The sequence below is a fragment of the Marinobacter algicola DG893 genome (assembly GCF_000170835.1).
Lineage (GTDB): Bacteria > Pseudomonadota > Gammaproteobacteria > Pseudomonadales > Oleiphilaceae > Marinobacter > Marinobacter algicola.
In genome coordinates this window covers 1-44,828 of the sequence record NZ_ABCP01000030.1, presented here as the reverse complement: position 1 = coordinate 44,828, position 44,828 = coordinate 1, and the positions used below count along the sequence as shown (strand labels likewise).

At 56.8% G+C, this 44,828-nt stretch carries 37 protein-coding genes; 9 read left to right on the top strand and 28 right to left on the bottom strand.

The features are described 5' to 3' along the window. Nucleotides 1-62: 62 nt before the first annotated feature. Nucleotides 63-1,061: a YhdH/YhfP family quinone oxidoreductase gene (locus tag MDG893_RS15525; protein ID WP_007154763.1), complete on the bottom strand. Its 999-nt coding sequence runs from the start codon at nt 1,059-1,061 to the stop codon at nt 63-65. A 24-nt stretch (nt 1,062-1,085) separates the two neighbouring features. Further along, nucleotides 1,086-2,150: a protease SohB gene (gene sohB / locus MDG893_RS15520; protein WP_007154762.1), complete on the bottom strand. Its 1,065-nt coding sequence runs from the start codon at nt 2,148-2,150 to the stop codon at nt 1,086-1,088. Between the two features lie 231 nt (nt 2,151-2,381). Here sohB and MDG893_RS15515 point away from each other — a divergent pair, with 231 nt between their 5' ends. Beyond that, the gene (locus tag MDG893_RS15515; protein WP_007154761.1) at nt 2,382-2,696 is read left to right on the top strand and encodes an SCP2 sterol-binding domain-containing protein; all 315 of its coding nucleotides are present in this window, start codon (nt 2,382-2,384) and stop codon (nt 2,694-2,696) included. A 77-nt stretch (nt 2,697-2,773) separates the two neighbouring features. Here MDG893_RS15515 and MDG893_RS15510 read toward each other — a convergent pair whose 3' ends face one another. The 4 genes from MDG893_RS15510 to MDG893_RS15495 all read right to left on the bottom strand — a co-directional run bounded on the left by MDG893_RS15510 (nt 2,774) and on the right by MDG893_RS15495 (nt 6,755). Next, nucleotides 2,774-4,480, bottom strand: coding sequence for a FimL-related protein (locus tag MDG893_RS15510; RefSeq protein WP_007154760.1), 1,707 nt, complete (start codon nt 4,478-4,480; stop codon nt 2,774-2,776). Between the two features lie 251 nt (nt 4,481-4,731). Continuing rightward, nucleotides 4,732-5,442, bottom strand: coding sequence for a DNA polymerase III subunit epsilon (gene dnaQ, locus MDG893_RS15505; RefSeq protein ID WP_007154759.1), 711 nt, complete (start codon nt 5,440-5,442; stop codon nt 4,732-4,734). A 45-nt stretch (nt 5,443-5,487) separates the two neighbouring features. Further along, nucleotides 5,488-5,934 (bottom strand): ribonuclease HI, encoded by a 447-nt coding sequence (rnhA, locus tag MDG893_RS15500; protein ID WP_007154758.1) that lies wholly within the window; start codon nt 5,932-5,934, stop codon nt 5,488-5,490. Continuing rightward, complete coding sequence (locus MDG893_RS15495) at nt 5,934-6,755, bottom strand: class I SAM-dependent methyltransferase (protein WP_007154757.1); 822 nt, start codon at nt 6,753-6,755, stop codon at nt 5,934-5,936. The genes rnhA and MDG893_RS15495 overlap by 1 nt, the downstream gene beginning before the upstream one ends. A gap of 93 nt (nt 6,756-6,848) precedes the next feature. Here MDG893_RS15495 and gloB point away from each other — a divergent pair, with 93 nt between their 5' ends. The 7 genes from gloB to MDG893_RS15460 all read left to right on the top strand — a co-directional run bounded on the left by gloB (nt 6,849) and on the right by MDG893_RS15460 (nt 16,018). After that, complete coding sequence (gene gloB / locus MDG893_RS15490) at nt 6,849-7,643, top strand: hydroxyacylglutathione hydrolase (protein ID WP_007154756.1); 795 nt, start codon at nt 6,849-6,851, stop codon at nt 7,641-7,643. Nucleotides 7,644-7,816: 173 nt separating this feature from the next. Then, nucleotides 7,817-9,541, top strand: coding sequence for a lytic transglycosylase (locus MDG893_RS15485; protein WP_007154755.1), 1,725 nt, complete (start codon nt 7,817-7,819; stop codon nt 9,539-9,541). An 80-nt stretch (nt 9,542-9,621) separates the two neighbouring features. After that, nucleotides 9,622-11,391 (top strand): extracellular solute-binding protein, encoded by a 1,770-nt coding sequence (locus MDG893_RS15480; protein WP_425268455.1) that lies wholly within the window; start codon nt 9,622-9,624, stop codon nt 11,389-11,391. Between the two features lie 38 nt (nt 11,392-11,429). Continuing rightward, complete coding sequence (locus tag MDG893_RS15475) at nt 11,430-12,512, top strand: microcin C ABC transporter permease YejB (RefSeq protein WP_007154753.1); 1,083 nt, start codon at nt 11,430-11,432, stop codon at nt 12,510-12,512. Between the two features lie 2 nt (nt 12,513-12,514). Beyond that, entirely contained in the window at nt 12,515-13,537 is a 1,023-nt protein-coding gene (locus MDG893_RS15470; RefSeq protein ID WP_007154752.1) for an ABC transporter permease, read from the top strand. Nucleotide 13,538: 1 nt separating this feature from the next. After that, nucleotides 13,539-15,128 (top strand): ABC transporter ATP-binding protein, encoded by a 1,590-nt coding sequence (locus MDG893_RS15465; RefSeq protein WP_007154751.1) that lies wholly within the window; start codon nt 13,539-13,541, stop codon nt 15,126-15,128. A 104-nt stretch (nt 15,129-15,232) separates the two neighbouring features. Then, nucleotides 15,233-16,018, top strand: a complete 786-nt coding sequence (locus MDG893_RS15460) for an enoyl-ACP reductase FabI (protein ID WP_007154750.1) — start codon at nt 15,233-15,235, stop codon at nt 16,016-16,018. 46 nt (nt 16,019-16,064) lie between these two features. On the opposite strand, the gene MDG893_RS15455 is transcribed toward MDG893_RS15460, so the two are convergent. Then, nucleotides 16,065-16,475 (bottom strand): PilZ domain-containing protein, encoded by a 411-nt coding sequence (locus tag MDG893_RS15455; protein WP_040474672.1) that lies wholly within the window; start codon nt 16,473-16,475, stop codon nt 16,065-16,067. Nucleotides 16,476-16,504: 29 nt separating this feature from the next. After that, nucleotides 16,505-18,328: a DUF1631 family protein gene (locus MDG893_RS15450; RefSeq protein ID WP_007154748.1), complete on the bottom strand. Its 1,824-nt coding sequence runs from the start codon at nt 18,326-18,328 to the stop codon at nt 16,505-16,507. Between the two features lie 124 nt (nt 18,329-18,452). Here MDG893_RS15450 and MDG893_RS15445 point away from each other — a divergent pair, with 124 nt between their 5' ends. Continuing rightward, a complete protein-coding gene (locus MDG893_RS15445; RefSeq protein WP_007154747.1) occupies nt 18,453-19,526 on the top strand; it encodes a 3-deoxy-7-phosphoheptulonate synthase in 1,074 nt (357 codons plus the stop codon). Between the two features lie 2 nt (nt 19,527-19,528). On the opposite strand, the gene cobA is transcribed toward MDG893_RS15445, so the two are convergent. The 20 genes from cobA to leuC form a co-directional block, all read right to left on the bottom strand. Then, nucleotides 19,529-20,368: a uroporphyrinogen-III C-methyltransferase gene (gene cobA, locus MDG893_RS15440; RefSeq protein WP_007154746.1), complete on the bottom strand. Its 840-nt coding sequence runs from the start codon at nt 20,366-20,368 to the stop codon at nt 19,529-19,531. Further along, nucleotides 20,365-21,639, bottom strand: a complete 1,275-nt coding sequence (gene serS / locus MDG893_RS15435; protein ID WP_007154745.1) for a serine--tRNA ligase — start codon at nt 21,637-21,639, stop codon at nt 20,365-20,367. Before serS ends, cobA begins: the two co-directional genes overlap by 4 nt. A 90-nt stretch (nt 21,640-21,729) precedes the next feature. Beyond that, complete coding sequence (locus MDG893_RS15430) at nt 21,730-23,073, bottom strand: replication-associated recombination protein A (RefSeq protein ID WP_007154744.1); 1,344 nt, start codon at nt 23,071-23,073, stop codon at nt 21,730-21,732. After that, nucleotides 23,073-23,729, bottom strand: coding sequence for an outer membrane lipoprotein periplasmic chaperone LolA (gene lolA, locus MDG893_RS15425; protein WP_007154743.1), 657 nt, complete (start codon nt 23,727-23,729; stop codon nt 23,073-23,075). Before lolA ends, MDG893_RS15430 begins: the two co-directional genes overlap by 1 nt. Before the next feature lie 12 nt (nt 23,730-23,741). Continuing rightward, on the bottom strand, nt 23,742-26,321 hold the full coding sequence (locus MDG893_RS15420; protein WP_007154742.1) for a DNA translocase FtsK: 2,580 nt from the start codon (nt 26,319-26,321) through the stop codon (nt 23,742-23,744). A 6-nt stretch (nt 26,322-26,327) separates the two neighbouring features. Then, nucleotides 26,328-27,569 carry an O-succinylhomoserine sulfhydrylase gene (locus MDG893_RS15415; protein WP_007154741.1) on the bottom strand — a complete coding sequence of 414 codons (1,242 nt, stop codon included), beginning with the start codon at nt 27,567-27,569 and terminating at the stop codon, nt 26,328-26,330. Nucleotides 27,570-27,598: 29 nt separating this feature from the next. Continuing rightward, nucleotides 27,599-29,122, bottom strand: coding sequence for an amidophosphoribosyltransferase (gene purF, locus MDG893_RS15410; RefSeq protein WP_007154740.1), 1,524 nt, complete (start codon nt 29,120-29,122; stop codon nt 27,599-27,601). Nucleotides 29,123-29,157: 35 nt separating this feature from the next. Next, nucleotides 29,158-29,727: a CvpA family protein gene (locus MDG893_RS15405; RefSeq protein WP_007154739.1), complete on the bottom strand. Its 570-nt coding sequence runs from the start codon at nt 29,725-29,727 to the stop codon at nt 29,158-29,160. 95 nt (nt 29,728-29,822) lie between these two features. Next, the gene (locus MDG893_RS15400; RefSeq protein ID WP_007154738.1) at nt 29,823-30,497 is read right to left on the bottom strand and encodes an SPOR domain-containing protein; all 675 of its coding nucleotides are present in this window, start codon (nt 30,495-30,497) and stop codon (nt 29,823-29,825) included. Between the two features lie 112 nt (nt 30,498-30,609). Continuing rightward, complete coding sequence (folC, locus tag MDG893_RS15395) at nt 30,610-31,929, bottom strand: bifunctional tetrahydrofolate synthase/dihydrofolate synthase (RefSeq protein WP_007154737.1); 1,320 nt, start codon at nt 31,927-31,929, stop codon at nt 30,610-30,612. Further along, entirely contained in the window at nt 31,913-32,839 is a 927-nt protein-coding gene (accD, locus tag MDG893_RS15390) for an acetyl-CoA carboxylase, carboxyltransferase subunit beta (protein WP_007154736.1), read from the bottom strand. The genes folC and accD overlap by 17 nt, the downstream gene beginning before the upstream one ends. A 40-nt stretch (nt 32,840-32,879) precedes the next feature. Next, nucleotides 32,880-33,692: a tryptophan synthase subunit alpha gene (gene trpA / locus MDG893_RS15385; RefSeq protein WP_007154735.1), complete on the bottom strand. Its 813-nt coding sequence runs from the start codon at nt 33,690-33,692 to the stop codon at nt 32,880-32,882. 74 nt (nt 33,693-33,766) lie between these two features. Next, nucleotides 33,767-34,975 carry a tryptophan synthase subunit beta gene (trpB, locus tag MDG893_RS15380; protein WP_208855211.1) on the bottom strand — a complete coding sequence of 403 codons (1,209 nt, stop codon included), beginning with the start codon at nt 34,973-34,975 and terminating at the stop codon, nt 33,767-33,769. Next, on the bottom strand, nt 34,968-35,597 hold the full coding sequence (locus MDG893_RS15375) for a phosphoribosylanthranilate isomerase (RefSeq protein WP_007154733.1): 630 nt from the start codon (nt 35,595-35,597) through the stop codon (nt 34,968-34,970). Before MDG893_RS15375 ends, trpB begins: the two co-directional genes overlap by 8 nt. A 7-nt stretch (nt 35,598-35,604) precedes the next feature. Continuing rightward, nucleotides 35,605-36,501, bottom strand: coding sequence for a tRNA pseudouridine(38-40) synthase TruA (gene truA, locus MDG893_RS15370; protein WP_007154732.1), 897 nt, complete (start codon nt 36,499-36,501; stop codon nt 35,605-35,607). 107 nt (nt 36,502-36,608) lie between these two features. Continuing rightward, nucleotides 36,609-39,779 (bottom strand): FimV/HubP family polar landmark protein, encoded by a 3,171-nt coding sequence (locus MDG893_RS15365; RefSeq protein WP_007154731.1) that lies wholly within the window; start codon nt 39,777-39,779, stop codon nt 36,609-36,611. A 379-nt stretch (nt 39,780-40,158) separates the two neighbouring features. Further along, a complete protein-coding gene (gene asd, locus MDG893_RS15355; protein WP_007154729.1) occupies nt 40,159-41,274 on the bottom strand; it encodes an aspartate-semialdehyde dehydrogenase in 1,116 nt (371 codons plus the stop codon). Between the two features lie 133 nt (nt 41,275-41,407). Next, nucleotides 41,408-42,481: a 3-isopropylmalate dehydrogenase gene (leuB, locus tag MDG893_RS15350; RefSeq protein ID WP_007154728.1), complete on the bottom strand. Its 1,074-nt coding sequence runs from the start codon at nt 42,479-42,481 to the stop codon at nt 41,408-41,410. Nucleotides 42,482-42,525: 44 nt separating this feature from the next. After that, nucleotides 42,526-43,173, bottom strand: a complete 648-nt coding sequence (gene leuD / locus MDG893_RS15345) for a 3-isopropylmalate dehydratase small subunit (RefSeq protein WP_007154727.1) — start codon at nt 43,171-43,173, stop codon at nt 42,526-42,528. A gap of 17 nt (nt 43,174-43,190) precedes the next feature. After that, nucleotides 43,191-44,609 carry a 3-isopropylmalate dehydratase large subunit gene (leuC, locus tag MDG893_RS15340; RefSeq protein ID WP_007154726.1) on the bottom strand — a complete coding sequence of 473 codons (1,419 nt, stop codon included), beginning with the start codon at nt 44,607-44,609 and terminating at the stop codon, nt 43,191-43,193. Nucleotides 44,610-44,828 lie beyond the last annotated feature (219 nt).

Genomic DNA, 44,828 nt, shown 5'->3' with positions numbered 1-44,828 from the left:
AGCTCCCTCTTCGTTCTGGCGAACTTTTTAGAAACCCGCCTCTAAGAGAGTCTCGTCACTCCTTACTTGGAATGGTCGAGAACAATTTTCCCGGATGACTCCCCTTTCAGGAACGCCTTCAAAGCCCCATCCAGCTCACTACGCCCGATGTCGCGGGCAGACGCTTCCGTTTTCTTGCACGCCCAGTCACCGGCAAACTTGTCCCAGACTGACTGTTTGTCGGACAGGGGAATTTCAACCGAATCCACGCCCAGCAGGTTATTGCCCCGCAGGATAAACGGCAGAACGGTGGTTTCCAGTTGAGGCCCAGCGACCAGACCACAGCAGGAGACAGAACCGCCTGGGTGGATCTGTTTCAGCAATTCCGCCAACGGGCCACCGCCGACAGTATCCACGGCATTGGCATAGACCGGTTTCAGCATTGGCTTCTTTTCGGCTGCCAGAGCTTCGCGCCCCAGTACTTCCGTAGCGCCAAGGTTTTTGAGGGTATCGGCATGGTCTTGTTTGCCACTGATGGCCACCACTTCGAAGCCGAGGCTCGCAAGCAGCTCAACCGCTACGCTACCGACAGCGCCACTGGCACCGCTGACGGCGACTTTGCCCTGCTCGGGGCTAGCCCCCATGGTCAACAGCTTTTGCACGCACAGGCCCGCCGTGAGGCCGGCTGTGCCGTATATCATCGCGGTTCGGGCGCTCCAGCCCTTGGGCATGGCCACACACCACTCGGCCGGCACCCGGATGTACTCGCCGAAGCCACCGTCGGTGTTCATACCCAGGTCGTAACCGGTTACCAGCACCTCGTCGCCGGCGGAAAAGGAGCCGGAGGAGGCCTCTACTACTTCCCCGGCGGCATCGATGCCCGGAGTGTGAGGGAAATTACGTGTAACGCCCTTGTTTCCGGACGCGGACAAGGCGTCCTTGTAGTTCAGGGACGAATGACTGACTTTGATAAGGACGTCGTTTTCGGGCAGATCGGATACGTGCAGCGTCTGCTCAGAACCCGCGAACTCGCCGCCCTGCTCCTGAACGCGCCATGCCTTGAACTCGGTGTCGTTTGTCATGACTCTGTTCCCGTTACTGTAGGTTTACTGAATTTTCTGGTTGCGGAACGCGCCCAGTACCCGCCATACGGTGTGTTCAAGTGCCGCGCTGGTGGCCAGGCCGAGCTTTTCCGGCAACGTGCGCTTGCGCTGGAAACCTACTGAGATTACGTCTGCCCTGTCACAGGCCTCAATGAGAAATTCGTCGGAGGTCTTTATCTCGTCCACCAGTTTGACCTCCAGGGCGCGTCTGCCAAACCAGATATCGCCATTTGCAACCGCGGCAATATCCAGTTCGGGGCGGCGCTCACCCACGTATTCTTTGAACAGCACGTGGGTATCTTCCAGGTCTTCAAGAAATTTGGTTCTACCCTTATCCGTGTTCTCGCCGAATACGGTCATGGTGCGCTTGTGCTCACCGGCCGTCAGAATTTCGAAGTCGACATCGTTTTTCTTGAGGAAACGATGGAAGTTGGGCAATTGGGCAACAACACCGATGGACCCGAGAATCGCAAATGGCGACGCGACGATCCTGTCAGCCACACAGGCCATCATGTAACCACCACTGGCGGCCACTTTATCGACGCAGGCCGTAAGCCGGATACCCTTGGCGCGAATACGGTCCAACTGGGCAGCCGCGAGCCCATATGAGTGAACCAGGCCGCCGCCGCTTTCAAGACGGATAACCACTTCATCGGTTTCGGGCTCCGCAACGCTAAGCACGGCTGTGATCGAGCGGCGCAAGGAGTCGGTATCACTGGCCTTGATATCACCGTCAAAGTCCAGCACGTAAACCTTGGGGCGGGGTTTTTCCTCGGCGTCGCCGGATTTGCGCTTGGCCTTCTCGGCTTTCTGTTTCGCCTTGTCTTCCTTTTTACGGGCCTTTTCAAAAGTCTTGCGCTCCGAATCGCTGCGCAGTTTGGCCTGAAGTGACTCCCTCAGCTTGCGGTATTTCTCGTTGAGTTTGCGAACCCGCAGTTCACCGTCACTCCCCTGATCGTCCTTGTCTTTGTGGGCAGCGGACAAAACCACTGAAACAATGACCAGAAGTGCCACCACAAGGGTGACCGTCTTCGCAATAAACAAACCAAACTCTGTCAGAAATTCCAAGTTGCTTCTCCAGGATTATTCTTGAGCGCTCGATTGTAACCGAGGTGCCCTGAGGTACAAGCCATAGAGCCAATAACAAATTAAAACAAGCGTTCGATCGAGCTTGACACCAGTAATGTCTAACCCTAAAGTCGAATGGCTACGTCGGCTCACCCGGGCTTCCATGCAGGCGAAAGGCAAGGAACCAGAAGCCGTCAATACGCCACGACAACCATCAATAAGGGTAAAATAATGTCTGTAGCTCAGATATTCGAGAAACTCGAACAGAATTTTAACGCGGACGCAGCTGAAGGCCTGGATCTGGTATTCCAGTTCGACATCGAGGACGACAAGACCTATCACCTGGTTATCAAGGATGGCACCTGCAAGATGGCTGAAGGCGCCCATGACGATCCTTCCGTCACCCTGATCATGAACTCTGAAACCCTGCAGGGCATCGTTTCCGGCGAAACCGATGGCATGCAGGCGTTTATGGCCGGCCAGCTGCGCGCTGAAGGCGACATGATGCTGGCTACCAAGCTGGGCGAGCTGTTCAATATGGGCTGATCGCTCTTTGAACGCCCAAAAAAAACCTGCCCATCCGGCAGGTTTTTTTGTGGCTATTGAATAGCGCAACAGGGCTACTAGAGCCCCACGTCCTCCAATGAGGATTCCGCCAGTTTCAACAGGTCTGCATTGCGATCTTCCCGCCTGCCAACACTCTCTATGTAGTACTCAAGAGATGTTAGAGCGTCCGCCAGCGCTTCCAGCACCTGAGCCTGAGGCGCTTCCCTGGCATCCAGCAGTCGCTCCTGAATGGACGCCGCAACACGCTCCAACACCGAAGCCGCGCCGGGATCGTCCAGCATATGCAGCCCGCCCCAGATGCTGTGCAACGTGGCAGGCAGATTGGCGAGGTGAAGCTTGTCGTAGTCGGACTCAATAAACGCTGTTATGGCACGTTTTGCGAGGGTCAGTGCGCTTTTTGCTTCGTCCGCCACCACGTAGGTAGCTTCCTGGAGGTAAAGCGATTCTTCACGGGTACGCTGCCCACCGGCAAGAGCGTCGGTTTCCGAGGTGATGCCACGAACCACGATTTGCATCACGGCATCCTCGATACCCAAGACGGAATCCGCCAGCTTGTAGAGCTCATCGTCTACTGGCAGGCGATTTTCTTCCTCCCAGGTGCGCAACTTCACAGCCTCACCCCGGGCCATGGTTCCCAACTGGTTGAGATCCAGCATCACCAGCGTATTGGCGAGGCGCTCAAGAGCATCTGCAATAGAAGACAGCTCCGCCAGGTCTGGCTCAATGCCACGCTCAACAATGTCCAGCTTGTCCTTGAGCTGATTCAGTTCGTCCTGCAACGCTGTCGACAACGATTTGAGGACATCGGTGCCCGGGCCATAAAGGCGACGGGCATGGGCGTCGAGCATAGAGTCCGGGAATTCCGCGGGCGCCAGTCGATAAGCTGACAACACGGAGGTTACCTCGGGATTTGCTGATCCACTTCTATAGAGCAGGTACACCAGATCACGAATAAGCGAATCCGGCGCATCCTTGGCCGTGGCCACCTTACCGACGTACACGACTTCACGGGAATACTTCTCAATACGCATGAACATGCGCTTGCGGGCTTTGCTGAACCCCATGACACGATCAAGCATGGTATCCGCCACAATGGCAACCAGACACCACATCTGCCCCATGGGCTGCCCCTGGCAAAGTCGGGCAAATCCACGCGCTGCCCGGCCAAACAATTTTTTGCTGACCACATCGTTCTTTTCACGAAGCACACCCAGCAGCGCGACCTGGAACGTCAACCGCATACGGCGGGCCAGTATCTCGTACTCCGCTTCGTTACCGTCAAACGCCTGAAGGGAAAGCCCCGAGCAGAAGTCCGGCCGCTCCTTGACGTCAACATCGAAGAAACACGACTCCGGGTAGGGCTTTTCCTTGCGGGCTTCGCGCAGATCATTAATAACCGGCAGCAGCAGCTCCGGATGGTCCGCTCGCTGTTGATGATAATATTCAACATAACGGCGCAAGATGAACAATGCGCTGTTGAGGGTCGTCAGGAGGATATTCTTGTCATCGTTGGCACCAACGGGAACATCATTGGCCATACTGACGGCTTCCTGGCACAGAAGGGTGCCGGCACGCAGTTCGACAAGAATGAAAATACCGCGGAGCTGATTCAGAAAATCCACACAGTTCTGCAGATCCTCACCGCTTTCACGGTTTTCCTGAAAGCGTTCAAGGCTGGACTCTGCCTGTCTGATGGTCTGCTCAATCTCACTTTTGACCAGATCAAATGACTGTGATTTCGTCGCCAGAGACGATTGAACCATAAACGCTTCCTGTAAATTATGCGGAAACTACCGCGTCCTGTTCTTGGAATGTGATCTTGTCGGTTGTTTGAAGAATCACTTTATGAGCCAGATTTACCCTTCCCGGCTAAAATAAAAAGTTCGCGAAAACTCGCGAACTTATCATTACTTATAACACAAAACTCAAGTAGCTCAAGAAAGCAGGAATGTAACAAAACGTACAGCGCGACACACAGTTCGCACTGCCAAAAGAATATCCCGCTCGGCTCGGCTTACTCTTCAGTTGTAAGCTTATCCCACACGGTGGTACCGGCCTGCTTTGCCAGCAATGCCATGAACTCGTCGTGAGCGTTGCGCTCATCGTCGCTGGCCCTGGGTACCGGCAATGGATTGCGATCATCCGCCAGCCGACGGATACCGCCCTCACCGCCGGCTTCGTCCCCGCCCGCATCAAGAGAGAGCGCAGTCTGCCCGCCTGTCAGCAAAAGATAGACGTCAGCAAGGATTTCCGCATCCAGCAATGCACCGTGCAGTTCACGATTGCTATTGTCGATCCCGTAACGCTTGCACAAGGCATCCAGATTGTTCTTCTGCCCAGGATGCTTCTTGCGGGCAATGGCAAGAGAGTCAACCACGCCGCAATGCTCAGTCGTCCTGCGAACAGGCTTCAGGCGGGCGAACTCCGAATCCATGAAACCAATATCGAACGCAGCGTTGTGAATAACCAGCTCGGCCCCTTTTATGAACTCGAAGAACTCGTCGGCTATTGCGGCGAATTTTGGCTTGTCCGCCAGGAATTCATTGGTGATGCCGTGAACCGTTATGGCTTCCGCCTCCACTTCCCGCTCAGGGTTAATGTAGACGTGATAGTGCCGGCCGGTGATCTGCCGCTCCATCAGTTCAACGCAGCCAATTTCGATAATCCGGTGACCCTCCGCCGGGTCGATACCGGTGGTTTCCGTATCCAGTACAATCTGTCTCATGGTTTTCCTATCGGTTACCCCATTGGTTACGCCGCTGCTATACGGCTATCCGGCGTTAGCCAGTTCTTCCACACCGCGATTGGCCAGCTCGTCTGCCAGCTCGTTGTCAGGATTGCCCGAGTGCCCTTTCACCCAGTGCCAATTGACCTTGTGGCGGGCCACCTCATTGTCCAGCTCCCGCCAGAGATCTTCATTCTTGACCGGCTTTTTTGCGGATGTTTTCCAACCGTTTCGCTTCCATCCCGTCATCCATTCAGTGATGCCCTTGCGGACATATTGGGAATCGGTATAAAGCTCCACGTCGCACGTGCGCCTGAGCGCTTTCAAACCCTGTATCGCAGCCATCAACTCCATGCGATTGTTGGTGGTATTTGCTTCGCCACCATGCAACATCTTGTTGGCATCGCCGTACCTCAGAACAACGCCCCAGCCTCCTGGCCCAGGGTTACCCTTGCAGGCTCCATCGGTATAGAGAACAACCTTGCCGGCCATCAATACTCCTCGACATGCTTGTGTTTCAATATAGCGCACCGACCGTTTTCGGGGCGCGCCGGGTAGTCACGGGAAGCTCCCACTGCGCCCCTTCCTGGCAGGGCGATGACTTTCTGCCCTTGCCAGGCTGGTCTCCGCTGCAACCTGGAGTAAACGCGCTTTTTGGCAAGGATACAGTAATAAGCCCCCACCGGCAGGAAACGGTTGCCGCACAACCTTTCCATCAGCCCCCTGCGCTCCGCTAGAACCGCCCGTTGAAGCGGCACCTGGAAAAACGAGGAATCCGAGGACTCCACGGAAAAGTCCAGCAGCCGGAGCCAGTCTTCCATGCGGCCCTTCATCAGAAAACGACCACCCCAGGGGCCTTCATGATGTCTGGAAACCAGTTTCCGCAGCCCCCAAAGGCTAAACGGGTTAAACCCTATCAACATCATCACGCCCTCCCCCCTGAGCACCCTGGAGGCCTCCCGCAAAGCCTGGTGAGGATGCGGCGAAAAATCCGCCGTGTGGTGGAGAATAACCAGGTCCATGGAATCACCGGGAAAGGGCAACTCGTCGGCATCGCAGACTGCGACACCATCGGGAATAGAGGACTGCCAGTTCGGCGTCGTCAGAACACGTTGGGCAAAATCAGTCCCGCTGGCCAGTGGCAGCCGATGACTGACTGCAACCTGCAACTGTCTCGCGCCGGAAAGGGCGCGAACATGGCGCTCAACGCAGGCACGCTGATCGGCCAATAATGAACGGCCCAGGGGTGTCTGGAACCAGCTCTCGAAGCTGTCATGTCGGGCAGCATAGTCAATGTCACCTGCTGGGTTCATTGCGGCGTTCCCCTGGTTCGTTTCTCCGGTGTTGGGGCACCGGGATTAATACTCTATGATAACAGTCACACTCGTATCGCACATGTGGAGCCTATGCTGACCATTAACGCTATTCCAGCCTTCAATGACAACTACATCTGGTGCCTGTCGAACAGTGAGGACCGCAAGGCATTGATCGTGGACCCTGGACAGGCCGAGCCGGTCATCGAGTTCCTGGCAGACAACGGGCTGGAACTGGACACCATACTGGTGACCCATCACCACCCCGATCATGTTGGCGGCGTGAGCAAACTTGCCAAAACAGTACCCGACTGCCGAATCATCGGCCCGGCGAATTCTCCCTTCAAGGGCGCCACCAGTGAAGTGCATCCCGGGGATGAGGTGGTCTGGCAGCACCTCACGTTCGATGTGCTCGGCGTACCCGGACACACACTAGACCATATTGCCTATTACACCGACGTGCATGTCAACGGCCGTCCGGTCCTGTTTTGTGGCGATACCCTCTTTGTATGCGGTTGTGGGCGCCTGTTCGAAGGATCTCCGGAGCAGATGAAACAATCACTGGAAAGCCTGCGGGGTCTGCCAGACGATACTGCCGTATACTGTGCTCACGAGTACACGCTGGCCAACCTGAAATTCGCCCGTCACTGGCTACCGGATGACGAGCCGCTCAGGGAGTTCGAGGCTCACTGCCAGAAACGTCGCGACGATGGTATGCCCACCGTTCCCTCCATCCTCGGTGAGGAAAAGCAACTGAACCCTTTCCTGCGTTGGGACGACGAGGCAGTTGTCGCCGCTGCACGGCAATACGCACAGAAAGCGGGCCTGGCCGTCAAATCAGACAACGACGTTTTCGCAGCTACAAGGCACGGGAAGGATACGTTCTAGGGGATACGCTCAGAGGCGGGTAACAATTTCTATCAATGACGTAACGCGAGTCTTGTTGACCCCCCGAAAAGCCTTCCAATAGAATCCGTGAAACTTTTGTGTCATAACTCATTAAATATGCCGGGATTTCATACAGTTCACCCCGGCGTCGACCAGCCATCGGAAGTAGTCATATGACGGTCTCGCGATTTTCCACCCTGTTTCTCCTTGGCGCACTTGCCAGTGGCTGCAGCGCTCTTGATCCTTTTTCGGATTCTCCATCAAGTGACGTGTTAGCCTCGGAAAAACTGACCGTGGCAGCTGGTGACGATGAGCTTAAGGAAGCGATAGAGTCCTCGCCTGGTGACGACTCAACCGGCCGCGCATCCCGGACGAAGCTCGACGACGCCATCGACCCATCGCTCAAGAAAACGGCCGAAGACGCCAGGGAAAAGCTGGACGAGCCTGACCAACAGATCGCGGAAGAGAATGATGCCACACCGGACCTGTGGCATCGCCTGCGGGCTGGATTCGAGCTGGATCACGATGCCAGCGAGCCCAGGGTCCAGGCGCAACTGAACTGGTACAAAAAGCATCCGCGCTACATTGATCGAGTTGTCGATCGTGGCAGCCGTTACCTGCACTATATTGTTTCCGAAGCCGAGAAACGCGGGCTGCCCACGGAACTGGCCTTGCTGCCCGTGGTGGAGAGTGCCTTCGATCCCTTTGCTTACTCCCACGGCCGTGCTGCCGGCCTGTGGCAGTTCATTCCCTCCACAGGCAAGTATTTTGGTCTGACCCAAAGTTGGTGGCATGACGATCGCCGCGATATCATTGCTGCCACCGATGCCGCACTGACGTACCTTGATAAACTGGCAACACGATTCGACGGCGACTACATGCTGGCACTTGCGGCCTATAACAGTGGTGGCGGCACGGTCTCCAGCGCCATGCGACGCAACCGTAAGCGTAATGAGCCAACGGATTACTGGTCCCTCGACCTGCCTCGCGAGACCCGACATTACGTCCCCAAACTGATTGCCCTGGCTAAAATCTTCGACGATCCACAGGCCTACGGCATTGAACTGCCCCCGCTGGACGACGAGCCCTACTTTGAAGTCGTGGATACCGGTTCGCAGCTTGATCTGGCCCAGGCAGCGGAACTCGCAGGCGTCGATATCGACGAAATCTACCTGCTGAACCCCTCCTATAATCGCTGGGCGACGTCACCGAATGGCCCCCATCGCCTGCTCATCCCCCGCAACCATGCTGAAACCTTCGCCACGGCCCTCAAGGGTATGAATCCGGCGAAGCGCGTATCCTGGCGGAACTACAAGGTGGAATCCGGCGACACCCTGAGCACCATTGCCAGGCGCTATAACACCACACCCTCGGTGATACAGCAGGTCAACAACCTCAACAGCCACATCATTCGCATCGGCCAACGGCTGATGATCCCCTCTGCTGCCGAACAGGCGGGGACCTATTCCCTGAGCGCCAGTGAACGGCTCGCCAGGAAGCAGGAACGGAGCGGCAAGAACGCCAACGGCACCCGGGTTAACTACACGGTCCGCTCCGGGGACACGTTCTGGGATATTGCACGGGAGCATCGAGTGTCCGTCCGCCAACTGGCGTCCTGGAACGGCATGGCACCTGGTGACCCTCTGATGCCCGGCAAGAAACTGGTCATCTGGTCGAAGTCGAAACAACCCGCCATGCTGGCCAGCACCAATCGTGGCAAAGGCATGGTGCGCAAGGTGGGTTATCAAGTCCGCAAAGGCGATTCCCTGTCAACCATCGCCAGCCGGTTTGCGGTGAATGTGAGAGACATCGCAAGCTGGAACGACCTCAACACCTCACGTTATCTTCAGCCTGGGCAAAGTCTGGTACTCTATGTCGACATAAGAAACAGCCCCTGAGTCTGAACCGGAAACGTGCGAGATCTATGACAAGAACACGGAAAGCCTCATCCCTCATCAGTGTTTTTACCGTTACCGCCATGGCTCTTCTCCCATGGCAATCTGCCTCAGCCGAGCCGGACCCACGTCACGGCATCGCCATGCACGGCGCCCCGCAATACACCGAAGGCTTCCCGCATTTTGACTACGTCAATCCTGAGGCCCCCAAAGGCGGCATACTTCGGATGGCCGTGGTGGCCAATGGATTCGACACCTTCAATCCTTTCGTCATTCGCGGTGTCGCCGCGGCGGGCATCAACGCCTACCTTTACGACACCCTTATGGAACCATCGGCGGACGAACCTTTTTCCGCGTATGGGCTGATTGCTGAGTCTATCGAGACCCCGGAAGACCGCAGTTATGTGACCTTTCACCTGCGTGACGAAGCCCGGTTCCACGATGGTGAGTCTATTACCGCAGAAGACGTGAAGTTTTCATTCGATGCCCTGACCACCAAAGGCCACCCTTTCTATCGCAACTATTATGCAGACGTGACCGAGGTAATCGTCGAAGATGAGCAGACTATCCGCTTTGAGTTTGGTGAAACCAACAACCGCGAACTGCCACTGATTCTCGGCCAGCTACCCGTGCTTCCAAGCCATTACTGGGAAAATCGTGAATTTGGTGACAACGGCCTGACACCGCCTGTCGGCAGCGGTCCGTATCGCATTAGCGACTTCGAGGCGGGCCGCTCCATCACCTTCAAACGGGTGAAGGATTACTGGGCCAGGAACATCGGAGTGCGGAAGGGGCGGTATAATTTCGATGAAATTCGCTATGACTACTACAAGGATGACACTGTCGCACTCGAGTCCTTCCGTGCCGGTAATTTCGATTTTCGGGTAGAGTCCTCAGCGAAGAACTGGGCCACCGCCTACACCGGCAACCAGTTCGACTCCGGCAAGGCGAAAACCGAAGCCATAGAGCATGGCCGCCCCGCCGGTATGCAGGCGTTCGCGATGAACACCCGCCGCCAGGTATTCAGCGACCCTCGTGTACGGGAAGCGCTGGCTTACGCGTTTGACTTTGAATGGGCCAACAAAAACCTTTTCTTCGGGCAATACACCCGCACCTCAAGCTACTTCGAAAACAGCGAGCTGGCGTCGTCTGGTCTGCCCGAAGGACGCGAACTGGAGATCCTCGAACCTTACCGCGATCAATTGCCCGAGGATGTTTTCAATGAAGACTATCAGCCCCCTTCGACGGCGGGTAAGAGCGGGCTCCGCGATAACCTCCGTACAGCTCTGACGTTGTTACGTGATGCCGGCTACGAGGTCAGGGATGGCACCATGGTGAAGCGGGAAACTGGTGATCCCCTGGCGTTCGAAATCCTGATCTTTCAGAAAACCTTCGAACGTGTGGTACTGCCCTTCAAGAACAACCTCGAAAGGCTGGGGATTGATGTTTCCGTACGTCTGGTGGATACCAACCAGTACATCCAGCGCCTTCGTGAGTTCGACTACGACATGACGGTCCAGGGTATTGGCCAGTCCGACTCCCCCGGCAATGAGCAGAGGGAATACTGGCATTCCTCCAATGTCGATGTGAAAGGCTCGCGCAACTATATGGGAGTGAACAGTCCGGTGGTTGATGAATTGGTCAACCTGGTGATTCAGGCGCCTACCCGGGAGGAGCTTGTCTACCGTACGCGGGCTCTGGACCGGGTGCTGCTGCATGGACACTACGTGATTCCAAACTGGTACCTGCCCAAGGATCGTATTGCCTACTGGTCGTTCCTGCAGCGGCCGGAAACGGTTCCCAAAAACGGCGTGGACATTAATAACTGGTGGGTAAAAAGCACTGACCAATGACGCAGATCTCTGACACAACCTTGACGGAGTTCCGCTGAATGGGCAGTTATATCCTCAGGCGCCTGGCGCTGATTATCCCCACCCTGCTCGGGATCATGCTGCTCAATTTCGTGATTGTTCAGGCGGCCCCGGGCGGTCCCGTTGAGCAGTTGATCGCGGAAACCGAAGGGCATGGAGGTAGCGCCCTGTCCCGCGCCAGCGGCGGCGGTGGCGGCGAGGTCACCTCGTCCAGTGGTGATAGCCGCGGCTCCCGTGGCCTGCCGGACGAGTTGCTTAAAGAGATTGAGGTCATGTACGGCTTCGACAAGCCGGCTCATGAGCGATTTCTGAAGATGCTTGGCGATTACGCCACCTTTGATTTTGGCGAGTCCTTTTTTCGGGACCGCTCGGTGATCGAACTGATTCTGGACAAGATGCCCGTCTCCATCTCCCTGGGGCTGTGGTCCACCCTCATCATCTACCTCATATCGATACCCCTCGGCATCCGCAAGGCGGTCACCGACGGATCACGATTCGACGTCTGGAGCAGCTCCGCCATCGTTGTGGGCTACGCCATTCCAGGTTTCCTGTTTGCGATACTGTTGATCGTCCTGTTCGCAGGGGGCAGTTATCTGGACTGGTTTCCACTGCGGGGGCTGACGTCGTCCAATTTCGATGAACTGACCTGGTACCAGCAAATTGGAGATTACTTCTGGCACCTCGCGCTGCCCGTTACGGCCAATGTTATCGGTGGCTTTGCCACCCTCACCCTGCTCACCAAGAACTCCTTCCTCGATGAGATCAGCAAGCAGTACGTGGTGACTGCCAGGGCCAAGGGTCTGGAAGAGAAACAGGTGCTTTACGGGCATGTGTTCCGCAACGCCATGCTGATCGTCATTGCCAGCCTTCCCGGCGTGCTTGTGTCGCTGTTCTTCACCGGTTCATTGCTGATTGAAGTGATCTTCTCTCTGGATGGCCTGGGATTACTGGGCTTTGAGGCCGCGTTGAATCGGGATTATCCGGTGATATTCGGTACCCTCTATATCTTCACCTTGATGGGATTGGTGCTGAAGCTGATCAGCGATATCACTTACGTTCTGGTGGACCCCCGCATTGATTTCGAAAGCCGGGAGGGATCGTAGCTATGGTAACGCTCTCTCCTATCCAGAAAAGACGGCTTCGCAACTTCCGCAACAACCGTCGTGGTTTCTGGTCCCTGTGGATATTCCTGGCGCTCTTTGGGCTCTCGCTCATCGCCGAGGTGATCGCAAATGACGTACCACTGGTCGCCTATTACAAAGGGGATGTTTACTTTCCGATCGTGGAGAGTGTACCCGAGGAGACGTTCGGCGGGTTTCTGCCCACCGAAGCCGACTACCGCGATTCGTTTATCGCCGATGAAATCGAGGCAAATGGCTGGATGATCTGGCCTCCCATTCGTTTTAGCTACAACACCACGAACTATAACCTTGAGGTACCATCTCCGGCCCCACCCAGCGCTGAAAACTGGATCGGCACCGATGACCAGGGCCGGGATGTGGCTGCTCGGGTGATTTACGGGTTCCGCATTTCCGTCCTGTTCGGGCTTGTGCTGACCATCCTCAGCTGCATCGTGGGCGTGGTTGTGGGTGCTATCCAGGGCTTCTACGGCGGCAAGGTCGATCTGCTGGGGCAGCGGTTTATCGAGGTCTGGTCCGGGCTTCCAGTGCTCTACCTGCTGATTATCCTGTCCAGTATCGTGCAACCCAATTTCTGGTGGCTGCTGGGCATCATGCTGCTATTCAGTTGGATGGGGCTGGTGGATGTGGTTCGGGCGGAATTCCTGCGCGCCCGTAATTTCGAGTACGTTAAGGCCGCGAGGGCCCTTGGGCTGGGTAACCGCAAGATCATGTTCCGCCATATCCTCCCCAACGCGATGGTGGCCACCCTCACCTTTCTACCGTTCATCCTGACCGGCGCGATTACCGGGCTGACGTCGCTGGACTTCCTGGGGTTTGGCCTGCCGTCCGGGTCACCCTCCCTGGGCGAGCTGATCGCCCAGGGTAAGTCCAACCTCCACGCCCCGTGGCTGGGTATATCGGCGTTTGTTTCCCTATCCATCATGTTGACGCTGCTGGTGTTTGTCGGTGAAGCCGTCCGTGATGCCTTCGATCCGAGAAAGAACTGATATGCCGCAACTGCTGGAAATCCGGGATCTGTCCATTCGTTTTGACGACGCCATTCAGGCGGTGGATCGATTGTCGCTGAGTATCGATAATGGTGAAACCGTCGCCCTGGTTGGAGAGAGCGGCTCCGGGAAATCGGTGTCCGCCCTGTCAATTCTCCGCCTGCTCGACGAACGCCACGCCAGTTATCCCTCAGGTACCATCCTGTTGCGGGGAGAGGACATGTTGAAGGCCAGCCAGAAACGCCTCCGACAGATTCGCGGTCGTCACGTCAGCATGATTTTCCAGGAGCCAATGACCTCGCTCAATCCACTGCACACGGTGGAAAAGCAGATCAGCGAAACCTTGGCATTGCATAAGGGGATGCGTGGTCCACAGGCCCGTGCCCGTTGTGTGGAACTATTGGACCTGGTCGGCATTCCCTCGCCTGAGGAGCGCCTGACAAGCTACCCGCATCAGCTCTCCGGCGGCCAGAAGCAGCGCGTGATGATTGCCATGGCGCTCGCCAACGAGCCGGACCTGCTGATCGCGGACGAGCCGACAACGGCACTCGACGTCACTGTCCAGAAGCAGGTACTGGAATTGTTGAAAGACCTGCAACAAAAGCTGGGCATGGCGATCTTGCTGATCACCCACGACTTGTCCATCGTGCGGCGCTACGCAGACCATGTCGTGGTGATGGAGCAGGGACAACTGATTGAGGAAGCTCCGACAGCGACGCTGTTTGAGGCCCCACAGCATGCTTATACCCGACGCCTGCTTGACGCAGAACCACCGGCCTCGCCGTCGGGCGCCATGGTCGACAACAAGTCGCTGCTGGACGTGAACAACCTAGATGTGCGCTTCGTCACCCGCAAAAGCCTGTTTGGTCGGCCTCAGTCGTGGTTTCAGGCAGTCGACGACGTCAGCTTCTCGCTCAACGAAGGCGAAACCCTGGGTATCGTTGGTGAAAGCGGAAGTGGTAAGACCACGATCGGCCACGCACTGCTTAAGCTCACTTCCAGTCGCGGCAGTATTCGGCTCAGCGGCGAAGAACTCGGTCCGCTCGACCAGAAGCAGTTCCGGCCATGGCGCAGCCGTATTCAGATTGTGTTCCAGGACCCATTCGGTAGCCTCAGCCCGCGGATGTCAGTCGCCGAGATCGTGCGGGAAGGCCTTGAGATACACGCACCGGCAACACCTGAAGAACAGGACCGAAGGGTCATACAGGCGCTCACCGACGTTGGGCTCGACCCACAGGCCCGTCACCGCTACCCCCATGAATTCTCCGGTGGTCAGCGCCAACGCATTGCCATCGCCCGGGCGCTGGTCCTGCAGCCCGAGCTCATCATTCTGGACGAACCCACCTCTGCCCTGGACCGGACCGTGCAAAAGCAGGTGATTAACCTGCTACGGGATCTACAGGACAAATATGGTCTAAGCTATGTGTTTATCAGCCACGATCTGGCCGTGGTCCGGGCGCTGAGCCATAAATTGCTGGTACTGAAGAACGGTCGGGTCGTGGAATACGGCGATGCCGCCGGGATATTCAATACACCAAAGCACGATTACACCCGTGAACTGCTCGGGGCGGCCCTGTTCTATAGCCAATAGTGCGCAATGACAGGCCACGCCCGATCACTACGACCAATTGAGCGTTACCCGCACCGCTGCGGTTCATGGATAATGCCTTAAACTGAAACACAGGGAGAATCGTTATGGGATTACTCAGTGGCAAAAAAGCACTGATTGTCGGCGTTGCAAGCAAACACTCCATCGCTTATGGCATCGCGGAAGCCTTTGCCAAACAGGGCGCCGAGCTGGCATTCACCTACCAGAATGAAAAGCTCAAGTCCCGGGTAGAAAAGTTCGCCGAGGGCTGGGGCAGTTCGCTGATTTTTCCGTGCGATGTCGCCAGCGATGACGAAATAGAAGCTGTGTTCACCGAACTGGGCAAGCACTGGGACGACATCGACATTATTGTTCACTCTGTCGGTTACGCCCCGGCCAACGAGCTGGATGGCAACTATGTGGACGTCACCACCCGGGAAGGCTTCCGCATCGCCCATGACATCAGCTCGTATAGCTTTGTTGCCCTGGCTAAGGCCGGCCGCAAGATGATGCACGAAAACAGCTCCCTGCTGACCCTCAGCTACCTGGGTGCTGAAAAAGTATTGCAGAACTACAACGTCATGGGACTGGCCAAGGCTTCCCTTGAGGCGAACGTTCGCTACATGGCCGGCAGCCTGGGGCGTGATGGTATTCGGGTGAACGCCATTTCCGCGGGGCCAATCAAAACCCTGGCGGCCTCTGGCATCAAGAGTTTCCGCCGTATGCTGGCCGAGAATGCCAGGCGGGCACCGTTACGCCGCAACGTGACGACCGACGAAGTGGGTAACGCCGCGGCCTTCATGTGTTCCGATATGGCCAGCGGCATTACCGGTGAAATCATGTACGTTGACGCCGGCTTCAACATTACCGGCATGGGCGAGTTGGAGGACTGAACCTCCCGGTATTCCCGGCACGGTTTTCGGGCCTTGCCGGGGTAACTTACCCCTCAGACATGGCCTTTGCGACGGCTTCCACCCACTCCAGATAGGATGTGTCATCAGACTCCAGTATCTGAAGCCCCACCAACCAACTGTTTTCAGTGTTCGCACGACACCAGACAACCTCCACCATCAGACCAAACGGTTCATTGTCATCCTCCAGACTGACCCAAACGGGTAACAATGCACCTCGGGTTATCGGTTCTGCGGTCGTCAACCGAATTCCGCGGGCAGAGACATCGCTGGTGCGTGATATCAGAGACCGCCCGGACGGCTCACCCTCGGCATCCGGAATCGGTGACTCCAGCTCCAGGGTCACACTTGCGCTCGCCGCCAGTCGGTACTCGGAACGATTATCCCCGGATTCCGGAGCATCTTCGTAGTCGCCAAAACTGTAATCGATATCGCTCATGATCATCTATCCGATAGTGTTTTATCCGGTCAGTTTCGGCCAACCCTGATACGGCCAACCACCCGTGACAAAGCGTCATCAAACTCTGCCGAGCTACCAAGTACGCGTACTCGCCCCCTCACCACGAGATCCACGAGTTCATCCATCAGGAATTCCCGGCGATTAAGCCCCAGTCGGTCCACAAACACCAACTTCCGGGAGGCGTTGATCCGTACGGCCAGCTTCAGGCGAACGGCATCCGTACCCTCACCGGTACTTTCCTCGACGATCCAACCGCCCAGTTTGATGCCTACCACCAACTCCCTCGCAGCGGTTTCCTGCTCTCGTGACAGGCGCTGCTGCTCGGCTTCTTCATCAGCGATGCGTCGATCTTCCGCCTCTTTCTTCTGCCGCGCGAGTTCGGCCTGCCTGGCAGCTTCCTCCTGCTGGCGCAATTGTTCCGCTTCCGCCTTTTGCCGACGCAAGGATTCTGCCCGGGCTCTCAACTCCCTGGCGGCTTCTTCCCTCTGCAACGTCTGGCGCTCAAGCACCACCGATAGCGAGGTAATGGTTTCAGCCAGCACCTGCCCGAAGGGGGTCAGTGGTGGTAATGGTCTCAGGGTGCCGCTATCGAGAGCCGTGGAGAACCTTGGCCAGGGCATCAGCCCCAGCTTGACACCAGCGCCGTTGGTCCAAAGCACTTCGCAGGTATCCGGTAGCAGAGCAAAGAAATACCGACGTCGCTCCGCAGCGCCCTCGCCTTCCACAAACCACTTTCCCAGCAACGGCTCAACCGCGGATTCGGACGGTGAGGAAAACGACAGCCAGGAGGGATCCCACGAGAATCGGTCGTCTTCAGGCAACGCGGAAATCAACTCGGGTGTTTCACCCCTCAGACGATCCACCATAACCGACTGAACACCCTGCAGAGCTGAGTCATCCAACGGCTTGCCATTGACACGGTTCCAGACGTCGCTGATCCGGTCACCAATTTGCTCCCCCACCGTGTAAAGGCGGTTCCTGTCCTTGTCGGAAAGCGCCGGATCACCAATCCAGACCAGCCATTCCAATAGCTTGCTGGCATGCCGCCAGTTGTCGCCCTCGGTGCCTTCCTGCCAGACGATCTGTTTGATCAGGGCAAACCAGTGATCAAAGACAAACCGGACCACGGCTTGCGGAAGTTGGCGATTCTGGAGGGCCCGGCCCACCAGCGCCCTCGCCGTCTGTTCCGCTTTCCTTTGTCGGGAAGCCCCCTGTTCCGTTTCCAGTAGCCGCTGACGTAAACGCTCATTCTGCTGTTCACGCTTTCCGGCATCCTCTTCCCATTGACGGCAGAACTCGATAACCGGCCCGACGTCCCCGGAGTCAAAACAGCCGGAAACCGCTATGGTCAGTGCATCCAACTGGTCCAGGAGCGCTCTGCCTGATCGCCCGCCGGAACCACTCCATCCCCTGCAATCCTGCAAACTGTCAAGCCAGCGCACCATGGTATCGTTCAGCGCTTCGGCTCCCTCAAGGTTCATTCGCCAGGCGAGAAAGAACCGAAGGCGGGCAATTCTTAGGGCCAGTTCGGGATGGAGACCGCTGGTCCTGAGAAACACATCCATGATTCGGTCCGCCACATAGGCGGAATTGATCTGTCTGACCGACCAGGTCAGGGATACCGAGCGGATAACACGGGTCACGGGCTCATCGCGCTGCTCCGTCCAGCAGGACAACAACAATGGGCGCCAGTCACTGGCTGCGTCTGCAGTAACTTTTCCCGCAGGATAGGGAAGATCGGGTACACGAATGCCTGAAAGCACGTCCCCAATCCTCTTTACCACCTGTTTCCGGGACAGTACTTTGCGCTTTTTCTGCGTGCTCTGCTGCATCCGTTCCCCGCGCGTCAGAAGCGTTGAAAAGGTTCATCAAATAACGCAGTATAACCAACTCGCCGGGGTTTACCGCAACCAAGCGCCGGCCAGTCATGTTTTATGCGACGGGGATAACAACAGAATGTCGGGCACCAAACTAGAGAATCTGAATGTGGCGAGTCAGGAACCTTTGATTACCCCTGAAGCGCTCAAGCAGGAGATGCCGCTTTCCGGCAAGGCCGCGGAAACCGTGGAAAAAGGCCGACAGGCCATCTATGACATCATGGACGGCAAGGACCATCGCCTGTTTGTGGTTGTGGGCCCCTGCTCCATTCATGATGTCGAAGCTGCCCGGGAATACGCCGCCAGGCTGAAGAAGCTGGCAGACGAAGTCAGCGACACCCTGCTGATCGTGATGCGGGTGTATTTCGAGAAGCCACGCACGACCGTTGGCTGGAAAGGATTAATTAACGACCCGCACCTCAACGACACCTTCGACATTGAACAGGGCCTGCACATTGGCCGTCGCCTGCTCCTGGATATCTCCGAACTGGGACTGCCCACCGCGACGGAAGCACTGGATCCTATCTCTCCGCAATACCTGCAGGACACGATTTCCTGGTCCGCCATTGGTGCGCGCACCACAGAGTCTCAGACCCACCGGGAAATGAGCAGCGGCCTGTCCATGGCTATTGGCTTCAAGAACGGTACCGATGGCAGCCTGGACGTTGCGGTTAACGCCATGAAGTCTGTTTCACATCCCCACAGCTTCCTGGGCATTGACCAGCAGGGCAAGGTCGCAGTCATCCGTACCCGGGGCAACAATTACGGTCACGTGGTTCTTCGTGGCGGCGGTGGCAAGCCTAACTACGACTCGGTCAGCGTTGCCCTGTGTGAGCAGGCGCTGGAAAAATCCAAGCTCCGCCAGTCGATCATGGTTGATTGTAGCCACGCCAATTCCAGCAAGGATCCGGCCATACAGCCACTGGTGTTGCAGGACATTACCCACCAGATCGTTGAGGGCAACCAGTCCATCCAAGGTTTGATGGTGGAAAGCAACCTGAACTGGGGCAATCAGTCAATTCCTGAAAACCTGGCTGATCTTAAATACGGTGTGTCCGTGACCGACGCCTGTATTGACTGGGAGACCACTGAAAAAGCTCTGCGCGATATGCGCGAAAAACTGAAGGACGTTCTGCCGAAGCGTCGGGGCTGATTTCAGCCCCCGACCCAGTCGAGCCTGCTTCTCAAGGTCACAACGTTGCCGATGATGACCAACGTGGGAGCGGGCACGGCATTCTTCTCCACCCTTTCCACGATGTTTGTCAGGTCCCCCGTCACAACCTGCTGGTGGGGCGTTGTTCCCCTTGAAACGAGCGCCACCGGCATCTCCGGAGACATACCGTGGGCAACCAGTTGCCGGCAGATAATCGGAAGCCCGACCAGGCCCATGTAGAACACCAGGGTCTGGTTGTTTTGCACGAAATCCTTCCAGGGCAGGTCGCAGGTGTCATTCTTCAGGTGGCCGGTGACAAACCGAACTGATTGTGCGTGGTCCCTGTGCGTGAGCGGAATACCAGCGTAGGCCGCGCATCCAGAAGCGGCGGTAATCCCCGGCACCACCTGGAAGCGCACACCGGCCGCCGCAAGGGTTTCAATCTCCTCACCGCCACGACCAAATATAAAGGGATCACCACCCTTGAGGCGCACCACTTTGCGTCCCTCGCGGGCGAGCTCCACCAAACGGCTGTTGATCTGATCCTGTGGCAAAGTGTGGTTAGCACGTTGCTTGCCCACATGAATGCGCTCGGCGGATTCAGGAATAAGCGACAGAATTTCTGGCGACACCAGGCGATCGTACAATACCACTTCCGCTGACTGGATCAGGCGCCACGCCTTCAACGTCAGTAATTCCGGATCACCAGGGCCGGCACCAACCAGTGCGACCTCTCCTTTGGAGCTATTCGGGTTTTCCGTTACCGGGTTTCTGTGGTACCGAACTGGTGCAGGCTTTGCACCAACGCCCTTCCATGGTGCATCGTCGAGTCTGTCACTCATTGTATTCTGTCTACGCCTCCCATATACGGTTTCAGGACCTCGGGAACCAGAATGCTGCCGTCTGCCTGTTGATAGTTCTCCATCACCGCAATCAGTGCGCGGCCAACGGCAAGTCCGGAACCGTTCAGCGTATGAACGGGTTCCGGCTTATTGGTTTCCGGGTTACGCCAGCGTGCATGCATGCGCCGTGCCTGAAAATCCCGTGCGTTGGAACAAGAGGATATTTCGCGATATTTGTCCTGGCCCGGCAACCAAACTTCGATGTCATAGGTGCGGGCGGCCGCAAACCCCATGTCGCCGCCGCAGAGGTCAACCAGGCGATACGGTAGCTCGAGGAGCTGAAGTACTTTTTCGGCGTGCCCGGTCAGAGCCTCGAGCGCTGCTTCGGAATCCTCCGGCCGAACCACCTGCACCAGTTCCACCTTGTCAAACTGGTGCTGGCGGATCATACCGCGGGTATCACGGCCGTAAGAGCCCGCTTCGCTGCGGAAGCAGGGGGTGTGGCAAACCAGCTTCAGGGGCAGTTCTGCCGCATCGAGAATGGTGTTGCTAACCAGGTTGGTAGCCGGAACCTCTGCCGTGGGAATCAGATATAGAGGCTTCTCCCCGTCCATGCGGAAAAGATCTTCCTCGAACTTGGGAAGCTGGCCTGTGCCAAAGAGCGTGTCGGCGTTAACCAGATACGGCACGTAGGCCTCAGTATACGCATGCTCGTCGGTGTGAAGGTTGATCATGAATTGGGCAAGCGCCCGATGCAAGCGGGCAACCGGGCCGCGCATCACCGCGAAACGGGAATGAGCCAGTCGAGTGGCGGTCTCGAAGTCCAGGCCACCAAGCGCTTCACCCAGTGCAACGTGGTCCTTTGGCTCGAAATCAAAGTGTTTTGGGGTGCCCCAGCGACGAACCTCAACGTTATCGTCTTCGCTTTCCCCGGCCGGCACGGTGTCGTCGGGCAGGTTCGGTATGCTGGCGAGGAAGTGGTTCAACTCCTCCTGTAATACCCGTAACTCGTCTTCCGCTTCTGACTTCTGTTTCTTCAGGTCTTCCACTTCGTCCAGCAACGGTTGAATGTCTTCACCGGCCGCCTTGGCCTTACCAATGGATTTGGACCGGCGGTTCTGCTCGCCCTGCAGAGTTTCCGTTTTCACCTGGATCGCGCGACGACGTTCCTCGAGCTGATCGAAAGTGGCTTTGTCAAAGGTGTACCCCTTGATGGCAAGGCGACGGGCGATCTCTTCAGTCTGGGTGCGGACACGTTTGGGATCGAGCATGATTATCCTGTTTCTGTTGTTCACGATTGACTGGGCATTATACCTGCGCGGCCGGCTATGACCACAGCGGGCGGAAGCGGGTAAGGGTTTTCAGCGTTGCGGGTAACGCTTGCGGGCGCTGTTGCGGTTCCAATCGTCGAGCCGATCACGTTTTTCGGCGAGTTTGATTTCCAGGCCACGATGGACCGGCTCATAGTAACGGCGCTGGTGAATAGACTCGGGAAGATAGGATTCCCCGGCCGCGAACGCCTCCGGCTCGTCATGGGCATAGCGGTATTCATCGCCATGCCCCATGGACTTCAACAGTTTGGTGGGGGCATTACGCAGGTGAACGGGCACCTCGTAATCAGGGTCATTGCGGATATCGGCCATACACTGGTTGAAGGCGGAATATACCGCGTTGCTCTTGGGAGAAAGGGCAAGATAGGTGACTGCCTGGGCAAGCGCCAGCTCACCCTCGGGGGAACCCAATCGCTCCTGGGCCTCCCAGGCGTCCATGGCAATCTGCAGCGCCCTCGGGTCGGCATTGCCTATGTCCTCGCTGGCAATCCGCGCCAGGCGCCGGGCCACGTACAACGGGTCACAACCTCCATCCAGCATGCGACATAGCCAGTACAGCGAGCCATCGGGGTCGGAGCCCCGCACGGACTTGTGAAGTGCCGATATCTGGTCGTAGAAAACATCGCCACCTTTATCGAAACGCCTCAGACTGGTTTGCAGCACCTGTTCCAGATGATCAGACGTAATTCTGGCGGCACCGTCTTCATCGGGCTCGGCAAGATCCGTTGCCACTTCCAGAATATTCAGTGCACGTCGGGCATCGCCACCCGACGCGGTTGCCATCAACTCCAGGACACTCTTTTCCACGGTGAATCGCCCTGCCAACCCCTCCGGCGCGGACAGTGACCGCTCAAGCAGTTCCAGAATGTCGGTTTCTTCAAGGTTCTTCAGTACGTAGACGCGAGTCCGGGACAGCAGCGCACTGTTCAGTTCAAAAGAAGGGTTCTCGGTGGTGGCGCCGACAAAGATGAAGGTGCCGTCTTCAATGTGGGGAAGAAACGCGTCCTGCTGGCTTTTATTGAAGCGGTGAACTTCATCGACAAACAGCAGGGTATCACGCCCTTCGCTGCGCTTGCGCTCTTTCGCCCGCTCCACAATAAGGCGGATATCCTTTACACCACTGAGAACCGCCGAAACGGTCTCAAAGCTCAGATCACTGAGATTGGCAAGCAGACGGGCAAAGGTGGTCTTACCAACCCCCGGAGGCCCCCACAGGATCATGGAATGGAGCTGTCCCTGCTCAACCGCCCTACGGAGCGGCTTGCCCTCGCCTACCAGGTGCGACTGGCCGACGTATTCGTCAAGGCTCGCCGGCCGCATTCGCGCAGCCAGCGGGCGAAAACCCTGCTGTTCCGCGAACAGGCTATCCTGCATCAGGCCCCGTCCCGGATCACATCCACGCTGTCAGGGTAATTCAGGGTAAACGCATTGTCCTCTACCGGGGCGTTCAGGCGAATGTCCTCAAAACTGAGAACGCTAAGCTGCGCCAGTGAATCCCGCATGCGCATTTCCTGCAGCTCACCGTTATAGAAGGTCAGCCTCAGAGATACGAACAGGGAATCCTCGCTTCGCGGTTCCAGGGTAAACTCACGGGTATTCTCTCCAGGCGAGCGGGAAGACACGCGATAGGTCTCATTGAGGTTATCAACCTCGCCACTCAAAAGAAGCGCTGGTGTGGTCTGAACACGCTCATCCAGATTGTGGATGGTGACTTGCTCCAGGTCCGGATCGTAGACCTCCACAGTGTCGCCGTTACTAACGACGAACTGAGAATGGGGTTCACGAGTTTCCCAATAGAACAGCCCTGGACGCTTGGCCTTCAGGGAACCCCGGCTCTCCTGAACGCGATTGCCGTTTTCATTAACCACGATCTGAATAAAGTCGGACTGGAAGGATTCGTAATTCTTGAGCAACGCAGACAGGTCCGCTGCGGCCTTTGCACTGGCATCTTCCGCCATGGCCGGCGTGATCACCGATATCAGGGCGGAAAACGCGGTAATCAACCAAAGGGCTTTTGTTGAAACTCTCATGAATCGCTACTCCTAATCTCTCGGTGGCGGTGGTGCCAGAACTTCCCGGGCGCCGTTGTGCCCGGCTGCGCTGACCACACCGGATGCTTCCATGGCGTCGACCAGGTTGGCAGCCCGGTTATAGCCGATCTTGAATTTACGTTGTACGGATGAAATTGATACTCGCCTGCCCTCAGTGACAAAGGCTACGGCCTCGTCGAACAGAGCATCCCCTTCGCTGTCGCCCCCGCCTTCGCTGAGGTTAGGCACACCGGGCAAGCTCTCACCTTCGGCGCCGTTCAGTACGTCGTCCACATAAACAGGCTCTCCTCGAGCCTTCCACGCACTGACCACCCGGTGGACTTCGTCATCGTCCACGAAGGCACCATGAACCCTCACCGGCAGTCCGGAGCCCGGGGGCAGGTACAGCATGTCACCATGCCCCAACAACTGCTCCGCCCCACCCTGATCCAGTACCGTGCGAGAATCGATCTTGGACGACACCTGGAACGACATCCGCGTGGGAATGTTGGCCTTGATCAGACCAGTGATAACGTCCACAGACGGCCGCTGAGTCGCGAGTACAAGGTGGATGCCAGCGGCACGAGCTTTCTGGGCAATCCGGGCAATCAGTTCCTCAACTTTTTTGCCAACGATCATCATCATGTCGGCAAATTCGTCGATAACCACCACGATGAACGGCAGGGTTTCCAGCTCCGGGCGTTCCTGCTCATCATTCGCCAGGTACTCATCCGGTTTCCAGGTTGGATCCAATAACGGTTCCCCTGCCGCGGCCGCATCCTTTACCTTGCGGTTGTAGCCGGCCAGATTACGAACCCCCAGGCTGGCCAACAATCGGTAGCGACGCTCCATCTCGGCCACGCACCAACGCAATGCGTTGGCGGCGTCCTTCATGTCGGTAACCACCGGCGCAAGCAGGTGTGGAATGCCATCATAGATGCTCAGTTCCAGCATCTTCGGGTCTACCATGATAAAGCGGACTTCTTCCGGCGTGGCCTTGAGAAGCATACTCAGGATCATGGCGTTCACACCCACCGATTTACCGGAACCGGTGGTGCCGGCTACCAGCAGGTGCGGCATCTTCGCCAGATTGGCCACCATCGGATTGCCACCGATGTCATTGCCCAACGCCAGGGTCAAGGCAGACGACGAGTCCTGGAACACCCGGGCGTTCAACACCTCACTGAGCCGGACCATTTCCCGCTCTTCGTTCGGTATTTCTATTCCCACCACGGACTTGCCCGGAATCACTTCAACCACGCGAACACTGAGAACGGCCAGGGAACGGGCAAGGTCCTTCGCCAGGTTGGAAATCTTGCTGACCTTGACCCCGGGCGCGGGTTTTATTTCAAACCGGGTAATAACCGGCCCGGGGTTGACCTCGACCACTTCCACAGAAACGCCGAAATCCGCGAGCTTTTCTTCCAGCAGGCGCGACATGTGTTGAAGCGATTCCTCGGAATAGCCCCTTTCCTTATGTTCCTCCGGCGGGTCCAGCAGGGTAATGGGCGGAATCGTGCTTTCAATGTCTTCCAGCAACGACGCCTGCTTGCTCTTGGCGCCATTGGTGTTGCCGGCTGATTGGTCATCCCGCTTGAACGGCGAGATCTTCAGGGATTTCCCGGGCGGTTTTGAATTCCCCTTTGCTGATGGTTTAGCCACCGGCGTCGTGTCGTCATGGGAACTGAAGCTTTCCAGGCGCGCGGGTTCGGCATCATCTGTTGGCACGACTCCTTCCAGGCCCGGTTCTTTTCGCTCTGGGCGTGATGCAGCCGGCTTGATCTTTTCGGCACGCGGACCCAAGCCCAACAAGCGCCGCCACCAGGAGTTGCCTGCCGCCGACGTTTTTTGGCTTGCCACCCGGTCACGCACCGTGGGCGGTTCCGGTGGTTTCTTCGCGGGTTCGGCGGCAGCCGGGGTTTTTGCCACTGGTTTAGGCTTTTCCTTGCCGGAAGAGGAAAACAGGTTTTTGATGCCATTTCCGATACGGAGCGTCAGATTGCCGACCTGATCCATCAACCAGAACCAGGACATCCCCGTACTGACCGTCAGTGCAAACAGGAAAATCGCAATGAGCAATAGCGTTGTCGCTGGCAGGTTGAAAAAGCGCACCATGGCCTCAGACACTGCGGAGCCCAGCACACCGCCAGACGTTACCCCAAGACCGAACACAGAATAGAGCGACAACAGGCTGGTAGCCGACAGCAGGATCAACAGGAAACCGCCAAAACGCAGCAGGAACAGCGGCATATGCATGTCGATAGGATCATTGCGGCGGCGTATCAGCATCAACGCGTAGCCGGCGATCATTACGGGAAACAGAAAGGCGACGTGGCCGAAAAAGTCACGCAGTAAACTGGCCAACCAGGCCCCCGTTCGGCCCGCGTAATTCTGCACACTGGTGTCGTGGCCGATGCTGGCCCAGCCTGGATCCGAAGGGCTGAAGGTAACCAACGCCATTCCCAGGTAAATGCACAGTGCAATCAGGGCAATCACCGCACCTTCCCTGGCCCCCTGGGCCAGGAAGCGACGGAACCGCTCCTGTTTTTCGGTCAACTCACCGGATTTTTTCGCTTTTACGCTCTCAGCCATGAATGCTCAGACAGTTCCCTGACGGTAATTTTCAAGAGCCTCAAACCCGCGTTGCAGATCGGTCTTGAGATCCTCAATGGCTTCAATACCCACCGAAACCCTTACCAGATTTTCGGTAATGCCCGCCTGTTGCTTGTCTTCGGGAGACAGGCGGCCGTGTGTGGTTGTAGCCGGATGGGTAATCGTGGTTTTAACGTCACCAAGATTGGCAGTAATGGAGATCATTCGGGTCGCGTCGATGAACGCCCACGCTTCTTCCCGACCACCTTTGACGGTAAAGGAAAGGACACCACCAAACCCGCTTTGCTGACGCTTCGCCAACTCATGCTGTGGATGATCGGGCAAACCGGCATAAAATACCTGGTCCACATCGCCCTGCCCTCTAAGCCACGTTGCCAACTCTAACGCATTGTCACAATGGGCGCGCATACGGATTGGTAAGGTTTCCAGGCCCTTGAGGAAAACCCATGCGTTAAATGGGCTCAGGGTGGGACCGGCAGAACGAAGGAAGCCGTAAACCTCCTCCATCAGTTTGTTGGGACCAACAACGACACCACCAACACATCGGCCCTGCCCATCCAGATATTTGGTGGCAGAGTGAATGATGATATCGGCGCCATGCTCAAATGGGCGTTGCAGCACGGGTGTACAGAAACAGTTATCCACGACGAACAAGGCGTCATTTGCTCGGGCCAACCCGCACAATGCCTCCATATCAGCGACTTCGCACAACGGGTTCGTTGGCGTTTCGATGAAAAGCATCCGGGTTTCAGGGCGCACCGCAGACTGCCATTGCGACATATCCGTCAGGCCTACAAAGGTAGTGTCCACACCGAACTTCGCCAGATACTTCTGGAATAGGACATTGGTGGTACCAAACACACCTCGCGAGCAAATCACGTGATCACCCGCTTTCAACAGCGCCATACAGGTCGCCAGGATGGCCGCCATGCCGGACGACGTCGCGACTGCACGCTCACCGCCTTCCATCGCCGCAATACGAGATTCAAAGGCCTGCACTGTGGGATTGGTAAAGCGGGAATAGATATTGCCAGGCTCCTCACCACCAAACCGAGCTGCTGCCTGTGCGGCACTGCCGTAGACGAAACTCGACGTTGGGAAAATCGCGTCGCTGTGTTCCAGTTGGCCAGTGCGAATCTGACCGGCACGAACCGCGAGGGTGTCCACCGACATGCCCTCAAGATCCGACTCGGGGATCAGAACATGCTCTTCGCGGCGATAGGTCATGACAAACTCCTGTTTATGGCCATGCTGGGTCAATCTTCGTCGTTGTACAGATCAATAATGCCGTTGTCTGAGGAATCCCCCGCACCGGCCTGAAAGCGGTTTTCGTCGTTGCGAGCGGCCTCCAGTTTGTTGAGGTAGGCTTCGTCCACATCACCGGTGATGTAATTGCCGGTAAAGACGGAGCACTCCCACCCCTCGATTTCCGGATTAACGTCATTTACACAGGTAATGAGATCATCCAGATCCTGGTATAACAACCAATCCGCACCGATGAGTTCGCCAATTTCCTGAACACTTCGATCGTGGGCAATCAACTCGTTCACCGATGGCATATCAATACCGTAGACATTCGGATAACGAACCGGAGGCGCTGCTGACGCGAAGTAAACCTTGCGGGCACCGGCATCCCTGGCCATCTGAACGATTTCCTTGCAGGTGGTACCCCGCACAATGGAATCGTCGACCAGCATGACGTTCTTGCCCCGGAACTCCAGATCGATCGGGTTCAGCTTCTGACGCACGGACTTCTTACGCATCTTCTGGCCAGGCATGATGAAGGTACGGCCGATGTAGCGATTCTTGATAAAACCTTCACGGAACTTCACCCCGAGCCGATGCGCCATCTGCATGGCAGAAGTGCGGCTGGTATCCGGTATCGGCATCACTACATCGATATCGTGTTCCGGGCGCTCCCGCAGTACTTTCTCCGCCAGGGTTTCCCCCATCCGCAGCCTTGCCTTGTACACCGACACCTTGTCGATAATTGAATCCGGCCGTGCAAAATACACATGCTCGAAGATACAGGGGTAAAGGTGGGCTTCCTCAGCGCATTGCTGGGTATATAGCGTGCCATCGGTTTCAATGTACACCGCCTCACCCGGCGCGATATCCCGCACCAGTTTGAAACCCGCAGCGCTCAGAGCCACGCTCTCGGAGGCAATCATGTACTCCTCCCCCTCTTCGGTCTTGCGCACGCCATAACAGGCCGGGCGAATGCCGTTGGGGTCACGGAAGCCGACGATGCCATATCCGGTGATCATGGCTATTACCGCATAAGCGCCACGGCAGCGTTTGTGCACGGCCCGAACAGCCGCAAAAATCTCTTCCTTGGTCGGGTCGAGTTTGCCCAGCTTCTGAAGCTCATGGGCAAACACATTCAACAGGACTTCGGAATCGGAGTTGGTGTTGATGTGGCGGAGATCGGTACGAAACAGATCACGGCTGAGGTCGTCGGCGTTGGTCAGATTGCCGTTGTGGGCCAGGGTAATGCCGTAGGGGCTGTTGACATAAAACGGCTGCGCCTCCGCCGAACTGGAACTGCCCGCCGTGGGATACCTAACATGGCCGATACCAACATTACCCACCAGTCGGCGCATGTGACGGGTACGGAACACGTCCCGCACCAGACCGTTGTCCTTGCGCAGGTAAAAGCGCTCATTCTGAAAGGTTACAATTCCCGCTGCATCCTGGCCCCGGTGTTGTAATACGGTCAGCGCGTCGTAAAGCGACTGATTCACGTTGGAAGTACTGACTATGCCGACAATGCCACACATGGATACGGTAATCTCCGAAGCGTTAATACTGAATGTTAGCGGGACGCGGAAGCGGGTTCCACGTTATCTTCCTGCTGAGAACCGGAGGGGTCATCCATTTCCCCGCCTGCCGGCCCGAGAAAGCGGGCAAATTCATCTCCGAGGGTTCTTCTTGACCAATCTTCCACCACGGCCAGACGGTCTATCATGATGGACGTACGCCACCAGGTATCTTGTGCAAGCGGCGTATAGCGGGTAAGTGCAATCCCGACAATCACCACCACAACGCCCCGTAAAAGGCCGAATCCCATGCCGAGCACTCTGTCAGTGGCGGAAAGCCCGGTCGCCCTGACAAGATGACCGATCATGTTATTGATTATGGCACCAACGATAAGGGTACCAAAGAACAGGATCGCGAAGGCGGCCACAAGCCGCACAAGCGGCGTTTCAACGGTGCTCTCAAGGAGAGATTGCATCTGGGGGTGGAATGTTCGGGCAAGAATAAACGCCCCCACCCACGTAATCAGCGAAAGCGCTTCTTTCACAAAGCCACGCTTCAGGCTGATTAGGGTGGAAACTGTTATCAGGGCAATGATGACCCAGTCGATCCAGATCAGCGCATCCATGGAAAACCCGGTGAAAATAAGGAAGCGCGAATTCTATCAGGAAACGTCACCCGACCAAACCGCCCTGTACGCACAAGTGACCGTAGAGGCCTGCGTTATTTGTCGCCGGAGGTCACCAGGCTGTTGAGACCAAAGGCTTTGTCAAGCGCCTGTTTTGCTCTTTCAGCTTCAGCCTTTTCCGCAAACGGGCCACTAAAGACACGGGTCAGCTCGGTGTCACCGCGCGTGACCTGTTGCAGGTGGGAGTTGTAACCCTTGTCACGAACCTTGTCACGCAGCCGCCTGGCGTTATCACCGCTGCCAAAACTGCCCAACTGAACAACCCATGCGCCTTCCAAGGAACGGGTATACTCTGCTGAATCCGCCTCAGTGGCTGGATTGTCGGAGACAGAGTCCGAGCTGGCGTTGGCGGATGACGATGGTTCTGAAGCTGGCGCCGGCTCCGGAGGATTCTGGGATTCTTCGACAGCATTGGTGACAGTCTGAGGCTCTGTACCCGCCATGTCAGCATCGGTTGTTGGCTGGTCATTTGACAGTTGGGGAGCCTGATCCGGCTCGCCAGAGGCATCACTTTCCTCAAGCCGGTACGCCGGGGCATCGGAAAGTTCCGGCTCGGGCGCGTCCACTTCGGGGAACGGCGGTTCTTCCGGGATCTTGATGGTGGTGGATTCACGCTCGGAATGAGGCTCATCGAACATCATCGGCACAAAGATGACGGCAAGTGACACCAGTACGAGAGCCCCGATGATTCTTTGTTTCAGTCCGTCCACGTTAGGTTGTCCCCTGTTTGTTCCTGCCCCGCCATCATTGACGACTTTCTGTGCCCGATACTAACCGCCCAATGCTGAGAACTCAAAGCTTCGACGACGGAATGAAGGATATTTAAGACGGCGCTTTCCCCAGGGCAATCCGAGCCTGCGCTACCGTGTAGAAGGATCCGAATACAACCACCACATCCTCCGGACCGGCGCCACCCAGAGCATTCTCCAGGGCCACTTTGACTGAGCCGGAAACTGTTGCTACAGGCTTCCGAAGCAGTCCACCTATACGATTAACCAGCTCAACACCGGACAATCCACGAGGAACGTCCAGGCCTGCCAGATACCACTCGTCGACGACCGGAGCCATTGCGCCAGCCACCCCTTCCACATCCTTATCTTCGAGCGCGGCGTAGACAGCAATAACGCGACCGGCCTCCCGCCGCCCGATGCGAGCCGCCAGCCAGTTGGCGGCGTGGGGATTGTGGCCGACATCAACCACCACCCGAGGTTGCTGCTGCAACACTTCATAGCGACCTGGCAACGTCAGCCGGGCGATAACCTGCTCGATGGCACTGGGCGCCAATTCCGGCGCCAACTGTCTGATAGCAACAACTGCAGCGGCAAGACTGTGGACGGGAAGCCCGTTGTCTGGAAGCACTACCCGGTCACCGTAACGAGCCTGCTCCAGCCAAAGGCAGCCAACGGGCGCCATGCCTGGGTCGCACGGCACCAACTGATACGTCTCACCTGGCCTTTCGAGCTGGACCTTCTGGGCCGCCGCCTGCTGCAACACCGACTCAGGTGGATCGATATCAGCGTAGACAGCGGGTATGCCGGGGCGAAGGATGCCTGCCTTCTCAAAACCAATGACCTCACGGTTGTCTCCGAGGAAGGCAACGTGATCGATATCAACGGAGGTAATGATGGCCAAGTCCGGATCCAGAACGTTGACCGCATCCAGGCGCCCGCCGAGCCCAACTTCAAGAACCCAATCCTCGACACCCGCCTCTTCGAACAACACAAACGCGGCAAGGGTTCCGAATTCGAAATACGTCAGCGTGGTATCACGGCGCGCTATCTCCACCCGGGAAAAGGCACGAACCAACTGGTCGTCACTAACGTCCGCCCCGTTGATCCTTACCCGCTCGTTATAGTTCTGAAGATGGGGAGAGGTATAGGCTCCGGTCGATCGCCCCGATGCCATTAACAGCTTCTCTAGTGCCGCTACCGCACTGCCTTTTCCATTGGTACCTGCGATGGTGATAATGCGCCCGGCCGGATTGCGGCGAAACAGCCGTCGCAACACCAGGAGTACTCGGTCGAGACCAAGGTCGATTTCAGAAGGGTGGATCGATTCGAGGTAACCAAGCCACTGGTCAAGCGTGGCTTTATCGCCCGGGACAGCACTGCCCCGGGCGACCGGATTATTCTGTGGGGACATCGGTTTCGGGTCGCTCCGACACTTCGAACTCGATGGGCGCTTCCGTGGCGGGCTTATCCAGATCGGTAAACTTGGCCAACAAGGCAGCAATGCGTTCACGCATCTGATGACGATGAAGAATCATGTCGATGGCGCCATGTTCCAGCAGGAACTCGCTGCGCTGGAAACCTTCGGGCAACTTTTCACGAACGGTTTGCTCGATAACACGAGGGCCGGCGAAACCGATCAAGGCGTAAGGTTCCGCGATGTTCAGATCTCCCAGCATGGCAAGACTTGCGGATACGCCACCGAATACCGGGTCGGTCATAACCGAGATATAGGGAATGCCTTCCTGCTTCATGCGCTCAAGCACGGCAGCCGTCTTGGACATCTGCATCAGCGACAGGATTGCCTCCTGCATTCGCGCGCCACCGCTGGCTGAGAAACACACCAATGGAATCCGCTCCTCCAGACACACATTGGCCGCCTGAACGAACTTTTCACCCACGACCTGCCCCATGGAGCCGCCAAGGAAGTTGAATTCAAAGGCCACCGCAACCAGCGGAATATCCAGGCAGGAGCCACGCATGGCAACCAAGGCATCTTTCTCGCCAGTGGCTTTCTGGTTCTGGCTCAGGCGATCCTTGTAACGCTTGCTGTCCTTGAACTTCAGGCGGTCCCAAGGTTCCAGATCGGCCGCGATCTCCTGGCGGCCGTCGGCGTCCAGGAAAACATCCAGGCGACGGCGGGCAGTTATCCTCAGGTGATGCTGGCACTTGGGGCACACGTCCAGATTCTTATCCAGTTCCGGCTTGTACAAAAACGCCCCGCACTTGGGACATTTCTTCCACAGACCTTCAGGAACTCCGGTCCGTTGTTTGGATTCCGAGCGGATCTTGCTCGGCATGATCTTGTCCAGCCAGTTACTCATGATCTCATCCTGTCCTTTGATGCCTGCGGGAACCTGACTGTCAGGAAGCCAGGCTGTCCAGTGCTTCTCGCATCGGGTGGAGCAGATCCGACAACGCCCGTTTGAGCTGATCAGGATCCGCCTGATTTCGGGCTATTGTATCGACCAGTACACTGCCGACAATTACACCATCGGATACCCGGCCGACCGCTGCCGCTGTTGCAGCGTCACGAATGCCAAATCCAACACCCACCGGAAGCGCGGTCAATTCGTGAATATGGGACACCTTCGAGGCCACTTCATCGACATCGATCTTACCGGCGCCCGTAACACCCTTGAATGAAACATAGTACACATAGCCCGAACTGTGCTCACTGATTGCACGAATCCGGTCATCTGTGGTGGTTGGTGCCAACAGAAAAATCGCGTCAAGGTTTCGAGCCGTAAACAATGGCGCCACTTCGTCCGCTTCTTCCGGTGGCAAATCCACCGTCAGGATACCGTCAACTCCGGCCTCAACAGCCGCGTCAGCGAACTTCTCCTGGCCCATGGCTTCCATGGGATTAAGGTAGCCCATCAGCACCACCGGTGTGGCATTATCTTTCTCGCGGAACGTTTTCACCATTCCCAGCACCTGCCGCAATGACGTCCCATGCACCAGCGCTCTTTCACACGCTTGTTGAATCACCGGGCCGTCCGCCATCGGGTCGGAGAAGGGCACGCCCAGTTCGATGATATCTGCGCCCGCCGAAACCAGGGTGTGCATCAGGTCAACGGTCAGATCCGGATGTGGATCGCCAGCGGTAATGTACGGAATCAGCGCCTTGCGACCCTGCCCTTTCAGGGCTTTCAGCACCCCTTCGATTCGACTCATGCCTGCTCCTGTGATTATTCCTGCACTGCAGCCCTTACCGGCCCGGCAACCTGCCTTCAGGTACCGGGCAACTGCTAAACCTCTATGCCATCCAGTTGAGCGATGGTGTGTATGTCCTTGTCACCGCGACCGGAGACGTTGATTACCACCACCTGATCCTTATCCATCGTGGCAGCCAGCTTGATAGCGTAGGCCACTGCATGGGCGGTCTCAAGCGCCGGCATAATACCCTCTACCCGCGTCAGCTTCCGGAAGCCATCCAGTGCTTCATCGTCGGTCACCGAGACGTAGTGGGCGCGGCCAATGTCCTTGAGCCAACTGTGTTCAGGCCCGACGCCCGGATAATCCAGGCCGGCACTGACCGAATGGGTGCCCGCAATCTGGCCATTCTCGTCTTCCATCAGGTACGTCCGGTTTCCGTGAAGAACACCCGGGCGTCCCGCGCTCAGCGGCGCCGCGTGCTTTCCGGTCTCAATACCCAGGCCACCAGCTTCCACACCGTACATTTCCACGCTCTCGTCGGTCAGGAACGGATAGAACATGCCGATGGCGTTGGAACCACCGCCGACACAGGCCACCAGCGCATCCGGCAGTTTACCCGCCTGGGCCAGGGACTGTTCACGGGTTTCTCGCCCGATGACGGACTGAAAATCACGCACCAGCAGCGGATAAGGGTGAGGCCCGGCAACCGTACCAATGATGTAGAAGGTGTCGTCAACGTTCGCCACCCAGTCACGCATGGCGTCGTTCATGGCGTCCTTGAGGGTGCGCGTTCCGCTCTGAACCGAGTGAACCTCAGCGCCGAGCAGTTTCATCCGGTAAACGTTCAGGGACTGCCGCTTTACATCCTCGGCGCCCATGAACACGTGGCACTCGAGGCCCAGGCGCGCGCACACAGTCGCTGTGGCAACACCGTGCTGCCCGGCACCTGTTTCCGCAATGACCCGTTTCTTGCCCAGGAAGCTCGCCAGTAACGCCTGACCGATGGTGTTATTTACCTTGTGCGCACCCGTGTGGTTGAGGTCTTCACGCTTCAGCCAGATTTGCGCCCCACCGGTTTCCCGGCTCAGTCTTTCAGCAAAATAAAGCGGGCTGGGCCGCCCAACATAATGCGCGAGATCCCGATCAAACTCCGCCTGGAATTCTGGATCGTCCTTCAGCCTTTTGTACTCTCGCTCCAGGGTCAGCAGCGAATCAAACAGGGTTTCAGAGACAAATCTTCCGCCGTAAGCACCAAAGTGACCCCGTGCATCCGGAAGCGCCTTGAGCATTTCTTCAGTCAGTTTCATCGACACGGTGAACCTCGTTTATAAAATCAGTGATCTTTTCGTCGTCTTTGATGCCTTTGCTGCTTTCCACACCACCACTGACATCGACGGCCCAGGGGCGCACCTGCGCAACAGCGCGGGATACATTATCAGAAGCCAGGCCGCCGGCCAATATGAGAGGTAATGGGCGCCTGGACGGTATCAACGACCAGTTAAAGGACTGTCCGGTACCGCCGTATTTCTGCGGATCCCATGCATCCACCAGCAAACCGCTGGCATTGCGGTAACGCTCAAAGGCATGTTCGATATCATCCGTTTCGCGCACCCGCACAGCCTTAATCCAGCGAACACCGAAACTGTTGCAAAACTCCGGGGATTCATCGCCATGGAACTGAAGGAGCCCCAGTGGCACCCTCGACAGCACCTCCTGAACGTAAGACGATTCAGGGTTAACAAACAGCCCCGTTGCCATTACAAAAGGGGGAACCGCATCAACCAGCTCTCTGGCCGCATCAGGTGCCACATACCTTGGGCTGGGCTCGTAGAATACGAAACCCAGGGCATCCGCCCCGGCGTTGGCAGCGGCAATAACGTCCTGCTTTCGGGTGATACCGCAGATCTTGACCCGGGTTTTCATAAGCCGTCTATCGCTGTTTTCGGTGTATGTGAGTCGGACTGCGTGGTCGGTTTTCATCAGCCTCAAACCAGGGTGCGACGAACGCTGGCCCGCATTGGGCTGCCGGGATAGAGAACCCATCCGGATACCCTACATCCACCAGATACAGTCCATGGGGCGGTGCCGTAACACCTGCAACAGTCCGGTCCCTGGCCTCAAGTATCTCACGAATCCACTCCGGCCGCTGCTTCCCTGTACCCACCGACATCAGTGCACCGGCGATATTGCGAACCATATGATGCAGGAACGCATTTGCCTGCACATCTATTACGACGAAGTCCCCTTTTCGGGTTACCTCGATGGCTTCAAGAAACCGAATGGGTGACCTCGACTGACAACCAGCCGCGCGAAACGACGAAAAATCGTGTTCACCGCAAAGGAACTGGGCAGCCTGATGCATCAGCGCTTCGTCCAGAGGCCGAAACGTCCAGCTCACCTGACCATGAAGGATGCCCGGCCTTACTGCATGGTTATAGATCACATAACGGTATCGGCGATAGGTTGCGGAAAAACGGGCGTGGAAGTCATCCACCCCATTACCGGCCCAATGAACCGCGATATCCTGCGGTAATGAGGTGTTGATGCCCATAACCCAGGACCTGGGATTACGCACCGAGGGTGTCTCGAAATGCGCAATCTGGTAACTGGCGTGCACGCCCGCATCGGTGCGGCCCGCACATACAAGCTCAACAGGATGGTCAGCAACCTTTGAAACCGCCTGGGTCAGCTCTCCCTGAACCGACCGCACGCCTGATTTCTGATATTGCCAGCCGTGGAAGCCCCGGCCATCGTACTCAAAGGCAATCGCGACCCGCCCCGCCCCGATGGCGCTGTCAGTGGTCAGTGGTTGTGGCGTAACAAACAATGAAGTGTCCGGATTGACAAGCTGATAGTAAAAAACAAAACGCCGGCTTTAATCCGGGATGGGCCCGGTAGCCGGCGTTTCGCGTTCGCTGTACTGATTATATCGAATCAGGACAGATTTTTAAGGAGATCCTGAGCCTCCGCTTTTTGCTCCTCATTTCCTTCCAGAGCCACTTCCTCAAGGATATCCCTGGCTCCATCGACATCACCCATTTCCACATAGGCTCTGGCAAGATCAAGCTTGGTTGACGCTTCATCGGTGCCTGTCAGGAAATCGAAATCATCGTCGTCGCCAAGATCGGATTCATCGATATCATCCGCGCCGGAAGCAGCCTTTGAGGACGCAGGATCAGATGCCACGGGAGGCTCACCGGACTCCTCCTCCGCAGTCTCGGCGGCAGCAAGATCATCATCGCTGAGTTCAGGAAGATCGTCTTCCACCTCCTCGACGCCTGCTATTGTCTCTTCCGGATCGGCAGGTTCCTCACCCGTCAGAGTATCCTCAAGACCGAGTTCTTCATCCAGAGGAGTGGAATTCTCCTTCTGCTGATCGGTATTCGCATCTGTGCCGGCGGAATCTCCGGAATCGGCAAACTCTTCCATAAGCGCAAGGTCCTCGTCGGAAACGTCAAGCTCAAGGTCGTCAAGTTCGCTTTGCTCGTCGTCGGCTGGCGACTCATCTTCGCCGGCAACCTTATCCAATTCAGCATCCAGTTCGTCCAGGAAAGATTCGTCCAGGGAATCCAGGTCATTTTCTTCCAGATCGCCTTCTTCCAGGCTGTCAACGTCCAGCTCTTGACCTTCAGAGTCGTCAGCGCCGGCGGTTTCCAGATCGTCTTCATCAAGTTCCAGCGAGTCGAACTCATCCGATTCGTCAGTTGTTTCGCTGGACTCCTGTTCATCCTCCGCGAAATCAAGGCTCAGATCATCGTCTTCCCCGGATGCTTTCGACTCCTCAGTTGACTCATCCTCAAGTGAAAAGTCGAAAGCATCGTCAGCAAGATCTTCGGACTTGTCAGTGGACGCTTCTTCTTTATCATCTGAGGCATCAATGCCAGAGAGATCATATTCAATCAGATCATCCGGGCCCGGCTCCTTTTCGGAATCCTCGGCGTAGACGTCGTCAGTTTCGTCCAGATCCGAAAAATCCGTCTCCAGGCTACTAAACTCATCTTCAGCCTCGTCATCCAATGACGGTTCATTTCGGTCCGAAGCCGGCTCATTGAATGCGGTATCCTCGTCACGCGGGCTGGTATCGAAAGAATCCGATCTCAGCTGCGATTCCAGATCATCGATGCTGGGCATTGACTCAGCCTCTTCGAGGCGCGCGCGCATTTCGTGCGCTTCGGCGATAGCCTGGTCGTCGTCCAGGGCCTCAACCTCACCGAGCTGTTTCTCAAAAGATTGCCGGTCCTGGGTATCCGCGTACACACCAAGTAGTTTCAGGCGCAGGTCCGTACGACTGGGTTCGCGAGAAATCGCGGTTTCCAGAGACTGCGCCGCCTGATCCATGCGCCCATACGCAATGTAGGCGTCGGCCTCCGCCAGAGGATCACTGTCTGGTGTATCCGTACCGTCTTCGTCATCCAAGGTGAGATCGAAGGTATCGGTCTCCGCGTCCGTTTCACTGTTCAGCTGGTCGTAAAACGCTTTCTCACGATTGGCATTGCGACGTGCCAGCAACAGTAGAAGCAACAACAACACGACCAGACCGCCACCGAGTGCTATCTGATACATCGGATTGTTGGTGATCGCGCTGATGATGTTGTCCGGGAAACCCTTTTCAGGCTCCGCCGGTGATGTTGATACCTCGTTGGCAGGCTGCTCGGATGCTGGTGCAGCAACGTCGGCTTCCTGCTGATCGACTTTTTCCGCAGGCGCAGTACCGGCATCCATCCCATCGGACGCAACTTCGCCCTCGGTCATGTCGGCATCATCGCCCATCCCCGCGGCGTCAGCACCTTCTTCGGCGTCCGCTGCGGTGGTTTCATCCATATCGGTTGTCGCAGGCTCAGCCGCATCTTCGTCAGCAGCCATACTGCCCGCAACATCCGCATCTTCTGCGACCATATCAGCGGCGTCGCCGTCGGCAGACGTTTCTGTCTCCTCCTGGGCTGCCTGCTCAGACATTGTCTCCGTCTGCGGTGCATCTGCAGACTGGCCGCTGTCGCCTTCAGCCTGCTGCATTTCAGCAAGCTGGGTATTTTTCAGTTCCAACAAGCGCTGAAGCGTTTCGACTTGATTCTGAAGATCGTCAACCCGACCGCTCAGCTCATCATTTTCTCGTCGAGCACTTTCGAGCTCTTCCATGGCAACGGCGGAGCCGGCGTCCACGCCACCAGCGGTATCACCATCACCGCCCGCAGAACCACCTTCTTCGGCATCACGAGTATTGCTATCTTCACTTGCAAGCAACCTCAGCTCATCACCACCAGCCTGCTCACCACCACTCTGCCCAGAGGCAACTGCGGTATCTGTGGCATCCACAGTGCGTTGCGGCGTCGAGAGCGCGCTGTTCTGCGCGGCCACCTGACGGTTGGCTTCAGCACGGGAACGACTGCGAATCTGTTCGATATCCGGCACCCGCAGCACTTCGCCGCGCTTAAGCCGGTTGATATTACCCGCAATGAACGCGTCTGGGTTCAGGTCCTGGAGCGCAAGCATGACCTGCTGCATGGACACACTGCTGTCGGGGCGAACACTCTCTGCAATATTCCAGAGGGTATCGGAAGGCCCGGTGGGCCCGAGAGTCCGTGCACGCTGGGTGGTTGTTCGTTGGGGCTCCTGGGACGTCGATCTGGCCTGTTGCTGACGCGCGGGCTCGGATGCCTGACGTGTGGCCGGAGCGGCAACCTCTTCCCGCATACCGGACTCCTCCGCATACACTGGAGGATCAACCAACACCGCGTATTCCCGCATCAGCCGACCATTAGGCCAGGTCACTTCAAGCAGGAAGTTGAGGTAGGGTTCCCGTAATGGCTCACGGGACGACACGTTCACCACCAGGCTGCCATCGCGGGCGGTGGTGACGCGAAAATCAAGTTTGGTAAGGAAATAGCTCCGGTCGATACCAACCCGTTCATAGGCCGAATCGGGAGCGATGTTTACGAATACATCACCAGGGTCGACGCCCTCGCTTTTACGCAGACTGATATCCGCGTCCAGAGGCTCATTCAGATAGGACTGTAATTCAATCTCACCCAGACCCAGGGCCTGTGCGACGCCAGAACCGAGCCCTCCCGCCAGAGCCAGAGCAACCGCAAGCTTGCGTACCTTCATGCTTTTTCCTTACCAGTCTCCGTTATTCGTTACTGTTTTCACAAACAGAATCGGACGAGGTTGGATGACTTCCGTCTTGATTACTATCGTTATTATGTAAAGTTTTTAATATTCAGCCCGGCAAGTATTGTTGATAAAACCTCTTTTATCAATCAATCAGCCGCAGTCCTTGTACCATTTTTTCATAAATGGTCGGGAACATATTGTTACCGAACGATGATCCGGTGGCCCCGAATAGCCAAAGTCTAGCCCACAAGAACCCAAACATGTACAAAACGCTTCCGAAAATAACAGGGGCGGAGGCGTATTTCAGCCTCCGCTCGATCAGTTCTCTGAAACCGGACACAGTTGGCATAATATTGCCCGCTGCGGGACTGTGTTACTGTTCCTGCAGTATGCGAAGCATCCGCCTAAGCGGTTCCGCCGCGCCCCACAGCAACTGATCACCCACAGTGAACGCTGAGATATACTCAGGCCCCATGGTCAGCTTCCGGATACGGCCGATGGGAACACTCAATGTACCCGTGACCTTCGCCGGGGTGAGCTCCCGAAGGGTGGCATCCCGCTCATTGGGAATCACCTTCACCCAGTCGTTGGCTTTGGCCAGGATGGACTCGATCTCGGAAACCGGAAGGTCCTTCTTCAATTTGATGGTCAAGGCCTGACTGTGGGAACGCATGGCACCGATACGAACGCAAATGCCGTCGATGGGAATCGGATTGCTGCTGCGGCCAAGAATCTTGTTGGTCTCGACGCCCGCTTTCCATTCTTCCTTGCTCATGCCGTTATCAAGCTGCTTGTCGATAAACGGAATCAGACTGCCTGCCAGCGGCACTTCAAAATGCTCGGTGGGAAAACCGTCCGAACGCATGGTTTCGGTTACCTTGCGATCGATATCGAGGATAGCCGAGGATGGGTCCGTCAGCTCGTCACTCACGCTGCCCTTCAGCTCGCCCATCTGGTTGAGCAGTTCCCGCATGTTCTGGGCACCGGAACCAGACGCCGCCTGATAGGTCATAGGCGATACCCATTCGATCAGGTCCTGCTCCAGCAGCCCGCCAAGGGCCAGCATCATCAGGCTGACAGTACAGTTACCACCAACGTAATCCTTCACGCCCTTCGCCAGGGCATCGTCAATCACGTTGCGGTTGACCGGATCAAGAACGATGACGGAATGATCGACCATCCGCAGCGTGGAAGCGGCGTCAATCCAGTACCCCTGCCATCCGGCATCACGGAGCTTCTGGTACACGGCACCGGTGTAATCCCCGCCCTGGCAGGTAACCACGACATCCAGCGTTTTCAGGGTATCGATATCGAAGGCATCCTGCAGCGCAGGCACACCTTCTTTACCTACATCCGGCGCAGGTTTTCCAGCCTGGGAAGTGGTAAAGAAGATCGGTTCGATATCTGCAAAATCGTTTTCTTCACGCATGCGCTGCATGAGGACAGAGCCCACCATACCGCGCCAGCCAATAAGTCCAACTCGCTTCATGTGCGACCTTTGAACCTCGTTTTATGCCCGCCCTCTACCTGTATCGCTGGCAGGGACAGGATGGATGATCCCGCGACAACCGCATCGCGTTGTCGTCGGGTCTCAAAAACTTGCCGGCCTCAGATTTCCGACCTCAGAGTGCCGCCAGAACGGCATCGCCCATCTCTCGGGTCGATACTTTCCGGCCATCAGCAGACATGATATCCGCTGTCCTCAGGCCCTGATCCAGCACTTTACTGACCGCAGCCTCTATCGCCTCGGCGGCCTTTTCCTCGCCAAGGCTGTATCGCAGCATCATTGCGCCACTGAGGATAGTAGCCAGCGGGTTGGCTATGCCCTTACCTGCAATATCGGGTGCGGACCCATGACAGGGCTCGTACATACCCTGCTTCTCGGAGTTCAGAGACGCAGAGGGCAACATCCCAATGGATCCCGTCAGCATAGCCGCTTCGTCAGAAAGAATATCACCAAACATGTTGCCAGTCACAATCACATCAAACTGTTTGGGTGCCCTGACCAGCTGCATGGCGGCGTTATCCACGTACATATGGGAGAGCTCAACATCCGGGTATTCTCGGCGCAGGTCTTCCATGATTTCCCGCCACAAAACAGTTACTTCCAGCACATTCGCCTTGTCGACAGAGCAGAGTTTCTTGCCACGCTGCTGGGCCGCTTCAAAGGCGACACGGCCAATACGACGAATTTCCGATTCCGTGTAGGCGTAAGTGTTGTAGCCCTGACGCTCTCCACTTTCCAGTTCACGCACGCCCCGAGGCTGGCCAAAATAGATGCCGCCGGTTAACTCCCGAACAATCATGATATCGAGGCCGGAGACCACCTCTGGTTTCAGAGAAGACGCAGACGCAAGCTGTGGGTACAGAATGGCCGGGCGCAGATTGGCAAACAACTCAAGGTTCGAGCGCAGGCCAAGCAGTCCCTTTTCAGGGCGACTGGCCATTGGGCGCTTGTCCCACTGGGGGCCGCCCACGGCGCCCAGCAGGATGGCATCTGCCTTACGAGCCTTGTCCAGGGTATCGTCTGGAAGTGGCGTATCTGTCTCGTCGATGGCTGCACCGCCAACCAGAGCGGACTCAAAATGCAGCTCCAGACCGAATTGCTCGTTTATCTTGCGCAGAACCTTTTCCGCTTCGGCGACAATTTCCGGGCCAATGCCATCGCCAGGGAGCATCAGGATAGATCGGGACATAATGATTCCTTGAAGGTCAATTTGTTTTGGGAATACAGGGCGAATCAGCGACCGGCATCAAATAACCAAGGCGCAGTCTTGCGTCTCGACGCTTCGTAGGCCGTTATGACCTCCGCGTCTTCAAGCGTGACACCGATATCATCCAGGCCGTTCAGCAGGCAATGTCGACGAAAATCATCAACCTCAAAGTTGAACGATTCGCCGGACGGCGTGGTAACGGTTTTGGCTTCGAGATCTATCGCCAGCTGGTATCCCTCTTCCGCCTCGGTTTCGTGAAACAGCCGGTCCACAATTTTCTCTTCTAAAACAATCGGCAACAAGCCATTCTTAAAACAGTTGTTATAGAAAATGTCGGCGAAACTGGGCGCAATAATAACGTGGAACCCATAGTCCTCAAGCGCCCAGGGGGCATGTTCGCGGCTGGAACCACAACCAAAGTTGCGCCGCGCCAGAAGCACGCTGGCATTCTTGTAGCGATCCTGATTAAGCATGAAGTCCGGATTGATAGGCCGCTGTGAGCAGTCCTGGTCCGGCTTGCCTTCATCCAGGTAACGCAGTTCGTCAAACAGGTTCGGCCCGAAGCCGGTACGCTTGATGGACTTCAGAAACTGCTTGGGAATGATCATGTCCGTATCCACATTGGACCGGTCCATGGGGGCAACAATGCCCTGGTGTTGCTTTAATGCTCGCATGGTGAGTCTCCTGTGGATCAGTTCATCATCTCGCGGACATCAACGAAGTGGCCGTTGATCGCCGCCGCCGCTGCCATCGCCGGGCTAACCAGATGGGTACGCCCGCCGAAGCCCTGACGGCCCTCGAAGTTACGATTGGAAGTGGAAGCGCAGTGCTCCCCCTGCCCCAACTTGTCGGCGTTCATGGCCAGACACATGGAGCAGCCCGGATCACGCCACTCAAGACCGGCTTCAATAAAGATCTTGTCCAGCCCTTCCTGTTCCGCCTGCACCTTAACCAGACCGGAACCGGGCACCACCATCGCCTGCTTGAGCGATGACGACACCTTCCGACCCTTCACGACCGCCGCTGCTTCACGAAGATCCTCAATACGGCTGTTGGTACAGGAGCCAATAAACACGCGATCCAGCTTGATCTCAGTGATCGGCATATTGGGCTTCAGGCCCATGTACTTCAAGGCACGAACAATCCCCTCACGCTTGATCGGATCGGCTTCCGCCTCCGGGTCTGGCACATTGCCGCCAACGCCGGCGACCATCTCGGGAGACGTCCCCCAGCTCACCTGCGGCATGATTTCGGAACCGTCGAGCTCAACAACCTTATCGAACACTGCATCGTCATCGCTGTGCAATGTCTTCCAGTATTCAATGGCTTTCTCGCGCATCTCGCCCTTAGGCGCAAACGGGCGATCCTTGACGTAATCAATGGTGGTCTGGTCAACCGCAACCATACCCACCCGCGCACCGGCCTCGATGGACATGTTGCAGATGGTCATTCGGGCCTCCATCGAGAGACCGCGAATCGCCTCACCGCCAAATTCAATGGCACATCCCGTTCCGCCAGCGGTTCCGATCTTGCCAATGATGGCGAGGACAACGTCTTTCCCGGTCACGCCGGGCCCAAGCTTGCCATTCACCTTCACCAGCATGTTTTTCATTTTCTGCTGAACCAGACACTGGGTGGCGAGCACGTGCTCGACCTCTGACGTGCCGATACCATGGGCCAGGCAGCCGAATGCACCGTGGGTGGAGGTGTGGGAATCGCCACAAACAATGCTCATGCCCGGCAGTGTCGCGCCCTGCTCTGGCCCGATCACATGCACGATGCCCTGGCGCTGGTCCTTGATCTTGAATTCCAGGATGCCGAACTCGTCGCAATTCTTGTCCAGGGTTTCCACCTGAATCCGCGATACCGGGTCAACAATGCCTTCAATGCCCCGGGCACGGTCGGTGGTGGGTACGTTGTGATCCGGCGTCGCAAGATTGGCGTCCAGCCGCCAGGGCTTACGCCCGGCCAGGCGAAGGCCTTCGAAGGCCTGCGGCGAGGTGACTTCGTGTAGCAGATGCCGGTCGATGTAAATCAGCGCGGAGCCGTCATCCCGCTGTTTGACGAGATGGTCGTCCCACAATTTGTCGTATAAGGTCTTGCCCGCCATGTTCTCTCTCACTCTCTGGGGGTTTCTGTTTTTTCAGTATGGCTCCATCTTAACGCCTAGTTCTGGATAACCTCAATTCATGTTTTTTATGTTGTGCATTCCAATTTAGAATATTAGGATTTGGTGGGACCTGCTTTAAAGCCGGGCCTGCATGCTGGGCGCGGGTCGCGTAGTGGCAATAGCCTCCCAAAACACGCCGTTAACCCATCCATGGGGGCT

What these genes read in the sequence shown, in the direction of transcription:
- MDG893_RS15525 (WP_007154763.1), bottom strand. Translation starts at nt 1,061, where the DNA reads ATGACAAACGACACCGAGTTCAAGGCATGGCGCGTTCAGGAGCAGGGC.
- MDG893_RS15515 (WP_007154761.1), top strand. Translation starts at nt 2,382, where the DNA reads ATGTCTGTAGCTCAGATATTCGAGAAACTCGAACAGAATTTTAACGCG.
- MDG893_RS15510 (WP_007154760.1), bottom strand. Translation starts at nt 4,480, where the DNA reads ATGGTTCAATCGTCTCTGGCGACGAAATCACAGTCATTTGATCTGGTC.
- dnaQ (WP_007154759.1), bottom strand. Translation starts at nt 5,442, where the DNA reads ATGAGACAGATTGTACTGGATACGGAAACCACCGGTATCGACCCGGCG.
- rnhA (WP_007154758.1), bottom strand. Translation starts at nt 5,934, where the DNA reads ATGGCCGGCAAGGTTGTTCTCTATACCGATGGAGCCTGCAAGGGTAAC.
- MDG893_RS15495 (WP_007154757.1), bottom strand. Translation starts at nt 6,755, where the DNA reads ATGAACCCAGCAGGTGACATTGACTATGCTGCCCGACATGACAGCTTC.
- gloB (WP_007154756.1), top strand. Translation starts at nt 6,849, where the DNA reads ATGCTGACCATTAACGCTATTCCAGCCTTCAATGACAACTACATCTGG.
- MDG893_RS15485 (WP_007154755.1), top strand. Translation starts at nt 7,817, where the DNA reads ATGACGGTCTCGCGATTTTCCACCCTGTTTCTCCTTGGCGCACTTGCC.
- MDG893_RS15480 (WP_425268455.1), top strand. Translation starts at nt 9,622, where the DNA reads ATGGCTCTTCTCCCATGGCAATCTGCCTCAGCCGAGCCGGACCCACGT.
- MDG893_RS15475 (WP_007154753.1), top strand. Translation starts at nt 11,430, where the DNA reads ATGGGCAGTTATATCCTCAGGCGCCTGGCGCTGATTATCCCCACCCTG.
- MDG893_RS15470 (WP_007154752.1), top strand. Translation starts at nt 12,515, where the DNA reads ATGGTAACGCTCTCTCCTATCCAGAAAAGACGGCTTCGCAACTTCCGC.
- MDG893_RS15465 (WP_007154751.1), top strand. Translation starts at nt 13,539, where the DNA reads ATGCCGCAACTGCTGGAAATCCGGGATCTGTCCATTCGTTTTGACGAC.
- MDG893_RS15460 (WP_007154750.1), top strand. Translation starts at nt 15,233, where the DNA reads ATGGGATTACTCAGTGGCAAAAAAGCACTGATTGTCGGCGTTGCAAGC.
- MDG893_RS15455 (WP_040474672.1), bottom strand. Translation starts at nt 16,475, where the DNA reads ATGAGCGATATCGATTACAGTTTTGGCGACTACGAAGATGCTCCGGAA.
- MDG893_RS15450 (WP_007154748.1), bottom strand. Translation starts at nt 18,328, where the DNA reads ATGCAGCAGAGCACGCAGAAAAAGCGCAAAGTACTGTCCCGGAAACAG.
- MDG893_RS15445 (WP_007154747.1), top strand. Translation starts at nt 18,453, where the DNA reads ATGTCGGGCACCAAACTAGAGAATCTGAATGTGGCGAGTCAGGAACCT.
- cobA (WP_007154746.1), bottom strand. Translation starts at nt 20,368, where the DNA reads ATGAGTGACAGACTCGACGATGCACCATGGAAGGGCGTTGGTGCAAAG.
- serS (WP_007154745.1), bottom strand. Translation starts at nt 21,639, where the DNA reads ATGCTCGATCCCAAACGTGTCCGCACCCAGACTGAAGAGATCGCCCGT.
- MDG893_RS15430 (WP_007154744.1), bottom strand. Translation starts at nt 23,073, where the DNA reads ATGCAGGATAGCCTGTTCGCGGAACAGCAGGGTTTTCGCCCGCTGGCT.
- lolA (WP_007154743.1), bottom strand. Translation starts at nt 23,729, where the DNA reads ATGAGAGTTTCAACAAAAGCCCTTTGGTTGATTACCGCGTTTTCCGCC.
- MDG893_RS15420 (WP_007154742.1), bottom strand. Translation starts at nt 26,321, where the DNA reads ATGGCTGAGAGCGTAAAAGCGAAAAAATCCGGTGAGTTGACCGAAAAA.
- MDG893_RS15415 (WP_007154741.1), bottom strand. Translation starts at nt 27,569, where the DNA reads ATGACCTATCGCCGCGAAGAGCATGTTCTGATCCCCGAGTCGGATCTT.
- purF (WP_007154740.1), bottom strand. Translation starts at nt 29,122, where the DNA reads ATGTGTGGCATTGTCGGCATAGTCAGTACTTCCAACGTGAATCAGTCG.
- MDG893_RS15405 (WP_007154739.1), bottom strand. Translation starts at nt 29,727, where the DNA reads ATGGATGCGCTGATCTGGATCGACTGGGTCATCATTGCCCTGATAACA.
- folC (WP_007154737.1), bottom strand. Translation starts at nt 31,929, where the DNA reads ATGTCCCCACAGAATAATCCGGTCGCCCGGGGCAGTGCTGTCCCGGGC.
- accD (WP_007154736.1), bottom strand. Translation starts at nt 32,839, where the DNA reads ATGAGTAACTGGCTGGACAAGATCATGCCGAGCAAGATCCGCTCGGAA.
- trpA (WP_007154735.1), bottom strand. Translation starts at nt 33,692, where the DNA reads ATGAGTCGAATCGAAGGGGTGCTGAAAGCCCTGAAAGGGCAGGGTCGC.
- MDG893_RS15375 (WP_007154733.1), bottom strand. Translation starts at nt 35,597, where the DNA reads ATGAAAACCCGGGTCAAGATCTGCGGTATCACCCGAAAGCAGGACGTT.
- MDG893_RS15365 (WP_007154731.1), bottom strand. Translation starts at nt 39,779, where the DNA reads ATGAAGGTACGCAAGCTTGCGGTTGCTCTGGCTCTGGCGGGAGGGCTC.
- asd (WP_007154729.1), bottom strand. Translation starts at nt 41,274, where the DNA reads ATGAAGCGAGTTGGACTTATTGGCTGGCGCGGTATGGTGGGCTCTGTC.
- leuB (WP_007154728.1), bottom strand. Translation starts at nt 42,481, where the DNA reads ATGTCCCGATCTATCCTGATGCTCCCTGGCGATGGCATTGGCCCGGAA.
- leuD (WP_007154727.1), bottom strand. Translation starts at nt 43,173, where the DNA reads ATGCGAGCATTAAAGCAACACCAGGGCATTGTTGCCCCCATGGACCGG.
- leuC (WP_007154726.1), bottom strand. Translation starts at nt 44,609, where the DNA reads ATGGCGGGCAAGACCTTATACGACAAATTGTGGGACGACCATCTCGTC.